The organism is Streptomyces sp. NPDC058758, assembly GCF_042746075.1.
GTDB lineage: Bacteria > Actinomycetota > Actinomycetes > Streptomycetales > Streptomycetaceae > Streptomyces.
Map to the genome: position 1 here is coordinate 56,868 of NZ_JBHYPS010000017.1, position 57,671 is coordinate 114,538.

At 74.1% G+C, this 57,671-nt stretch carries 44 protein-coding genes (2 of these 44 cut by a window edge); 31 read left to right on the forward strand and 13 right to left on the reverse strand.

Annotated elements, in window-relative coordinates; genetic code table 11:
- The 3 genes from ACFW6A_RS21015 to ACFW6A_RS21025 all read left to right on the forward strand — a co-directional run.
- Positions 1–1,754: the 3' portion of an FHA domain-containing protein gene (locus tag ACFW6A_RS21015; protein WP_386641926.1), read on the forward strand. Its footprint begins 865 nt before the window's first position; the window shows 1,754 of its 2,619 coding nt (coding positions 866–2,619); its start codon lies beyond the left edge, outside the window; its stop codon occupies positions 1,752–1,754.
- Between the two features lie 120 nt (positions 1,755–1,874).
- Positions 1,875–2,702: a hypothetical protein gene (locus ACFW6A_RS21020; RefSeq protein ID WP_386641929.1), complete on the forward strand. Its 828-nt coding sequence runs from the start codon at positions 1,875–1,877 to the stop codon at positions 2,700–2,702.
- On the forward strand, positions 2,702–3,703 hold the full coding sequence (locus ACFW6A_RS21025) for a serine/threonine-protein kinase (RefSeq protein WP_386641932.1): 1,002 nt from the start codon (positions 2,702–2,704) through the stop codon (positions 3,701–3,703). Before ACFW6A_RS21020 ends, ACFW6A_RS21025 begins: the two co-directional genes overlap by 1 nt.
- A gap of 80 nt (positions 3,704–3,783) precedes the next feature.
- On the opposite strand, the gene ACFW6A_RS21030 is transcribed toward ACFW6A_RS21025, so the two are convergent.
- Complete coding sequence (locus ACFW6A_RS21030) at positions 3,784–5,133, reverse strand: streptophobe family protein (RefSeq protein ID WP_386641935.1); 1,350 nt, start codon at positions 5,131–5,133, stop codon at positions 3,784–3,786.
- 375 nt (positions 5,134–5,508) lie between these two features.
- Here ACFW6A_RS21030 and ectA point away from each other — a divergent pair, with 375 nt between their 5' ends.
- The 12 genes from ectA (at position 5,509) to ACFW6A_RS21090 (ending at position 16,619) form a co-directional block, all read left to right on the forward strand.
- Positions 5,509–6,057 (forward strand): diaminobutyrate acetyltransferase, encoded by a 549-nt coding sequence (gene ectA / locus ACFW6A_RS21035; RefSeq protein ID WP_351850296.1) that lies wholly within the window; start codon positions 5,509–5,511, stop codon positions 6,055–6,057.
- Positions 6,058–6,135: 78 nt separating this feature from the next.
- Complete coding sequence (gene ectB / locus ACFW6A_RS21040; protein WP_351850298.1) at positions 6,136–7,392, forward strand: diaminobutyrate--2-oxoglutarate transaminase; 1,257 nt, start codon at positions 6,136–6,138, stop codon at positions 7,390–7,392.
- 25 nt (positions 7,393–7,417) lie between these two features.
- Positions 7,418–7,852 (forward strand): ectoine synthase, encoded by a 435-nt coding sequence (locus tag ACFW6A_RS21045; protein ID WP_386641938.1) that lies wholly within the window; start codon positions 7,418–7,420, stop codon positions 7,850–7,852.
- 49 nt (positions 7,853–7,901) lie between these two features.
- Positions 7,902–8,801, forward strand: coding sequence for an ectoine hydroxylase (gene thpD / locus ACFW6A_RS21050; RefSeq protein WP_351850300.1), 900 nt, complete (start codon positions 7,902–7,904; stop codon positions 8,799–8,801).
- A 91-nt stretch (positions 8,802–8,892) separates the two neighbouring features.
- Positions 8,893–9,804, forward strand: coding sequence for an ectoine/hydroxyectoine ABC transporter substrate-binding protein EhuB (gene ehuB, locus ACFW6A_RS21055; protein ID WP_351850302.1), 912 nt, complete (start codon positions 8,893–8,895; stop codon positions 9,802–9,804).
- Complete coding sequence (ehuC, locus tag ACFW6A_RS21060) at positions 9,801–10,493, forward strand: ectoine/hydroxyectoine ABC transporter permease subunit EhuC (RefSeq protein WP_351850305.1); 693 nt, start codon at positions 9,801–9,803, stop codon at positions 10,491–10,493. Before ehuB ends, ehuC begins: the two co-directional genes overlap by 4 nt.
- Entirely contained in the window at positions 10,493–11,128 is a 636-nt protein-coding gene (ehuD, locus tag ACFW6A_RS21065; RefSeq protein ID WP_351850363.1) for an ectoine/hydroxyectoine ABC transporter permease subunit EhuD, read from the forward strand. Before ehuC ends, ehuD begins: the two co-directional genes overlap by 1 nt.
- Positions 11,118–11,906 carry an ectoine/hydroxyectoine ABC transporter ATP-binding protein EhuA gene (gene ehuA, locus ACFW6A_RS21070; protein WP_386641941.1) on the forward strand — a complete coding sequence of 263 codons (789 nt, stop codon included), beginning with the start codon at positions 11,118–11,120 and terminating at the stop codon, positions 11,904–11,906. Before ehuD ends, ehuA begins: the two co-directional genes overlap by 11 nt.
- Before the next feature lie 125 nt (positions 11,907–12,031).
- The gene (locus tag ACFW6A_RS21075) at positions 12,032–12,598 is read left to right on the forward strand and encodes a type 1 glutamine amidotransferase domain-containing protein (RefSeq protein WP_351850309.1); all 567 of its coding nucleotides are present in this window, start codon (positions 12,032–12,034) and stop codon (positions 12,596–12,598) included.
- A gap of 151 nt (positions 12,599–12,749) precedes the next feature.
- Positions 12,750–14,192 carry a DUF6777 domain-containing protein gene (locus tag ACFW6A_RS21080; protein ID WP_386641945.1) on the forward strand — a complete coding sequence of 481 codons (1,443 nt, stop codon included), beginning with the start codon at positions 12,750–12,752 and terminating at the stop codon, positions 14,190–14,192.
- A gap of 360 nt (positions 14,193–14,552) precedes the next feature.
- Positions 14,553–16,022, forward strand: a complete 1,470-nt coding sequence (locus ACFW6A_RS21085; protein ID WP_386641948.1) for a PLP-dependent aminotransferase family protein — start codon at positions 14,553–14,555, stop codon at positions 16,020–16,022.
- Positions 16,023–16,115: 93 nt separating this feature from the next.
- The gene (locus ACFW6A_RS21090) at positions 16,116–16,619 is read left to right on the forward strand and encodes an FBP domain-containing protein (protein ID WP_386484907.1); all 504 of its coding nucleotides are present in this window, start codon (positions 16,116–16,118) and stop codon (positions 16,617–16,619) included.
- Between the two features lie 76 nt (positions 16,620–16,695).
- Here the strand turns inward: ACFW6A_RS21090 and ACFW6A_RS21095 are convergent, their stop codons facing one another.
- Positions 16,696–17,880, reverse strand: a complete 1,185-nt coding sequence (locus ACFW6A_RS21095) for an acyl-CoA dehydrogenase family protein (RefSeq protein ID WP_386484909.1) — start codon at positions 17,878–17,880, stop codon at positions 16,696–16,698.
- A 228-nt stretch (positions 17,881–18,108) separates the two neighbouring features.
- Here ACFW6A_RS21095 and ACFW6A_RS21100 point away from each other — a divergent pair, with 228 nt between their 5' ends.
- From ACFW6A_RS21100 to ACFW6A_RS21120, 5 genes are all read left to right on the forward strand, one after another.
- A complete protein-coding gene (locus ACFW6A_RS21100) occupies positions 18,109–19,299 on the forward strand; it encodes a CaiB/BaiF CoA transferase family protein (protein WP_386641951.1) in 1,191 nt (396 codons plus the stop codon).
- 76 nt (positions 19,300–19,375) lie between these two features.
- Positions 19,376–20,047, forward strand: coding sequence for a GntR family transcriptional regulator (locus tag ACFW6A_RS21105; RefSeq protein ID WP_351850319.1), 672 nt, complete (start codon positions 19,376–19,378; stop codon positions 20,045–20,047).
- A gap of 74 nt (positions 20,048–20,121) precedes the next feature.
- Positions 20,122–20,685 carry a 3'-5' exonuclease gene (locus ACFW6A_RS21110; RefSeq protein ID WP_351850320.1) on the forward strand — a complete coding sequence of 188 codons (564 nt, stop codon included), beginning with the start codon at positions 20,122–20,124 and terminating at the stop codon, positions 20,683–20,685.
- Between the two features lie 121 nt (positions 20,686–20,806).
- Positions 20,807–22,519 (forward strand): N-6 DNA methylase, encoded by a 1,713-nt coding sequence (locus tag ACFW6A_RS21115; protein WP_386641954.1) that lies wholly within the window; start codon positions 20,807–20,809, stop codon positions 22,517–22,519.
- An 87-nt stretch (positions 22,520–22,606) separates the two neighbouring features.
- Positions 22,607–22,885 carry a hypothetical protein gene (locus ACFW6A_RS21120; protein ID WP_351850325.1) on the forward strand — a complete coding sequence of 93 codons (279 nt, stop codon included), beginning with the start codon at positions 22,607–22,609 and terminating at the stop codon, positions 22,883–22,885.
- 57 nt (positions 22,886–22,942) lie between these two features.
- On the opposite strand, the gene ACFW6A_RS21125 is transcribed toward ACFW6A_RS21120, so the two are convergent.
- The 3 genes from ACFW6A_RS21125 to ACFW6A_RS21135 all read right to left on the reverse strand — a co-directional run bounded on the left by ACFW6A_RS21125 (position 22,943) and on the right by ACFW6A_RS21135 (position 26,953).
- Positions 22,943–25,081: a UvrD-helicase domain-containing protein gene (locus tag ACFW6A_RS21125; protein ID WP_386641956.1), complete on the reverse strand. Its 2,139-nt coding sequence runs from the start codon at positions 25,079–25,081 to the stop codon at positions 22,943–22,945.
- Positions 25,082–25,119: 38 nt separating this feature from the next.
- Positions 25,120–26,355, reverse strand: a complete 1,236-nt coding sequence (locus tag ACFW6A_RS21130; protein ID WP_386641959.1) for a hypothetical protein — start codon at positions 26,353–26,355, stop codon at positions 25,120–25,122.
- Positions 26,356–26,509: 154 nt separating this feature from the next.
- The gene (locus tag ACFW6A_RS21135) at positions 26,510–26,953 is read right to left on the reverse strand and encodes an ATP-binding protein (protein ID WP_386483246.1); all 444 of its coding nucleotides are present in this window, start codon (positions 26,951–26,953) and stop codon (positions 26,510–26,512) included.
- Positions 26,954–27,113: 160 nt separating this feature from the next.
- Here ACFW6A_RS21135 and ACFW6A_RS21140 point away from each other — a divergent pair, with 160 nt between their 5' ends.
- Both ACFW6A_RS21140 and ACFW6A_RS21145 read left to right on the forward strand, forming a co-directional pair.
- Positions 27,114–27,980 carry a helix-turn-helix transcriptional regulator gene (locus ACFW6A_RS21140; RefSeq protein WP_351850332.1) on the forward strand — a complete coding sequence of 289 codons (867 nt, stop codon included), beginning with the start codon at positions 27,114–27,116 and terminating at the stop codon, positions 27,978–27,980.
- Positions 27,977–28,165, forward strand: coding sequence for a DUF397 domain-containing protein (locus tag ACFW6A_RS21145; protein ID WP_351850333.1), 189 nt, complete (start codon positions 27,977–27,979; stop codon positions 28,163–28,165). The genes ACFW6A_RS21140 and ACFW6A_RS21145 overlap by 4 nt, the downstream gene beginning before the upstream one ends.
- A 72-nt stretch (positions 28,166–28,237) precedes the next feature.
- On the opposite strand, the gene ACFW6A_RS21150 is transcribed toward ACFW6A_RS21145, so the two are convergent.
- A complete protein-coding gene (locus tag ACFW6A_RS21150; protein ID WP_386641962.1) occupies positions 28,238–28,999 on the reverse strand; it encodes a DUF4352 domain-containing protein in 762 nt (253 codons plus the stop codon).
- Between the two features lie 187 nt (positions 29,000–29,186).
- On the opposite strand from ACFW6A_RS21150, the gene ACFW6A_RS21155 reads away from it, so the two are divergent.
- The 6 genes from ACFW6A_RS21155 (at position 29,187) to ACFW6A_RS21180 (ending at position 41,257) form a co-directional block, all read left to right on the forward strand.
- Positions 29,187–32,234 carry a sigma-70 family RNA polymerase sigma factor gene (locus tag ACFW6A_RS21155; RefSeq protein WP_386641965.1) on the forward strand — a complete coding sequence of 1,016 codons (3,048 nt, stop codon included), beginning with the start codon at positions 29,187–29,189 and terminating at the stop codon, positions 32,232–32,234.
- 58 nt (positions 32,235–32,292) lie between these two features.
- Positions 32,293–35,427: a helicase-related protein gene (locus ACFW6A_RS21160; RefSeq protein ID WP_386641968.1), complete on the forward strand. Its 3,135-nt coding sequence runs from the start codon at positions 32,293–32,295 to the stop codon at positions 35,425–35,427.
- Positions 35,424–37,286, forward strand: coding sequence for a DrmB family protein (gene drmB, locus ACFW6A_RS21165; RefSeq protein ID WP_386641971.1), 1,863 nt, complete (start codon positions 35,424–35,426; stop codon positions 37,284–37,286). Before ACFW6A_RS21160 ends, drmB begins: the two co-directional genes overlap by 4 nt.
- A 7-nt stretch (positions 37,287–37,293) precedes the next feature.
- Entirely contained in the window at positions 37,294–38,394 is a 1,101-nt protein-coding gene (locus ACFW6A_RS21170) for a DNA helicase (RefSeq protein WP_386641974.1), read from the forward strand.
- 60 nt (positions 38,395–38,454) lie between these two features.
- Positions 38,455–39,048: a TetR/AcrR family transcriptional regulator gene (locus ACFW6A_RS21175; RefSeq protein ID WP_351850341.1), complete on the forward strand. Its 594-nt coding sequence runs from the start codon at positions 38,455–38,457 to the stop codon at positions 39,046–39,048.
- A gap of 133 nt (positions 39,049–39,181) precedes the next feature.
- Positions 39,182–41,257: a discoidin domain-containing protein gene (locus ACFW6A_RS21180; RefSeq protein WP_386641977.1), complete on the forward strand. Its 2,076-nt coding sequence runs from the start codon at positions 39,182–39,184 to the stop codon at positions 41,255–41,257.
- 77 nt (positions 41,258–41,334) lie between these two features.
- Here the strand turns inward: ACFW6A_RS21180 and ACFW6A_RS21185 are convergent, their stop codons facing one another.
- Complete coding sequence (locus ACFW6A_RS21185; protein WP_386641980.1) at positions 41,335–42,612, reverse strand: YncE family protein; 1,278 nt, start codon at positions 42,610–42,612, stop codon at positions 41,335–41,337.
- Positions 42,613–42,800: 188 nt separating this feature from the next.
- Here ACFW6A_RS21185 and ACFW6A_RS21190 point away from each other — a divergent pair, with 188 nt between their 5' ends.
- Entirely contained in the window at positions 42,801–43,397 is a 597-nt protein-coding gene (locus ACFW6A_RS21190; RefSeq protein WP_351850347.1) for a CBS domain-containing protein, read from the forward strand.
- 78 nt (positions 43,398–43,475) lie between these two features.
- Here ACFW6A_RS21190 and ACFW6A_RS21195 read toward each other — a convergent pair whose 3' ends face one another.
- The gene (locus ACFW6A_RS21195; RefSeq protein ID WP_351850349.1) at positions 43,476–43,775 is read right to left on the reverse strand and encodes a DUF1876 domain-containing protein; all 300 of its coding nucleotides are present in this window, start codon (positions 43,773–43,775) and stop codon (positions 43,476–43,478) included.
- A gap of 182 nt (positions 43,776–43,957) precedes the next feature.
- Between ACFW6A_RS21195 and ACFW6A_RS21200 the strand changes: the two genes are divergently transcribed.
- Positions 43,958–44,230 carry a hypothetical protein gene (locus tag ACFW6A_RS21200; protein ID WP_351850351.1) on the forward strand — a complete coding sequence of 91 codons (273 nt, stop codon included), beginning with the start codon at positions 43,958–43,960 and terminating at the stop codon, positions 44,228–44,230.
- Between the two features lie 66 nt (positions 44,231–44,296).
- On the opposite strand, the gene ACFW6A_RS21205 is transcribed toward ACFW6A_RS21200, so the two are convergent.
- Positions 44,297–44,929 carry a hypothetical protein gene (locus ACFW6A_RS21205; RefSeq protein WP_386641983.1) on the reverse strand — a complete coding sequence of 211 codons (633 nt, stop codon included), beginning with the start codon at positions 44,927–44,929 and terminating at the stop codon, positions 44,297–44,299.
- A gap of 163 nt (positions 44,930–45,092) precedes the next feature.
- Here ACFW6A_RS21205 and ACFW6A_RS21210 point away from each other — a divergent pair, with 163 nt between their 5' ends.
- A complete protein-coding gene (locus tag ACFW6A_RS21210; RefSeq protein WP_351850354.1) occupies positions 45,093–45,668 on the forward strand; it encodes an antibiotic biosynthesis monooxygenase in 576 nt (191 codons plus the stop codon).
- Positions 45,669–45,766: 98 nt separating this feature from the next.
- Here ACFW6A_RS21210 and ACFW6A_RS21215 read toward each other — a convergent pair whose 3' ends face one another.
- The 4 genes from ACFW6A_RS21215 to ACFW6A_RS21230 all read right to left on the reverse strand — a co-directional run.
- On the reverse strand, positions 45,767–50,056 hold the full coding sequence (locus tag ACFW6A_RS21215; RefSeq protein WP_386483921.1) for a discoidin domain-containing protein: 4,290 nt from the start codon (positions 50,054–50,056) through the stop codon (positions 45,767–45,769).
- A 78-nt stretch (positions 50,057–50,134) separates the two neighbouring features.
- Entirely contained in the window at positions 50,135–53,512 is a 3,378-nt protein-coding gene (locus ACFW6A_RS21220) for a CARDB domain-containing protein (protein WP_386641986.1), read from the reverse strand.
- Between the two features lie 440 nt (positions 53,513–53,952).
- The gene (locus ACFW6A_RS21225) at positions 53,953–55,998 is read right to left on the reverse strand and encodes a glycosyl hydrolase family 28-related protein (RefSeq protein ID WP_386641989.1); all 2,046 of its coding nucleotides are present in this window, start codon (positions 55,996–55,998) and stop codon (positions 53,953–53,955) included.
- Between the two features lie 126 nt (positions 55,999–56,124).
- On the reverse strand, positions 56,125–57,671 hold the 3' portion of the coding sequence (locus tag ACFW6A_RS21230; RefSeq protein ID WP_386641992.1) for a glycoside hydrolase family 13 protein. Its footprint extends 55 nt past the window's final position; 1,547 of the gene's 1,602 nt are visible here — the last part of the coding sequence; its start codon lies off the right edge, out of view; it ends in the stop codon at positions 56,125–56,127.

The following is a 57,671-nucleotide window of genomic DNA, read 5'->3' on the forward strand; positions in this document are numbered from 1 at the left end:
CGTTCTGCCTGGCCGGCGGGCAGCTGGTCGAGTTCACGGACACCGGCGAGATCTCGCTCGACGTGCAGGAGCTGGCCGTCACCGTCGACCGCGGCCGCAAGACCCTCCTCGACGGGGTCTCCTTCCCGGTCGGCGAGAAGTCGCTGCTCGCGGTCGTCGGCCCGTCCGGGGCCGGCAAGTCGACGCTGCTCGGCGCGCTCACCGGGCAGCGGCCCGCCGACCGGGGCACGGTCCTCTACGACGGCCGCGACCTCTACCGGGACTACGCCGAGCTGCGCCAGCGCATCGGGCTCGTCCCCCAGGACGACATCCTGCACCTCCAGCTGACCGTCCGGCGCGCCCTCGCGTACGCCGCCGAGCTGCGCTTCCCCGGGGACACCGCGCCCGCCGAGCGCCGCGCGCGCGTGGAGGAGGTGATCGGCGAACTGGGGCTCTCCGAGCGGGCCGACCAGCCGATCCACAGCCTCTCCGGCGGGCAGCGCAAGCGGGTCAGCGTCGCCCTGGAGCTGCTGACCAAGCCCTCGCTGCTCTTCCTCGACGAGCCGACCTCCGGCCTCGACCCCGGCATGGACCGCTCGGTGATGCACATGCTGCGCGGGCTCGCGGACGACGGGCGCACGGTCGTCGTGGTCACCCACAGCGTGCTGAGCCTCGACGTCTGCGACCGGCTCCTCGTGCTCGCCCCGGGCGGCCGGGTCGCCTACTACGGGCCGCCCGGTGACACCCTGTCCTTCTTCGGCTTCGACCAGTGGCCGGAGGCCTTCGAGGCGTTCGAGACGGAGCGGGACCGCGACTGGGCGGGGCAGTACCGGGGGTCGCGCTTCCACCGGAGGTACATCGAGGACGCGACCGTCCGGCCGTACGCCCCCGTGCCCGCCCCCGGCGCGGGAGCCGGGGCGTCGGCGGCTCCCCCGGGCGCGCCGGCCCCGCCACCGAAGGCGCAGAGCTGGGGCGGGCAGCTGCGGACGCTGGTGCGGCGCTACACCGCCGCGCTCGCCGCCGACCGCACCTTCCTCGCCATCATGGTCGCGCTGCCGTTCGTGATGGGCGCCATGGCCCGGGCCCTGTCCGAGGGCAGCCTCAACCCCGAGTCCACCCTGAACGTGCTGCTGATCCTCTGCGTCGGCGGGGTCCTGACCGGCGCGGCGAACGCCGTCCGCGAGCTGGTGAAGGAGCGGTCGATCTACCGCCGGGAGAGAGCCGTCGGCCTGTCCCGTTCCGCCTACCTCGCCTCCAAGGTCGTCGTCCTCGGCACCGTGACGGTGGTGCAGGCGGTGGTGCTGACCCTGGTCGCCCTGGTCGGCGTACCGCTCAACGTGCCCGACGGCAGGGGCGTCCTGATGCCCCCGCTCGTCGAGATCACGCTCGCCGTCGCCCTCCTCGCCTTCACCGCGATGATGCTCGGCCTGCTGGTGTCGGCGCTGGTCCGCAAGGAGGAGGTGACGATGCCCCTCCTCGTCCTCCTCGCCATCGTCCAGGTGGTGTTCTGCGGCGCCCTGCTGAACGTCCGGGGGACCCCGGTCCTGGAGCAGCTGGCCTGGCTGGTGCCGTCGCGGTGGGCGTTCGCGGCGATGGGTGCGACGATCGACATCGGGGCGGTGGCGCCGAGCGAGAAGACCGCCGATCCGCTCATGGACCACACGGCGGCGGCCTGGCTCTTCGACATGGGCATGATGGTCGTGCTCTGCCTGGCCCTCGGTCTCGCCGTGTCCCGGTTGCTGCGCCGGCACGAACCCGTCGTGATGCGGCGGTGACCGCGATCAGGAGGTGAGGCGGTGAGCGTTCCCGGCCCCGGACCGGACTTCGGATCCGGATCCCCTATGCCGAATCCGAATCCGAATGCCGGATCCGGTCTTCCGGACCACGGGTCCCCCGTGCCGGACGTCGGATCCGACGTCCTGTACGCGGTCGACTTCCGCCCCACCCACGTCGTCCCGCGCGGCGGCCTCTCCGCCTGGCAGGCCCCCGACCCGGGGTATCCGACGGTGCCGCTGGACGCCTTCCTGCCGGTGCGGCTCATGGAACGGGCCGGTGACTGGGGGCGGGTGCTCTGCTCGAACGGCTGGTCGGCGTGGGTGGACGCGCGGCTCCTGGTCGCGGTGCCCGACGATCCCCCGGCGGCGGGCCCCGCGCTCGCCCGCACGGCGGATCCGCGGCCGCTCATCGCGCGGGCCGAGGACGCCCTGGGCCGCTACCGGCGGGCCGTGGAGGAGCTGGCGGCGGGGCGGGCGGACGGGGAGGTCTTCCGGCGGCGGACGCGCGGGCTGCGGGTCGGGATGGTCGTCGATGGGGAGTCGGTGTGGCTGTACGACGCGGAGCACGAGCGCTGGGTGTTCTGCGACGGGGTGGGCCTGACGACGTACGCGGCCTCCGCCGGCCCGTCCCGGACCGCCGCGCCGGCTCCGGGCCCGCGCCCGGCCCCGGAGCCGGTTTCCGAGCCGGCGGCGGAGGCGGAGCCCGTACCGGAGACCGGACCCGCACCCGTCGCGTACGAACCGACGCAGGTGGTGCCCCAGGTGGATCCGGCGGAGGGACCGGCGGAGGCCCGGGCGGCGGAGGCGGAGCCCGTACCGGAGACCGGACCCGCACCCGTCGCGTACGAACCGACGCGGGTGGTGCCCCGGGTGGATCCGGCGGCGGCCGCCGGGCCGCCGCCCACCCGGATCGTCGACCGGCCTCCTGACGCGGAGGACGGGCGCTGATGGCGGGCGCGGGCGGCGGCGGGGCGCGGGACGCCGGGTTCCCGGCGGGGCGGCCCTCGGGGCTGGCCGGGAAGGAGATCGCGGGCTACCGCGTGGAGGCCGAGATCGGGCGCGGCGGGATGGCCGTCGTGTACCGGGCGCGGGACCTGCGGCTGGACCGGACGGTCGCGCTGAAGCTGCTCGCGCCGGAGCTGGCGCGCAACGACACCTTCCGGAAGCGGTTCGCGCACGAGTCGCGGGTGGCCGCCTCGATCGACCACCCGCACATCGTGCCGGTCTTCGAGGCGGGCGAGACGGAGGGGGTCCTCTACATCGCGATGCGGTACGTGGCCGGGCAGGACCTGGTGGCGCTGCTGGCGCGGGAGGGCCCGCTGCCGCCGGCGACGGCGGGCCGGATCGCGGCGCAGGTGGCGTCGGCGCTGGACGCGGCGCACGCCCACGACCTGGTCCACCGGGACGTGAAGCCGGGGAACATCCTGGTCGCGGAGGGCACCGACCGGGACCATCCGGAGCACGTCTACCTGACCGACTTCGGGCTGACGAAGAAGTCGCTGTCGCTGACCGGGTTCACGACGGTGGGCGAGTTCGTGGGCACGCTGGACTACGTGGCGCCGGAGCAGATCTCGGGGAAGCCGGTGGACGGGCGCTGTGACGTGTACAGCCTGGCGTGCGTGGTCTTCGAGACGCTGGCCGGGGTGCCGCCGTTCCGCCGGGACACCGACTGGGCGGTGCTGTGGGCCCAGCAGTACGACCCTCCGCCGCCGCTGGCCGAGCACCGGCCGGGGCTGCCGGAGGGGGTGGACGCGGTGTTCGCGCGGGCGCTCGCGAAGACGCCCGAGGAGCGGTACGGGACGTGCCTGGAGTTCGTCGCGGAGCTGCGGGCGGCACTCGCGCGCGCCGCGGGCGGCGGCCCGGTGTCGGCGACCGGGGCGGGTGCCCGGGCGCCGGGTCCGCCGCCGGAGCCTCCGGCGTGGGCGCGGCCGGTGTTCCGCCGGCGGTGAGGCCGGATCCCGCGCGGCGGGTCCTCGTCGGGTCCTCGTCGCCGGCGGAACACCGGCCCGCGCGGGTGCCCGCGGCCGGTTCAGCCGTCGCGGGGCGGGACCTGGCCCCGGTGCCGCACGCGGGTGGCGAGCAGGCCGGCCAGGAAGCCCGCGACGAGGCCCCAGAGGAGGGCGAAGCCGACGAGGCGCCAGAGGTCGGGCCGGAGGACGACCTCGCCGCCGAGGCCCGCCAGGTCGCCGATGCCGAGGACCGACAGGCCGAAGCGGGCTTCGACGAGGGTGAGGGGCGCGACGGCGAGCATCGTCAGGGCGAAGGCGACGCCGAGGTGCAGGGCGTGCTGCCAGGGCCGGACGCGGGCCGGGGAGCGTACGGCGGCGGCGAAGGCCGCGCCGAGGACGAGGACGGCGGCGATGGGCAGCAGCCACCAGGCGCGGCCGTCCTGGGCGGCGAGCGAGGACAGGTCCACGGTGGACAGGTCGGTGCCGTCGGCGCCGCCGCGCAGGACGGCGTCGAGGATCTGCGGCATGGGGAGGCCGAAGGGGCCGTCGACCGTGCCCTCCCAGGAGCCGCCGATGCCGACGCCGAGGGCGAGCCAGCTGACGTTGGGCAGGCCCAGGAGGAGAACGGCGAAGGTCTCGGCGGCGTGCCCCTTGGTGGCGGCGACGACCAGACCGACGACCAGGCCGACGGCGACGTACGCGAGGAGCAGCAGGAGCATCGCCGAGGCGGCGGGCCGCACGGCCTCCTGGTGGCGGAGCAGGCGGGCGGGCAGGGGGCTGCGGCGGGAGACGAGGAGGGCGACCAGGAGGACGCCGAGGATCCACAGGAGGCCGTAGCCGAGGGTGGGGCCGGCGAGGGCGCGGAAGCCGACGCTGGGATCGGCCGCGTCGATGAGTTCGCCGAAGAGGTCGGCGAGGGGTTCCTGGGAGTCGCCGGCGCCGAGGTCGAGGGGGAAGTCGTGGCGGGCGGCGGCGCAGAGCCCGGCGAGGGCCGCCAGCCACAGGACCGTGACGGCGGCGGCGCGGGCCGCGAGCTCGCCGGTCCTGGCGACCGCGTGGTGGCGCAGGGGGCGGAGGAAGACGGCGCCGGTGACGAGGGCGCCGACCAGGGTGACGGTGAGGGGCATCGCGGTGAGTTCGCCCTGGGTGCCGGCGAGGGAGCCGGCCGAGCCGGCGATCTCGACCTGTCCGCCGGCGGCCATGACGACGACGGCGGCGAGGACGGCGGCGAAGCCCCCGGGCAGGTCGGCCGCGCCGGCGGCCCAGAGCCCGAGGGCGGCGGTGACGCCCATGGCGGCGTAGCCCGCGACGACGGCGGCGAGGGCCTGGAGGGCGATGCGGAGTCCCGCGGGGGGCGGGGCGCCGCCGGGGGCGTCCGGGCCGGTGGCGGGGGGCGGGGTGTGGGGGAGCCGGGTGCTCACCCTGCCCACGCTAGTCCGGCCCGGGCGGCTCCGCCTGCGGGTGCGGTCCGTCCGGACGGCCGGTGGGGACGGGCCACGGTGACGGTGACACTGCGTGAACGTGGGCCCATAGGAGGCATCCCTAACCGGATACGGCTCCGTCAAACGGGCTGTCGGCCGACGATGCGGTAACGCTCCGACAGCGGTGCGAGACGGCTCGAAGGTGTTACGTCGTCGTTATAAACGGAAGATTTGAGCCGTTATCGACGACTTTCCCACCCTCGAATCCGCGAGATGATCGTCCACTCCTCGACCCGGACGCCTCGGGCCATAGCACGGAACACCCCCCTCCGGAACCCCTCGGGACCAGGAAGTTCACGGCTGCGCTGGGTAACTTCGGCGCCCATGACCACAGCTCACACAGCACCGGAACACGTCCGGGCCGCGGCGCCGGTCTCCGCCCGGGACTGGACCGTCGGACGGCCCCGGGTCGGCGACGGCGCCCAACTCTGGCGACTCGCGCGGGAATCCGGGGAACTGGACGTCAACTCCTCCTACAGCTACCTCCTGTGGTGCCGGGACTTCGCCGAGACCTCGGCCGTCGCCCGCGACGCGGACGGCCGGCCGCTGGGCTTCGTGACCGGCTACCTCCGGCCCGACGCGCCGGGGACGCTGCTGGTGTGGCAGGTCGCCGTGGACGCCGCTCACCGGGGCCGCGGCATCGCCGGGGCGCTGCTCGACCACCTCTCGGAGCGCGTCGCCGGCACGTACCCGCTCGACGCCGTCGAGACGACCATCACCCCGGACAACCTCGCGTCGGAGCGCCTGTTCGGCGCCTACGCCCGGCGGCACGGCGCCCGGGTGAGCCGGACGGTCCTCTTCCCGTCGGCCGCCTTCCCGGCGCCCGGCCACGAGGCCGAGGTGCTGCACCGCATCGCGCCGCTGTCCTTCTGACGCCGGCCCCTCCGCCGCCCGGCCCCGCCTCTCCCCCGCTCCTCCCCCGTTCCGCCACCCCCCGTACTGGAGTCCCGTATGACGCTCATCGCAGGATCCGCCCCCACCGTCTTCGAGACCGTCGAGTCGGAGGTGCGCAGCTACTGCCGCGCCTGGCCCACGGTCTTCGAACGGGCCACCGGGAGCCGCCTGTTCGACGAGCACGGCCGTCCCTTCCTCGACTTCTTCGCCGGCGCCGGCTCGCTCAACTACGGCCACAACAACGCCGCGCTCAAGCGCCCGCTCCTCGACTACCTCGGGAGCGACGGCATCACCCACGGCCTCGACATGTCGACGACGGCGAAGCGGCGGTTCCTGGAGACCTTCCGCTCGGCCGTCCTCGAACCCCGCGGCCTGCCCTACAAGGTGATGTTCCCGGGCCCGACCGGCACCAACGCCGTCGAGGCGGCGCTGAAGCTGGCCCGCAAGGTCACCGGCCGCAAGACGGTCGTGTCCTTCACGAACGCCTTCCACGGCATGTCCCTCGGTTCCCTCGCGCTCACCGGCAACGCCGGCAAACGCGCCGGGGCGGGCGTGCCGCTGACGCACACCACGCAGATGCCGTTCGACCACTACCTCGGCGGCAGGACCCCGGACTTCCTCTGGTTCGAGCGGCTCCTGGAGGACTCCGGGTCCGGCCTCGACCACCCGGCCGCCGTGATCGTCGAGACGGTGCAGGGCGAGGGCGGGGTCAACGTGGCGCGCGCCGAGTGGCTGCGCGGCCTCGCCGACCTGTGCCGGCGCCGGGACATGCTGCTGATCGTCGACGACATCCAGATGGGCTGCGGCCGCACCGGCGACTTCTTCTCCTTCGAGGAGGCCGGCATCACCCCGGACGTCGTCACCCTGTCCAAGTCCATCAGCGGCTACGGACTGCCCATGTCCCTCTGCCTGTTCCGCGACGAGCTCGACGTGTGGGAGCCCGGCGAGCACAACGGCACCTTCCGCGGCAACAACCCGGCCTTCGTCACCGCCACCGCCGCCCTCGACGCCTACTGGCGGGACTCCGCCCTGCGCGACCGGACCCTCCGGCGGGCCGCCACGGTCGAGGCCGCGCTGGGCGACCTCGTCCCGGGCTCCGTGCCGCGCGGGCGCGGGCTCGTGTGGGGCCTGGAGTTCCCGGACGGGGAGCGGGCCCGGGCCGTCTGCCGGCGCGCCTTCGAGCTGGGCCTGCTCGTGGAGACGTCCGGGCCGCGCGACGAGGTCGTCAAGCTCCTGCCCCCGCTGACCGTCACCGACGACGAGCTGGACGAGGGCCTCGGCATCCTCGCCCGCGCCGTCCGCCACACCGCCTGAACCCCCTCACGGAAAGGCCAACTTCATGATCGTCCGCACCTTCGCGGAGCTGGAGGACACCGAGCGGCACGTGCGGTCCGCCTCCGGCACCTGGGAGAGCAAGCGCATCGTCCTCGCCCGCGAGCGCGTCGGCTTCTCCCTCCACGAGACCGTCCTGTACGCCGGGACCGAGACCGCCATGTGGTACGCGAACCACGTCGAGGCGGTCGTCTGCACCGCCGGCGAGGCCGAACTCACCGACCACGAGACCGGGACGGCGTACACGATCGTCCCCGGGACGATGTACCTCCTCGACGGCCACGAGCGGCACACCCTCCGGGTCAAGGAGGACTTCCGCTGCCTGTGCGTCTTCAACCCGCCGGTCACCGGCCGCGAGGACCACGACGAGAACGGCGTCTACCCGCTGCTCACCGAGCCCGAGCCCGAGCCCGGGTCCGGACCCGGATCCGGCGGCGCCTGAGCCCCGCCCCGCCCCTCCCTCCGTACGTACGAGAAAGGCCAGCACCGCGATGACCACCGCCCCCGCCCGCCCCGTCGACCCGTACCCGACCCGCGGCACCGAGGAGGCCCTCGTCTACCGCAAGGAGCCCGTCGTCTGGTCCGAGCCCGGCACGCCCGGCCCGTTCTGGCCGCGCGAGCTGGAGGACTACGAGCGCAACGGCTTCTTCGCCGTCGACGCCCTCGTCACCCCCGGGGAGGTCGCCGAGCTCCGCGCCGAGCTGGACCGGCTGGTGAGCGACCCGCGGATCCGCGAGGACGACCGGGCGATCGTCGAGCCCCGTTCCCGGGAGATCCGCTCCGTCTTCGAGGTGCACCGGATCAGCGAGGTCTTCGCCCGGCTCGCGAGCGACCCGCGGCTCGTGGACCGGGCGCGGCAGATCCTCGGCTCCGACGTCTACGTCCACCAGTCGCGGATCAACGTGAAGCCCGGCTTCGGCGCGAGCGGCTTCTACTGGCACTCCGACTTCGAGACCTGGCACGCCGAGGACGGGCTGCCCCTGATGCGGGCCGTGTCGGTGTCGATCGCGCTGACGCCGAACTTCACCACCAACGGCAGCCTCATGATCATGCCGGGTTCGCACCGCACCTTCCTCGGCTGCGCCGGCGCGACCCCGAAGGACAACTACAAGCAGTCGCTGCGGATGCAGGACGCCGGCACCCCGTCGCACAAGGCGCTGACGACCTTCGCCGAGGCGTGCGGGATCGAGCACTTCACCGGCGACGCCGGGTCGGCCGTCTGGTTCGACTGCAACGCGCTGCACGGCTCGGGCGACAACATCACCCCCTTCCCCCGCAGCAACGTCTTCCTCGTCTTCAACAGCGTGGAGAACGCGCCGGAGCTGCCGTTCGCCGCCCCCGTCCGCCGGCCCTCCTACATCGCCGCCCGGGACACCACCCCCATCGGCTGACCCCTCCGCCGGCGCCTCCCCCGCACCCGGACCCCGCCCGGGCCTCCGTGCCCGGGCCCCCGTGCCCGAACTCCCCAGCGAAAGGACGGACATGACCACGCTTCCCTCCCGCAGACACCTCCTCACCCGGGGCGCCCTCCTCGGCGGGGCCCTCGCCGTGCCCGGTCTGCTCGCCGCGTGCAGCCGGACGGAGGCCGGCACCGGCGGCCCCGCCGGTGACGCGGACCTGCTGGCGAGGCTGCGGAAGCAGGGTCACGTCCGGGTGGGCTTCGCCGGCGAGGCCCCGTACGGCTTCCAGGACGGCGGCGAGCTCGCCGGGGAGGCGCCCACCCTCCACCGGGAGATCTTCACCGCCCTCGGCATACCCGAACTCCGGCCCACCCTCACCGAGTTCGGCGCCCTCATCCCCGGGCTGCTCGCCGGACGGTTCGACGTGGTGAGCGCCGGCATGGCCATCACCCCCGAGCGCTGCGCCAAAGTCGCCTTCTCCGAGCCGGAGTTCGTCTCCCCCACCGCCCTCATGGTCCGCGGGGGGAACCCGGAGGGGCTGAGCGACCTGGCGTCCTGCGCGGAGAAGAAGGCCCGCGTCGGCGTCCTGACGGCCGCCGTCGAGGGCGGGTACGCCAAGGCGGCAGGCGTCCCGGACGGGTCCGTGGTGGCGGTGGGCAAGCAGCAGGACGGACTCGACGCCCTGCTCGCCGGCCGGATCGACGCCTTCGCGCTCACCGGCATCTCGCTGCGCTGGCTCGCCCGCACCAACGGGAGCGCCGCCGTGGAGGTCCTGGAGCCGTTCGTGCCGGTGATCGACGGGGTGAAGCGGTACAGCCCCGGCGGCGCCGTCTTCCGCACCGGCGCCGTCTCGCTGCGGGAGGCCTTCGACGAGGAGCTCGCGCGGATCACCGGCGACCCCGCCCGGTACGTCGAGCTGATCGGGAAGTACGGCTTCACCGAGCGCGAGGTGCCGCCGCGCACCCTGCGCACCGCGGAGCTGTGCGCGGGATGACCGGATCCGGCACGGACGTGTTCCTCTCCGAGCTGGGCCGGGCGCTGCCGGGCATCGGCCGGGGGCTCCTGGTGACCCTGGAGGCGACGGCGCTCGGCGCGGCCCTCGCGCTGCTCGTCGCCTTCGCCCTGGGCCTGGCCTCCCGCTCCCGCGCCGTCGTGGTGCGCGGCGCGGCCCGCGTCACCGTGGAGTTCCTGCGGGGCACCTCGCTGTACGTCCAGCTGTTCTGGCTCTTCTTCGCGCTGCCGATGCTCGGCTTCCGGCTGGAGCCGATGGCCTGCGGGGTGCTCGCCTTCGGCCTCAACTACGGGGCGTACGGCGCGGAGGTGGTGCGCGGCTCGATCGCGGCCGTGCCCGCGGCCCAGACGGAGGCGGCGATCGCGCTGGGCATGGGGCCGGGGCTGCGCCTGCGCAGGGTCGTGCTGCCGCAGGCGTACGTCCTGATGGTCCCGCCGTTCAAGAACCTGCTGATCCAGCTGCTCAAGGCGACGCCGCTGCTGTCCCTGGTCACGGTCGCCGATCTCACCTTCCGGATCGACCAGCTGCGGGCGGCGACCGGCGGGACGGCCGCCGCCTACCTGCTGCTGCTCCTGCTGTACTTCGCCGTCGCCGCGCTCCTCGGCGCGGGGATGAACGCGCTGGAGCGCCGGGCGAAGGCGCGGCTCGGCGTCGTGGGGGGCGGTGCGTGATGTGGGACATGGACGCGGCGCGGGCCGCGCTGCCCGTCGTGCTGTCCGGCTTCGGCGTCACGCTGCTGGCGACGGTGCTCGGCTTCGCCGTCGCGCTGGTCGCGGGGCTCGGCGTGGCCCTGGTGCAGCGCTCCGGCGTCCGGTGGGCGGCCCTGCCGGTGGGCGCGCTGGCCTCGTTCGTGCGCTCGACGCCGGTGATGGTGCAGCTGTTCGCGGCCTGGGTGCTGGTGCCGGGCCTCGACCCGCTGACGCTCGGGGTGCTGGTCCTGGGCCTGCACTACGCCGCGTACCTCTCCGAGGTGTACCGCGCCGGCATCGACGCCGTGCCGAAGGGGCAGTGGGAGGCGTGCACCGCGCTGTCGCTGCCGAGGCGGCGGGTGTGGCGGGCCGTGGTGCTGCCGCAGGCCGTGCGGAAGGTGCTGCCGGCGCTCGGCAACTACGCGGTCTCCCTGTTCAAGGAGACGCCGTTCCTCTCGGTCATCACGGTGAACGAGATGGTCCACGAGGCGAGCGCCTTCGGCAGCACCCACTTCGCCTATCTGGAGAGCTTCACCCTGGCCGCCGCCGTCTTCCTGCTGGCGAGCTGGCCGACGTCCGTGCTCGTCCGCCGACTGGAGGCCCGCCTTGCCCACTGAGACCGTCCCCGGAGCCGAGAAGGTCCGGTTCGAGCGGGTGACGAAACGGTTCGGGGAACAGACCGTGCTCGACGGGCTCGACCTGACGGTCGCGCCGGGCGAGCGGGTGACCCTGATCGGTCCGAGCGGCTCCGGGAAGACGACCATCCTGCGGCTGCTGATGACGCTGGAGCGGGTGACGGACGGCGTCGTCCACCTGGACGGGGAGCCGTACTCCCACATGCCGTCGGGCGGCGGGAAGCTCGTCCCCGCGGACGAGCGCCATCTGGCCCCGCGCCGGCGGCGCGTCGGGATGGTGTTCCAGCAGTTCAACCTCTTCCCGCACATGAGCGTCCTGGCGAACGTGACGGAGGCGCCCCGGCACGTCCTGGGCCTCGACGCGGACGAGGCCGCCGCCCGCGCCCGGGACCTCCTGGGGCTCGTCGGCCTCGCGGACAAGGAGGACGCGCACCCCACCCGGCTCTCCGGCGGCCAGCAGCAGCGGGTCGCCATCGCCCGGGCCCTGGCGATGCGCCCCGAGCTGCTCCTCCTGGACGAGGTGACCTCCGCGCTCGACCCCGAGCTGGTGGCGGAGGTCCTGGACGTGCTGCGGGACGTGGCCGCCGGCACCGACCTCACGATGCTCTGCGTCACCCACGAGATGGGTTTCGCCCGGGACGTCTCGGACCGGGTCCTGATGTTCGACGGGGGCCGCGTGCTGGAGTCGGGCGCTCCGGGGCGGCTGCTCGACGCCCCGGAACACGAGCGGACCCGGGCCTTCCTGCGGTCCATCGGGTGAGGGCGGGGACGGAGCGCGGGAACGGAGGAGGGGGCCGGGGTCCGGGGCCGGTGTTTGAGGCCGGTGGGAGTGGTGAGGCGCTGGGGCGACGTCGTACGCCATCGACCCCATGGGAGGAGCCGGTCATGTCACTGCTGGAGGGACGGCACGTTCTGGTGCTGACCACGAACTACGGCACGGAGGAGAAGGAGCTGCGCGAGCCGGTGGCCGCGCTGCGTAAGGCGGGGGCCCGCGTCACCGTCGCCGCCCAGGAGGAGAAGCCGGTGCAGACCCTGGTCTCCGACCGCGAGCCCGGCGCCGAGGTCCGGCCGGACGCGCGCCTGGCGGACGTCGAGCCCGGGGGGTTCGACGCCGTGGTGGTGCCCGGCGGCACCGTCAACGCCGACACCCTGCGGACCGACGAGGACGCCCGGCGGCTCGTGACGGCGTTCGCCGAGGCGGGCAAGCCGGTGGCCTCGATCTGCCACGGCCCCTGGCTGCTGGCCGACGCGGGCGTGGTCCGGGGCCGCGAGCTGACCTCGTACCCCTCGCTGCGGCCCGACCTCTCCGGCGCCGGCGGCACCTGGGTCGACCGGGAGGTCGTCGTCGACACGGACGGCTCCTTCCCCCTGATCACCTCCCGCAGGCCGGACGACCTCGACGCCTTCTCCGCCGCCCTCGTCGAGGCCGTCCGGGACGCGGCGGCGGCCTGAGGGCGGGCCCCTCGCGGCGGGCGGCCGGGCCTCCCGCCGCGGCCCGGCGCCGAGGCCGCCGTCCTTCTGGGAGCGGCCGTCGGCGGAGCCTGCGGGTGCGGGGTGCCCGTTCGGCGCCGAGAATGGCGCCGAACGGAAGAAAGGGAAAAAAGTGACTTCCCAACCGCCGCCGTCCGGCCCTCCGTCGGTCCCGCCCGCCGGTCCGCCCACGGGCCCGCCCTCGGGACCGCTCTCCGGCGCGGCGACCCGCCCCGGGGTCGCCGGGCCCCCGCCCGCGCCGCCGCACGACGGCTCCGGCGGAGGCGGAGGCGGAGGTGACGGAGACGGCTCCGGCGGGGACGGGGGCGGCTCCCACCGGGGCGGCGGCAGCGGAAGGACGCCGTGGTGGCGGTCCGTGCCGAAGGTGGCCTCGCTGACCGCCGCCGTCGTGGCGGCCGTCGCGCTGACCGTGGTCCTCGTCGGCCGGTCGGACGACAAGGGCGACACGGCGGGCTCGGGCGGCAGCGGGGAGGTCTTCCTGCAGAACACCTCCGCCTCCGGCCCCGACCCGTTCACCGCCTCCACCGCCCGCACCGACAGCGCCTCGGGGACCGCCTCGCTGGCCCCGCGCACCGGCACGGCGGAGAGCGCCACCCCGCAGGTCTCGGGCTCCACGCCCGGCCTGTACGGCGGTACGCGGGAGGTGGCGAGCTGCGACGTGGAGCGGCAGGTGCGCTTCCTCGGCGCCGAGCCCGCCAAGAACGCCGCCTTCGCCGGGGTCCTCGGCCTGGACGCGGACGCCGTGCCGGGCTACCTCCGCTCCCTCACCCCGCTCCAGCTCCGGGTGGACACCCGGGTGACCAACCACGGCTACAAGGACGGCTCCGCCACCACGTACCAGGCGGTCCTCCAGGCGGGGACGGCGGTCCTCGTCGACGGGCGGGGCGTGCCCCGGGTGCGCTGCGCCTGCGGGAACCCGCTGACCGAGCCGGTGGCCCAGCGGGAGCCGCGGACGACGGGCACCCCGTGGCAGGGCTACAACGCCTCCCAGGTCGTGGTCGTGGCCCCCTCGGTGACCGTGGTGAACGTCTTCGTCGTGTACGACCCCGAGGACGACGCCTGGTTCGCGCGCGAGCACGGCGACACCGGCCGGCACGACAAGCCGACCCCGCCGCCGCCCCGGCCCACGCCGACCACCACGTCCCCGTCGCCGTCCACGTCGTCGACCTCGCCGGTGCCGTGCGTGACGGTGACCGGCGACGAGACGCCGACGCCGGTCGACGGCGTGACGCCGTCCCCCTGCCCCTCCACGCTCTCGCCGACGCAGACGACGCCCACGCCGTCCCCTTCGACGGACACGACGTCGCCGACGTCCGAGACCCCGTCGGACTCCCCCTCCGACTCGCCCTCGGACTCCCCGTCGGACTCGCCCTCGGACACTCCCTCGGACACGCCCGGGACGACGACCGACGGGGCCGACACCACGACCGACGGGACGACCGGCTCCACGGACACCACGGAGACGTCGTCCTCCGGCCTGTCCCCGGCGGCCCCCTCCGGCTCCGGCACCTCCTCCGCGCCGGCCCCGGGCCCCGGACGGTGGCTCGCGGCCTGACGCCCGGTCCCCCGCGGACGCCCGTACCCGGCCCCTCCGGTACGGGCGTCCGCGCGGTCACACGGCGCCCTCCGTGGTCCGGGAGGCAGGACGGTGGGTGTCCGGAGGGTGGCGCGCAGGGTGCGCAGCCAGGCGCCCACGGGCAGGGGGCGGGCGGCCCGCTCCTCGGCGTGCCGCTGCCACAGGCGCTCGTCGCGGTCGGTGAAGTGCGGGGTCATGTCGGGTTCCTCCCTGTGGACGGGTGCGCTGAGCGGAGAAGTGGTCCGGTGGCGGCGTTCCTCCGGACGCACCACCAGGCCACTGGAAGGGAGTCTGTAGCCTTATTGGCCCGGACAGCAGAGCCAATAAGGAGTGATTGGCATGGCAGAGGGCCGTGTGGTCCACACCGCGGACCGGACGTTGTCCGGCCGCCAGCTCGCCTCCCTGCTCACCCGGCCGCCGGAGGGCCGGTTCGGATACCGCGAGCTGGCGCGGGCGGTGCGGGAGGCGCTGCTCGACGGGCGGGTGGCGCTGCGGCTGCGGCTGCCCGCCGAGCGGGAGCTCGCGCAGGTCCTGGAGGTGAGCCGGACGACGGTGACGGGGGCGTACGACCTGCTGCGGGAGAGCGGGTACGCGCACAGCCGGCGGGGCGCGGGGACGTGGACGGCACTGCCGGACGGACAGGCGCCGATCTCGCTGGGCGCCTTCCCCGACGGGGCCGGCGAGGTGATCGACCTGGCGCTGGCCGCGCCGCACGGGCCGCGGGCCGAACTCGCGGAGGCGCTGGCGGAGGCCGCCGCGGAGCTGCCCCGGTACACCGCCGCGCCGGGCTACCACCCGTACGGCCTGCCGGAGCTGCGGGCGGCGGTCGCGGAGCGGTACACCGAGCGGGGGCTGCCGACCCGGCCCGAGCAGATCCTGGTGACGACGGGGGCGCAGCAGGCGCTGTCGCTGGTGCTCGCGCAGTTCGGGCGGCCGGGCGACCGGGTGCTGGCGGAGAACCCCTCGTACACCAACGCGCTGGACGCGATGCGGGGCCGGGGGATGCGGGTGACGCCGGTGCCGGTGACGGAGAGCGGCTGGGACACCGGGCTGGTGGACGCGGCGCTGCGGCAGACCGCGCCCCGGCTGGCGTATCTGATCCCGGACTTCCACAACCCGACGGGGCGGCTGATGCCGCGCGAGCAGGCCCGGGAGCTGGCGCGGGCGGCGCGGGCGACGGGGACGTGGCTGGTGGTGGACGAGACGCTGACGGACATGGCGCTCGACGTGCCGGCCCCGGCGCCGTTCGGCGCGGCGGCGGGGGTGGGGGCCGGGGAGCAGATCGTGTCGATCGGCTCGCTGAGCAAGAGCTGCTGGGGCGGGATGCGGGTGGGCTGGGTGCGGGCCTCGGCGCGGGTGGTGACGGAGCTGACGCGGACCCGGGTGACGGCCGACCTGTCGGGTTCGGTGCTGGACCAGCTGGTGGCGGTGGCGCTGATGCGGCGCCTGGATCCGATCGTGCGGGCGCGCGTGGCGGAGCTGCGGCAGCGGCGGGAGGCGCTCGGCGCGGCGCTGGCCCGGCACCTGCCGGAGTGGCGGTGGTCGGTGCCGCCGGGCGGGATGTGCCTGTGGATCGACCTGGGGCGGCCGGTGGCGACGCAGCTGGCGGCGCGGGCCCTGCGGCACGGGGTGCGGGTGGAGGGCGGTGCGCGGTTCGGGGTGGATCCCGGGACGCACGAGCACCGGCTGCGGATCCCGTACACGCTGCCGGAGGAGGTGTACGGGACGGCGGCGGAGCGGCTGGCGGCGGCGCTGGAGGGGGCGCCGGGGCGGTTCACGGATCCGGCGCTGCCGGAGTGGGTGGCCTGAGCCGCGGATCCGGTGGCCGCCCCTCCGGCCTGCCGGCCGGTGGGGCCGATATCCGGATGCCCGGTCGGGGGACATGCCTGTACGGTCCAACGAGTGGAACCGTTGACTGAGAAAGAGATCCGTTCGTCGTTCGTGAACGCGACGAAGGGGGATGCCGCGCGGCTGCGGCTGCCGCTGGACTTCGCCGAGACGCCCTGGGAGGACCTGGACTTCCTGGGGTGGGTGGATCCGGGCGCGCCGCTCCGGGCCCACCTGGTGGTGCGCCGCGAGGACGGCCCGCTCGGGGTGTCCCTGCGGGTGCCGGCGACCGGCCGGACCAGCGCCGTGAAGACGAGCATGTGCCAGATCTGCATGACCGGGCACGCCTCCTCGGGCGTCACCCTGCTGGCCGCCCCGCTGGCGGGGGCCCGGGGCAGGGAGGGGAACACGGTCGGCATCTACGTCTGCGCCGACCTGGCCTGCTCCCTCTACCTGCGCGGCAGGCGCGTCCCGAAGCTGCGGGGGTTCCGGCAGGAGGAGACCCTGTCCGTCGAGGAGCGGGTGGCGCGTGCCATGGGGAACCTGGACGCGTTCCTCGCCCGCGTGACGACGGGCTGAGGAGCGGCACGGAAACGCGTGGAGCGGGGGGACGGGGCGGTCCGCACGGGCCGCCCCGTCCCCGTGCCCGCCCGGGTCAGCGGAAGGCCTGCTCGCCGGTGAGCGCCTTGCCGATGACGAGGGAGTGGACCTCGCTGGTGCCCTCGTAGGTGAGGACGGACTCCAGGTTGTTGGCGTGGCGCAGCACCGGGTACTCCAGGGTGATGCCGTTGGCGCCGAGGACGGTGCGGCACTCGCGGGCGATGGCGATGGCCTCGCGCACGTTGTTGAGCTTGCCCACGCTGATCTGCTCGGGGGTGATCTCGCCGGCGTCCTTGAGGCGGCCGAGGTGGAGGGCGAGGAGCATGCCCTTGCCGAGTTCGACGGACATGTCCGCGAGCTTCTGCTGGGTGAGCTGGTACGAGGCGAGGGAGCGGGCGAAGACGGTCCGGTCCTTCGCGTAGGAGATCGCGGTCTCCAGGCAGTCGCGTGCGGCGCCGAGGGCGCCGAAGACGATGCCGAAGCGGGCCTCGTTGAGGCAGCCGAGCGGGCCGGACAGGCCCCGGGCCTCCGGGAGCATCGCGTCGGCGGGGAGCCGGACGTCGTCCAGGACCAGCTCGGCGGTGACGCTGGCCCGCAGCGAGAGCTTCATCTTGATCTCGGGGGCGCTGAAGCCCGGGGTGCCGGCCGGCACGAGGAAGCCCCGGACGCCCTCCTCGGTCCGGGCCCAGACGACGGCGACGTCGGCGACGGAGCCGTTGGTGATCCACATCTTGGTGCCGTTGAGGATCCAGTCGGAGCCGTCCCGCTTGGCGTTGGTCCGCATCGCGCCCGGGTCGGAACCGGCGTCGGGCTCGGTGAGGCCGAAGCAGCCGATGTACTCGCCGGCCGCCATCTTCGGCAGCCACCGCTGCTTCTGCTCCTCGGAGCCGTACTTCCAGATCGCGTACATCGCGAGCGAGCCCTGCACGGAGACGAGCGAGCGGAGCCCGGAGTCGACCGCCTCCAGCTCCATGCAGGCCAGGCCGTACGCCACCGCGCTGGTCCCCGCGCAGCCGTACCCGTCCAGGTGCATGCCCAGCACCCCCAGCTCGCCGAGCGTGCGGGCGAGTTCACGGGCCGGGATCTCGCCCTTCTCGAACCAGCCGGCGACGTGCGGGCGCAGCTCGCGGTCCGCGACGGCGCGGACGGTGGCGCGGATCTCCCGCTCCTCGTCGCTGAGCAGGCCGTCGACGGCGAGAAGGGCGAGGGGGTGGGTGGCGGTGGACGGCGAGGACTTCACGGGCGGCCTCCTGGCGGCTGTGACGAGGGTCGTGCTCGGCGTGGCGAGCCGAAGCGTAGCGGCAGATTGGATTTTGGATCCAGTATTGAAAATCCGACACCCGAGCCCTACGGTCCGATTGGATCCAATCTTCGGGATCCGATCTCCACCCTGCCGGATCCCGTCCTCAGCGTGTCGGATCCACGATCCGGCGCACCGGACCCGCCGTCGCCACCGAGGGAGCGCGGAATGCCCACCGACCACCCCCACGAGCACGAGCCCGCCCCCGGCGCCCTGTCCGGCATCGTCGTCGCCGACTTCGGACGGGTCCTCGCCGGGCCGTACATGACGATGCTCCTGGCGGACCTCGGCGCCGACGTCATCAAGATCGAGCGGCCGGGCGGCGGGGACGACACGCGGGCCTGGGGGCCGCCGTTCGCGGACGGGCAGGCCACCTACTTCCTGGGGGTCAACCGCAACAAGCGGTCCGTGGCCCTCGACCTCGCCTCGCCGGACGGCATGGCGGCGGCGCGGGCGATCGTCGACCGGGCGGACGTCCTGGTGGAGAACTTCCGGCCGGGCACGATGGAGAAGCTGGGCCTGGGGTTCGAGGAGGTGCGCCGGACCAATCCCGGCCTCGTCTACTGCTCGGTGACCGGCTTCGGGACCGACGGCGGCGCCGCTCTGCCCGGATACGACCTGCTCGTGCAGGCCATGGGCGGGCTGATGAGCGTCACGGGCGAGCCCGGCGGCCGGGGGACGAAGGCGGGGGTGGCGCTGGTGGACGTCATCACCGGACTGCACGCCGGTCTCGGCGTCCTCGCGGCCCTGCGCCACCGCGAACGGACCGGCGAGGGCCAGCGGGTGGAGGTCTCGCTGCTCGGCTCGCTGCTCTCCGCCCTCACCAACCAGGCCGCCGCCCACCTCGGCGCGGGCGTCGTGCCGCGCGCGATGGGCAACCGGCACCCGAGCATCACGCCGTACGAGGTCTTCGAGGCGCGGGACCGGCCGCTGGTCCTGGCGGTGGGCAACGACCGGCAGTTCCGGGCGCTGTGCGAGCGGATCGGCCGGGCGGAACTGGCGGCGGACGAACGGTTCGCCACCAACACCGCCCGGGTCGCCCACCGCGAGGAGCTGGCGGCGGAACTCTCCGGCGCCCTCGCGTCCCGGACCGCCGACGCCTGGTTCGAGGAGCTGACCGCCGCCGGCGTGCCCTGCGGCCCGATCAACGACCTGGCCGGGGCGTTCGCGCTCGCCGACCGGCTCGGCCTCGGCGCCCGGCTCCCGGAGGAGCCGGCCGGGCCGGGCCAGGTCGCGCACCCGGTCCGCTTCGGCGCCACCCCTCCGTCCTACCGCTCCGCTCCCCCGCGGCTCGGTCAGCACACCGACGAGGTGCTGGCCGGAATCGCCCCTGTGGACGACTCGAACGCGGTCCCGTGATCCGTAGGAAGATGACGGTCACCGACGGCGACGGAAAAGGCCGCCGGTCCATGAGCAACGGCGGAAGGTCGGATCGATGAGCGGAGCGGTGGAGAGGCGACGGCCCCGGACGGCCCAGCAGTTCGTCCTGGAGGAGCTGCGGGGCTCCATCACCAGGGGCGAGCTGCGCCCGGGCGCGCCCATCCGGCAGGACGCCCTCGCCGCCCGCCTCGAAGTGAGCCGGGTGCCGCTCCGGGAGGCCCTCAAGGCCCTGGAGGCCGAGGGCCTGGTCGTCCACCACGTCCACCGCGGCTACTTCGTCGCCGAGTTGTCCCTCGCCGACCTGGAGGAGATCTACCGGATCCGCGCCCTCCTGGAGACGGAGGCGGTGAGCCGGGCCATGGACCTCGCGCCGGAGGGGCTGGACGACACCCTCTCCGCCCTCCAGACCGAGGTCGAACGAGCGGCCGGGGACGGGGACGTGACGGCCATGGCCGAGGCCAACCGCCGTTTCCACCTCACCCTCGTCGCCGCCTGCGGCATGCCCCGGCTGGTGCGCATGATCACCACGCTCTGGGACGCCACGGACGCCTACCGGTCCCTCTACTACACCGACCCGGGGCACCGCGTCGAGGCCGTCGAGGACCACCGGGCCGTGCTCGCCGCCCTGAGCGAGGGAGACAAGGGCGCGGTCCTGGGCCGGCTCGACGACCACCGGGCCCACGCCGTGGCGGCCCTGCGCAAGGTGCTGCCCCCGGAGGCGGGCTGACGGGCGGGGGGCGGCGACCGGCCGGCGGGGAAATCCGGGTGCCCGCGACCGGCCGGTTCTCCTACGCTCCCGGCATGGACCCCTCCCGCCTGATCAACGTCGTCGATGTCGAGGCCACCTGCTGGGACACGGCGCCGCCGCCCGGCCAGGTCAACGAGATCATCGAGATCGGGCTGACCGTGGTGGACCTGGCGGCGGGCGAGCGGGTGGGCCGCCACCGGATCCTGGTCCGGCCGGCGCGTTCCCGCGTGAGCGCCTTCTGCACCGAACTGACCGGGCTCACGCAGGCGGAGGTGGACACCGGCGTCGACTTCGCGACCGCCTGCCGGCTCCTCGCCCGCGAGCACGCCGCCGGTACGCGCCCCTGGGCGAGCTGGGGCGACTACGACCGCAAGCAGTTCACCCGCCAGTGCGGGGCGGCGCGCACCCCGTACCCCTTCGGCCGCCTCCACACCAACGCGAAGGCCGTCTTCACCGAGGCCCACGCCCTGCGCCGCCGCCCCGGCATGGCCCAGGCGCTCGCCCATGCCGGCCTCCCCCTGGAGGGCCGCCACCACCGGGGCGAGGACGACGCCTGGAACATCGCGGCGCTGGTCCTCGACCTCGCGGCCCGGGGCGCCTGGCCCTCGGCGGACTGAGCCGCACGCCCCCCGCCACCCACGGCCTGCCCCTTCCCTCCTCGCCCCCTCCCCCACTCGTTTACATCGCCAACACATGGCCTCAGGGGCACTCCGGACCCCTGCGTGTACCTTGGGGGCCATGAAGGACGAGCCCGCACGCACGGAAGGCGCGGACGCCGTCGTGACGGCGGCCGAGATCGCCCGGCTCGCGGGGGTCACGCGCGCGGCCGTCTCCAACTGGCGCAGACGACACGAGGACTTCCCGGCCCCGGTGACGGGCGGGACGAGCAGCCCGCTCTTCTCGCTGGCGGAGGTCCGTTCCTGGCTGGAGGGCCAGCGGAAGGGGCGGGAGGCGTCCGCCGAGGTCAGGCTCTGGGAGCGGCTGCGGGCGGAGTACGGCGACGACGTGCTCGGCGGACTGACGGCCGTCGCCGGGATCCTGGCGGAGGGCGCACCGCACGCGGAGGGCGCGCCGGACGCGGACGCCGCGCCGGAGAGCGCGGGGCCGCTGCGCGCCCTCGTGGCCGAACTCACCGCCGAGGTCCCCCCGGGCACGCTCCTCGCCGACCTCACCGCGCGGCTGGTCGACGCGCCGGGGCGCGCGGGATCCGACGGCGTCACGTCGGCGCGGCTCATCCAGGCGATCCGGTACGCCGCCGGCCCTTCGGACGGGACCGTCCTGGATCCGGCGTGCGGAATCGGTTCTCTGCTCTTCGCCTTCGCGGACCGGGCCACCGGTCTGTTCGGGCAGGACGTCCTGCCCGCGCACGCGCGCTTCGCCGGGCTGCGCGCCCGGGTCGAGGGGCTCACCGCCGTCACCCCCGTCACCGTGCGGGCGGGGGATTCGCTGCGGGACGACGCGTACCCGGAGCTGAGGGCGGACCTCGTGGTCTGCGAGCCGCCGGTCGGGGTGGCCGACTGGGGGCGGGAGGAGCTTCTGCTGGACGCCCGCTGGGAGTTCGGGGTGCCGTCGCGGGCCGAGAGCGAGCTGGCGTGGCTCCAGCACTGCTACGCCCACACGGCGCCGGGCGGGCGGGTCGTCATGGTGATGCCGACCTCGGTCGCCTACCGCAAGGCGGGGCGCCGCATCCGGGCCGAGATCGTGCGCCGCGGGCTGCTGACGGAGGTGATCGCCCTCCCGGCCGGCATGGCGGCCTCGCACTCCCTCCCGGTCCACCTGTGGGTGCTCCGCCGGCCCGCGGACGGGCCCGCGGGTTCCCCGCGGGGTGCCGACGCGGTCCGGATGACCGATTTCGGCGGTCTGGACGCGGACGCGCCGTTCGACGGCGCGTCGGGCCGGAGCACCGAGGTGCCCCGCATCGACCTGCTGGACGACACGGTCGACCTGACGCCCGCCGCGCACGTGGCGGCCAGGCTGACCGACTACGCGGGCGAGTACGCCGCCCTGAGGGCGGCGATCGCCCGGCAGACGGCGCTGCTCGACGGTCTGCTGCCCGCGCTGGAGGCGGGGGCGGGGGGCGGTCTGTCGGAGGGGGCGTCCGTGAGCCTGTCGGAGCTGGCGCGCGCCGGTCTGATCGAACTGTCCGAGGACGCGGCGCTGTCGACGAGCGGACAGCTCGACAGCGACTACCTGAACGGTTTCCTTCGGAGCGCGGCCAACAACCGCCGCTCGACCAGCGCGAGCGGAACGTTCCGCCTGGACGCCCGGGGGGCACGCGTCCCCCGGATGGGGATCGCCGAGCAGCGCCGTTACGGTGCCGCCTTCCGCACGCTCACCGCCTTCGAGGAGAGCGTGCGCGAACTCGCGGAGCTGAGCCACCGCGCCGCCGTCCTGGCCCGCGACGGGCTCACCACCGGCGCGCTGCTGCCGCCGGACGCCGACCCGGGCTGACCTTCGGCGACGCCCCGGCCGGAGCGGGGTGTTCCACCGTCCCGGCCGGGGAACGACGCCGGGGACGAAGGCGACGGGGGGTGGGGCATGAGTCGGCTGGACCGCTGGATCCTGTTCGGCAGCTGGTTTTCCCTGGCGGTGTGGGGGGCGCTCTGCTGGATCCTGGTGGACGCGGACCTCCAGGGCGTCCAGGAGGCGATCGGCTGGTGGATGATCGCCCTCGCCGTCGCGCCCCTCACCCTCCTGGGCGTGGGCATGGCCGTCCTGGAGGAGCCCGGGCCCGCCGAGCCCGTCTCCTGGGCCGACGCCGAACCCCGCCCCGTCAACGGCCGGGGCCTGGAGAGCTGCGGCGGCTGCGGCGGCTGAGCCCGCCCCCTCCGCGCCTCCCCGCCCGCTCGCCGGGCGGGGACGGGCGCCGGGGGTTCAGGGGAGCGGCAGGAACGGGCTGGGCTTGCCGCTCCAGGAGACGTGCAGGGACTCGCGGGCGCGGGTGCAGGCCACGAAGAGGACGCAGCGTTCGCGGAGGGTGTCCGCCTCGTGCTGGAGGCGGTCGACGTCCTCGGGGGTGACCTCCCGGACGAAGGGCACCGCGGTCTCGGTGACGCCGACGACGGCCACGCAGCGGAACTCCAGCCCCTTCATGGCGTGCATGGTGGCCAGGCGCACGCCTTCGGTGGCGGCCGTCGGCCGGTCCTTCACCCGGGCGACGGGCACGCCCGCGGCTTCGAGGTGCCGGCCGGCCTTGTCCAGGAGGAGGTTGAAGCGGGTGCACACGGCGATCTCGGAGGGGCGGACGCCCTGTTCCAGCCAGCTCCGGACGCGTTCCACCAGGGCGGTGACCTCGGCCTGTTCCGAGGGGTGGCCGTCGACGTGCGGGCGCCTGCCGTGCAGCAGGGAGCGGTAGCCGGTGAGGCTATCGCCACCGTCTCCCCCGAGGTCGGCGACGGTGTCGCCGGCGAGGACGCCGGTGGACCAGGCCAGGATCTCCTCCGTGCTGCGGTAGTTGATCCGCAGCCGGCTGGAGCGGCCGGCGACCCGGATGCCGAGGGACGCGAGGGAGACGTGGGCGTCGTAGATCCGCTGGTGCGGGTCGCCGGTGACGAAGAGGTCGTCCGGGCCGGGGGCGACGGCGGCGCGCAGCACCCGCCACTGCGCCGGGTGGAGGTCCTGGGCCTCGTCGACCACGACGTGGTCGTAGCCGTACGCGGCGGCCCCCGCCTCCGTCATCCTGCGGGCGGCGTCGTCGCAGATCCGCAGGTGGGTGGAGGCGCCCTGCGCGGCGAGCTCGTTCTCGAAGGCGGAGACCGCCCGCCACAGCAGCGCGCGCTTGAGGGGGCCGAGGGCGGTCCCGCGGCCCCTGCGGGTGGCGTTGAGGTAGTCGTCGGCGGTGCGCAGGTCCTGGGCGAGGACGACGTGCCGGTACTCCTGGGCCAGGAACCGCTCGGTCCAGGGCAGTTCGAGCCGCTGGGCGACCTTCCCCCAGATCCGCCGCTCCTCCTGGTCGGTGAGCGGGGCGGGGACGCGGCCGCCCAGCTCCCGCACGACGCGGTGGGCGTAGGCGTCGACGGTGGTCACGTCCACGCGGGCCAGGAGGCCGGGGTCGTCGAGGAGGAGCGCCAGGTTCTCGCGGAGCGCGGCGGCGAGCGCGTTGGTGTAGGTGGTGAGGAGGATCCGGCTGTCCGGCGCGCGGGACAGCAGGTGCTTGACCCGGTGCAGGGCGACGACGGTCTTGCCGGTGCCGGGGCCGCCGGACACCTGCGCGGGGCCGTTGTACGACTCCCGGTAGGCGAGGCGCCGCTGGGAGGGGTGGAGGAAGACGCGCCAGGCCGCGAACGGCTTGGAGAGGATGTCGGCGAGTTCGTCGGGTTCCGTGACGAGCCGGATGCGGCCGGCGGTGTTGGCGATGGCGGTCGCCAGGTCCTCGGTGGGCTCCGGGGCGGCGTCGGCGGGCCTGCGCACGGCGACCACGTCCCGGTAGACCTCCTCCGGCGGGTAACCGTCGGCGAGGAAGGTGAGGACCTCGAACTGGTCCTCGGGCAGCAGCGTCCCGAACGCGTCGAGCTGGGACCGCTCGGTGACGGTCCGTACGGCCCTGAGGACCTGCGCGTCGATGCCGAGGTGACCGAGGACCGCGTCGGAGTGGCGGGCGAAGAGCAGGTCCGGCGCGGTGCGGGCGGCCCGCTCCAGGGCGGGCGTCAGCTGTTCGATGGCGACGACGTTGCGGACCTCGAGGCCGCGGGTGGCGGTGTTGACCGTGTAGAGGCGCTTCGCGGCCCAGGTGTAGGCGTCGTCGTGGGGCACGACGTTCAGCAGGAGGAAGGTGTCGCTGCCGTCGTCGGGCGCGAGGACGACCCCGCGCCAGAAGTCGTTGATGCGGATCGTCCGCATCCGGGCGTCCTTCGCCTTGTCGACGGATTCGAGGTGGAGCCCCTTGTCCGCGTGCAGTTCGGCGACGGTCAGCAGCTGGAACTTGGCCATCGCCTTGCGGACACCCGCCTTGACCTGCTTCTCCAGGGCGTCGTAGCTCTCCCAGAAGGAGTGGGCGAGGGCGAGCTGGGGCACGACGGGGCTCCTCACGGGCGAGGGATACGGCCCGTTGATCATACGAGGACGCCGTCGGCGGCCCGCGGGACGAGAGGCCCTCCGGGCCGGGCCCCGCCGGACAGCGCGGTGCGGGCGGCGCGGAAGACGGCGAAGCCTTCGGGTGCGAGGGGGCCCGGGGGCGTCTCGGGGAGGGGCGCGGAGGCGGGGCCGGACGGTTCGGCGCCGGGCCGTTCGGTGCCGGAACAGGCGTGGCAGGAGCCGGAGTCCTGTCCTTCGGGCAGCAGCCCGCCGCAGCCGTCGGCGCAGTCGGCGTAGGTCTTCCAGCGGCGCCTGCGGGCGGGGCGCTTGCGGTCGAGGCGGTCGGCGATCACGGCCCGGGCGGAGTACAGCCTCCGGGGAAGGCCCTGGGTCAGGGCGTCGAGGAGTTCGGTGACCGTGGCGCCCCGGTCGAGCCAGTCGGCGACGGCGGGGACGAGTTCGGCGACCTGCCGCGCGGACAGCCCGAGCCGGGCGTCGACGGACGCGAGGCGCCGCAACACGCGGGCGGCCTCGGCCGCGTACGCGCCGGAGGCGACCTCCTGCGCGGCACCGGGGGTCGGCTCCGGCCCGACGGTGGACGCGGGGGCGGGGGCGGGGGCGGATGCGGCAGGGACGGATGCGGGAGCGACAGGGGCGGGCACGGACGCAGGCGCGGGCGCGGGCTTGGGCGCGGCAAGGACAGACGCGGGCGCGGGCACAAGCGCGGGCTTGGGTGCGGCAGGAGCGGGTGCGAGCGCGGGCGCGAGGTCAGGAGCGACAGGGACAGACGCGGGCGCGGGCGCAGGTTCGGACGCGGGCGCGGGCGCGGGCGCGGGAGGGAAGGGAGGGTTTCCTTCCCCCTGCTTTCCCCCGTCCCTTTCCCCGTCCTTTTCCCCGTAAGGGGACGCGCCCGCGTTCTCGGCGGCCTCCGGGCCGATGACCGGACGGGTGGGAACCGGGGCGCCGGGTACCGGGGCGGGCGGCAGCTCGTACACGTCGACGGTGGAGACGATCCGGCGGGTCTCCCGGTCGCGGACGGTCCGGGTCACCCAGTAGCCGAGCAGCCGCAGTTCCGCGACGGCGCTCTCGACCGCGCGCCGACCCTGCGGGTAGTTGTCGGAGAGGGTCCGGACGTTCTCCCTGACGCCGTTGGGGAGGGAGAGGACCAGGGCGAGGATGCCCCGGGCCGTGTGCGAGAGCCGTGGGTCCTGGATCGCCTTGTTGGCGATGATGACGAACTCTCGGTCGTGCTTGGGGATACGATGGATCTGCATCGGGAGTTCTGGCTCCTGGTGTCATGCCCCCGGACGTTCCAGCGTCGCGGGGGTCTTTACGTGAACTGACGACACGTCACCGGCATTCGCACGCCGGTGACGGCCCGTAAGTCCAGTCTGACACGCAGTAATCGACGTATCGGGCGTATCGGCGTCACTCGTTCGGGGGCATTCGATCGGGGTCGAGCACCGCCCACACCGTCTTGCCGCCGGGCGGGCACGGGACGACACCCCAGCGATCGGCCAGCGCCGCCACCAGGGGCAGCCCCCTCCCGCCGTCGCCCCCGCCCGGCGGCACGACCGCCGGCAGCCGCTCGCCGCGCGCGTCGGTGACCTCGATCCGAAGCGCGCCGCCGTCCGCCTCCAGCGCCAGGCGGAGCCGGAAGTCCCGGCCCGGGACCCTGCCGTGCAGCACGGCGTTCGCGGCGAGTTCGGCGACGACCTGTTCGGCACGCTCCGTGACGCCCTGCGGGACGCCCCAGAAGTACAGCTCCGTCATCGTGAGGAGCCGGGCCAGCCGGGCCCCGCGCCGGGTCGACGAGATCAGCTGACTGAACATGCGTACGGTGGTGACCAGTTGAGGTGACGTCTGTTCCATGGGGCCACAGTGGCGGCCGCGCGACTCCCGGCGCGAGAGCCGCACCCCGTACGCACCGTCAGCGTACGGGCGCTCAGGGTGGACAGTACGGACCCCGCACCGTCACGCTCGGTAGGCCGACCGCGGGAGCTGCCGCGGGTGTACGTGGAGGTGGCGGCGTATGAGCATCGTCGAGGCCGAGGGCGACGACGCGGAGCGGACCGACGACGGGGAGCGGGAGCCCGATCCGTCGGACAGTCTGCGGACGTTCGGCGCCGTCGTCCAGGCCCTGCGCGAACACGCGGGGCTCAGCCGGTCCGAGTTCGCGGAGCTGGTCCGGTTCTCCAAACACACGGTGGAGTCGGTCGAGTTGGGGCGACGGATGCCGGACGAGGCGTTCGTCGACCGGGGCGACGCGGCGCTGGGGAACACGGGGGCGCTGCGGCGGTCCGCGCCGTTCCTGTCCCGCGCCGAGGCGGGGCTGGCGGTCTGGTTCCGGCGGTGGGCCCGCCTGGAGAAGACGGCGGTGAGCCTGTGCACGTACGAGTGCCGGCTGGTGCCCGGGCTGTTGCAGTCGGAGGCGTATGCGAGGGCGGTGTTCGACAACAGCATCCCGCTGCTGACGGAGCGACAGCTGGACACCCAGCTCGCCGCACGGCTCAAGCGGCAGAAGATGCTGTGGGAGCGGCCGACGGTGCCGTTCAGCTTCATCGTGGAGGAACACGTCTTCCGGCGCAGGCTGGGCGGAGCCGAGGTGCAGCGGAGCATGCTGGACCTGGTGCTTGAGCTGAGCACCACGCGCAACGTGACGCTGCAAGTGGTCCCGTTGGAGGCGGAATTCCACGGCTGCCTGGACGGCTCGGTACAACTGCTCGAAACCCTGGACGGGCGGCGGCTCGGATACTCCGAAGGGCAGCAGAACGGGCGGCTGATCAGCGACCCGAAAGAGGTGAGACTGCTCCACCAGCGCTATGACACACTGCGCTCGCAGGCCCTCCACCCCAAGGAATCTCGGGGCCTGCTGGAGCGACTGCGAGGAGAGCTATGACCGTCACGAAGGAACTCGCCTGGTTCAAGTCCAGCTACAGCGGCACCCAGGGCGACAGCTGCGTAGAGGTCGCCATCGCCGGACAGGCCGTCCACGTTCGGGACTCCAAGGACGTTCACCTCCCCTCCCTCGCGGTCGGCCGCGAAGGCTGGGGACGGTTCGTCTCCTTCGCTTCCGGGGAGTAGCGGGGCCGCCTCCGCGCCGGTGGGGCCGGGGTGCGTTCCCGTACGCGAGGGAGCGCGGCCCGGCCCGTGGCGTCAGCTCGACGTGGTGCCGGTGCCGAGGCGGACGACGGCCACGTCGCCCTCGGTCATGCCCCGGGAGCCGGAGAACGACCACGCGGCCGGGGTCGCGTCGGCGGGGAACTTGTAGACGAAGACGGCTTCGCGCTTGAAGCCGGGCTGGAGCTCCTCGCCGCAGGCGTCGGCCGCGCGGTTGGCCTTGACCATGAAGACCTGGTCGATGACGTCGAACTTCCGCCCCTCGGCGTCGATGAGGCCCTGCGAGATGCCGCCGCCGCAGACGGGATCGAAGGAGTCGGTGCCGTCGTTGTGCACGGTCGTCTCCACGATCGCGAACTTCGCTCCCGCGCCGGCCTTGAGGACGTCCTCCGAGTCGTAGTCGTCGAGGACGACCGTCGCCGCCTCCGTGACCTTCCTGACGACGACCGTCGCCCCGCCGCTCTTCGCCTTCTCCCCCATGGCGAAGCTCCCCGCGCCGGACGGCGAGGGGCTCGGGGCCCGCTCCGGCTCCGCCGGCGGGTCGGCGGGGTGGCTGCGGGTGTCCTGCCATATCGACGGGCTCGCCGTCGGCGCGGCGACGCCCTCGGCGACGCCGTCGTCACCCCCGACCAGGGCGGCGGTGATCCCGGAGGACACTCCGGCCACGAGCACCGTCCAGACGGCCACGAAGACGAGGGTGCGGCGGGACGGGCGGGAGCCGGGGGCGAGAGGGGGCGCGGGAGCGGGGACGGGGGCGGTGGGGAGCGTGGGGGCGTCGGTGGGCTTGGGCGGGATCATGAGAGAAGACTCCTGCGGAGCGGGCCCGTACGGAAGAGGGCGGGCGGGGTCTTTCGGGGCGCGGGAAGCGTACACGTCACGGTGGCCCCGCGGCTGAAAACCTGTCTGTTTACATCGCCAACACGGCAGTTCTATACTGACGCCCCATCAACGGCACGCCGCCGCCCTCACGCCGGGTGAAAGTTGGGTGACCTTGGACCTCAGGGCCGCACTCGCAGGACTCCACCGCAACCTCCAGCGGATCGCGGTCGACGGCGTCGTGCCTGCGGGCGCCTTCGAGGCCGAGGTGGCGCACCTGGGGCTGGACGAGGCCGCGCGGTCGCGGCTGGCGGCCGAGCTGGAGCGGATGGGGCTGCGCGCCGAGGTCCGCCCGGCCGGGGCCGCCGCGCCTTCCGCCGCCTCCGGAACCGCCACCGTCTCCGCCCCTTCCACCGCTGCCCGCACTCCTGCCACTCCCGACGCGCGAGGCGCGGGGAAGGTTGCACCGGGGGCCGCCACCGGGATCCTGCTCGACCTGGTCGCGCGGTACGCCGTGGAGGGCGCCGTCGCCGAACATGTCGTCGCGGGCGTGGCCCGGCTGGCAGGGCTCGGGACCGCCGACGCCGCCGCGCTCCGGACGGGAGCGGCGGCACGCTTCACGGTGCGCGCGGAGCACGCGGCCGGCGCGTCCGTCGCGGCCTCCGCGCCCGCGTCCGCCGGAGGCGCGGACGGGTCCGGAGGCGAGACCGCGCACGAGACCGCGCACGAGGACGACGCCGAGGCCGGGGCTCCGGAGCCCGCGTCGGCGTCCGACGGCCCGGTGGTCACGCCCGACGGCCTCGACGCCGCCGTCGCCGCCGCGCTGCGCGTCCTCGACGAGGACCGCTTCACCCGGCGGCCCGAGAAGATTGTCCTCGCCGCCGACGAGGAGGTGGGGCTGAGCGTGCTGCTCCGGGGCGGCGTCGACCTCGTCGGCGTCGAGCCGACCGCCGAGGAGCTGGCGGCGCTCCCGCCCGGGGACGTGCGCCGCAGGGCGCGCGACTGCCTGATCGCGCACAACCAGGGGCTCGTCCACTCCCTCGCCCGCAAGCACGTCGAGCAGGGACTCGACTACGAGGACGTCTTCCAGCACGGCGTCGTCGGACTCCTCAACGCCGTCCGCAAGTACGACCCCCTCCAGGGCAACAAGCTGTCCACCTACGCGACCTGGTGGATCCGGCAGGCGATGAGCCGGGCCGTCGCCGACGAGGGCAGCCTCATCCGGGTGCCGGTCCACATGCACGAGACGATGCAGAAGGTCGCCCGCGCCGAGCGGCAGCTGCTCTCCGCCGGGCACTACCCGACCCTCGCCGACGTGGCCGTCGCGTGCGACCTGCCTCTCGACAAGGTCCGGCAGGTGAGGCGCGTCAGCAAGGTGACCGACTCGCTCGACCGCGTCATCGGCGACGGCACGAGCCTCGGTGAACTCGTCGAAGGACGCAACGCCATCCCGTCCGTGGAGGGGACGGTGCTCCAGCAGCTCGCCGACGAGGACGTCCACCGGCTCGTGGCGCTCCTTCCCGAGCGGTACGCGTACGTCGTCGACCGCCGCGTCGGGCTCAGCGGCCAGGACCCCGCCACGCTCGACGTCATCGGGACGGAACTCAAGGTGACGCGCGAGCGGGTGCGGCAGCTGGAGGCGCACGTCCTGCCCGTCCTGCGGCTCGCCCTGGAAGCCCCCGGCGAGGCGCCGTACGCCGCGCTCAGGGCCATGCTCGCGGACCCCCGCGTCGGCTCGAACCCCGTGGGCGCGATCAGCCGGGACCTCAAGGGCGTGAAGTGGGGTGCCGGTGTCGTCGCCCTGCGCGCCTTCCACGCGCGGACGGGGCACACCTACCCGGCCCCCGACCACCACGAGGACGGCTTCCCGCTGGGCGAGTGGATGGCGGAACAGCGGGCGCTCGCCAAGGCGGACGGCAGCGGGCTGCCGCTCCACCGCAAGATCGTCCTCGGCCTCGCGGGCGTTCGCTGGCACCCCGTCGCCCCCGTGCCGCCGGCCCCCCGGCGCCGGCGCCCGATACCCGGCCCGGTGCGGCCGCGCCCGGCCGCGCCCGAGCAGCCGGCCGCCGCACCCGAGCCCGAACCGGCCCGCGTCCCCCAGCCTCCCCAGCCTCCCTTGACGGCCGAGCCGGAAGAGCCGCGGGAGCCTCGGGAGCCGGAGGCGGTGGAGGCTCCGGACGAGCCCGAGGCACCGGAGGCACCGGCCGGCCCCGAGGCCCTGGAAGTACCGGAGCGCCCCACGGTGTTCGAGGCGCCCGAGGCGCCCCTCCCCGGGCCTCCCTCGGTGGAGGAACGCCTGCTGGAGGCCGAGCGGTCGCTGCGCGAGCTGGAGGCCGACGTCGTGCACCGCGTCGCCGTCGCGCGGGCGGACGAGCGGAACAAGGCGCGGGCCGCGATCGAGGCGGAGGCCGGCCGCCTCCGCGAGGAGGCCGCGGCGCGCCCGCACGCGCCGCTCGAAGCGGGCGAGACGCACGCCCGGGAGGCGCAGGAGGAGATCGTCCGGCTGCGCGAGACCCTGAGCCGCACCGCCAAGCGCTACGAGGAGCGCCTGCGGGAGACCGGCGCGGCGGCCGCCCTGCGTACCGCCGAACTGGAAGAGGAACTCCGGCGGGCCCGGGACGAGATCCGGCGGGGCGCCGAGGACACCCGCCGGGAGGAGGCCACGGCGGACGCGCGTACCGCCGAGCTGGAGGACGAACTCCGGCGGGCCCGGGACGAGATCCGGCTGCTCGGCGCGGACGCCCGCCGGGCGGAGGACGCGGCGGCCCTGCGTACCGCCGAACTGGAGGACGAACTCCGGCGGGCCCGGGACGAGATCCGGCGGCTCACCGAGGACGCCCAGCGGGAGCGGGACGCGGCGGCGCTGCGTGCCGCCGAGCTGGAGGTGGAGCTTCGGCGGGCCCGGGACGAGGTTCTGCGGGTCGCCGAGGACGGGCGACGGGCGGGGGACGCGGCGGCGCTGCGTACGGCCGAGCTGGCGGGAGGGCTGCACCGGGCCCGGGCCGAGGCGCAGCGGCTCGCGGCCGAGGCGCGGGCCGCGGAGGACACGGCGGCGGAGCGGGTGCGGGCCGTGGAACGGTGGGCCGAGCAGCAGGTCGCCGAGGCCCGGGAGGCCGCGCGGGTGCGCGTGGCCGAGGCGGAGGCCCGGCTGGCCGCGAGCCGGCCCGCGCCGGCTCCGGCGGGGCCCGACCCCCGCAAGTGGTGGCAGCGGAGCTGAGGTCGCACACCCCTCGCCCCGGCACGCCGCCGTACCTACGACAAGGAGAAACCCGCACGTGAACCCGCGCGACGAGCTCGTCGACTACCTGCGAAGGCAGCTGGTCGGTCCGGCCCAGGGCGAGGAAGAGGTGCTCGACGCCCCGCCGGACCGGCAGTACCTGATGGGCACGCTCTACCCCCAGGAGGCGGACCTCCAGCGGCGGCTGACCGAGACCGCCGAGGAGCTGGAGGGGCCCGGGACCGAGGACGCCGCGGACGACACCGCGCCCGCCACCGACCCCATCCCCGAGTCCAACTCCTGGCTGCCGTCGTCCCTCGGCTTCAGCTTCTACACCGACGCCTCCACCCTGGAGGTGGTGTGCGGGGCCGCGCGCTACGAGACCCGGCAGGGCGACCGGGCGCGGCACTGGCGGCGGGTGCCGCTGCCGGTGGAGACGGTGACGGTCGGCCCGGACGAGCAGCTGCGCGAAGTGCTCGGCGGGCGGGCCCAGATCCGGATCCGGCGGCGGGCGTTCGGCGGGGGCCGGCTCGTGACCGTCGCCCTCGTCAACGCCGCCCACGCCGGCGCGCCGGCGGCGGGCCGGGGACGGGCGGCTCAGTGGGACCGGATGCTGTTCCAGGTGCGGCTGGAGGCCCGGCCGCTGGACGGCGGGATCCGGCCGTACCCGAGCGTGCGGCTCGCCAGCCGCGACCCGGAGGAGCAGGAGCTGCGGCTCCAGTACCGGCACGTCGTCACCCACGCCGTCGGCCACGGCTGCGCGGTGGACGAACTCCACGACGGAGAAGGGGGTGAGGGCGGGAACGTCGTCGGCGTCGCCGCGACCGTGATGCCCCGCTCCGAGGTGCCGGCCACCCGGGCGGCGGGGCCGGTGGGGCTGCCCGTGCTGCGGGTGTCGCACCTCTCCGACCCCGCCGTGCCCCGGGACGTGCTCCGCGGCGAGCTGGAGGAGTTCGCGGCCGGATACCGCCGGTGGTACGCGGAGCAGCGGGCCGCCGAGGTGCCCGGCTGGGGCCGGGAGGCCGCCGACCGGATCCTGGACCGCGTCGGGACCGTCGTGGGGCGGATCGAGTCCGGCATCCGCACGCTGTGCGACCCGGAGCGCCCCGAGCTGCTGGAGGCGTTCCGCACGGCCAACCACGCCATGGCGCTCCAGATGCGGCACTCCGCCCCCGACCAGGCCGGCGGGCGGCGGTCCCGGGGCGACGCGGCGGCCGTCGACCCCGCCCCCTTCCCCGACGCCGCGTGGCGCCCCTTCCAGCTGGCCTTCTTCCTGATGGCGGTCGACGGCACGGTGGACCCGCGCCACCCCGACCGCGAGACCGCCGACCTCATCTGGTTCCCCACCGGCGGCGGCAAGACCGAGGCGTACCTGCTGCTCGCCGCGTTCGTGATGGTCCTGCGGCGCCGCGAGCCGGACGGCGGCGGCACCGCCGTGCTGAGCCGCTACACGCTCAGCCTGCTGACGACCCAGCAGTTCCAGCGGGCGGCGACCACGGTCTGCGCGCTGGAGACCCTGCGCCGGGCGGACCCGGCCGCCCTGGGCACCGAGCCGTTCTCCATCGGCCTGTGGGTCGGCGAGGCGACCTCGCCCAACAGCTACAAGGCGGCCCGGGACGCCTTCGACGACGTGCGGGCAGCCGCCCGCCCCGAGGACGTCTTCATCCTGGACCGGTGCCCGTGGTGCGGCACCCGCGTCCTGCCCGCCCGCAAGTCCCCGGACATCGCGGACTACGGCGTCCGGGCGGGGGCCGACTCCTTCGCCTTCTTCTGCCCCCGCGACGCCTGCGCCTTCCACGACGAGCTGCCCGTCGCGGTCGTCGACGAACACCTCTACGACCGGCCGCCGACCTTCGTGCTCGGCACCGTGGACAAGTTCGCGCGGCTCGCCTGGGAGCCGCGGGCCGGCCGGCTGTTCGGCGACGGCGGCCGGACCGCGCCGCCGTCCCTGGTGATCCAGGACGAGCTGCACCTGCTGACCGGGCCGCTCGGCACGACCGTCGGACTGTACGAGGCGGCCGTGCTCGGCCTGTGCGAGCGGAACGGCGTCGGCCCGAAGGTGGTCGCCTCCACGGCGACCATCCGGCGCTCGGAGGAGCAGGTGCGGGGCCTGTACGGCCGTGCCGTGCAGCTCTTCCCGCCCGCCGGGACCGACGCCCGCCACTCGTACTTCGCCGAGCCCGACACCTCCCGGCCCGGACGGCAGTACGTCGGCGTGATGGCGCAGGGCCACACGGCGGGCCGCGCCGCCGTCACCACGGCGGCGGCCATGCTCCAGGGCGCCTGGGAGCTCCCGGAGGAGCACCGGGACGCGTACTGGACCCTGGTGGCCTACCACCACAGCCTCCGCGAACTCGGCCGCACGGTCACCGCCGCCGCCGACGACATCCCCGCCCAGCTCGCCGGCCTCGACGGCGGCCGCGGCACCCGGGAACTGCCCGACCGGGCGGTGCAGGAGCTGACGAGCAACCTGGCGCGGGCCGAACAGCCCGTCCTCCTGGACCGGCTGGAGAAGCCGTACACCGCGGCGGACGCGGTGGCGTTCCTGCCCTGCACCAACATGCTGTCGGTCGGCGTGGACGTGAAGCGGCTCGCCCTGATGCTGATGCAGGGACAGCCGAAGACCACCGCCGAGTACATCCAGGCGACGAGCCGGGTCGGCCGGCACGCCGTGCCCGGGCTCGTCGTGACCTTCTTCAACGCCACCCGGCCGCGGGACCGCTCGCACTACGAGACCTTCGACGTCTACCACCGGTCGCTGTACCGCCACGTCGAGCCGACGAGCGTGACCCCCTGGTCCGCGCCCTCGCGGCGGCGCGCCCTGCACGCCGCCCTCGTCATCCTCGTCCGCCACGGCCTCGGCCTGTCCGCGGAGAACCAGGCCGGCGAGCTGGTCGACCGGCTGCCGGAGGTCGTCGCCGTCGCCGAACGGCTGGCCGCCCGCGCCGCCGCCGGAGACCCCCGGGCCGCCGCGGAGGTCCACGACGAACTCGACGCGCTGCTGTCCGCGTGGCAGCAGCACGCGCTCGACGCCCGCAAGGAGGGCAAGGAGCTGTACTACCGGAGCCAGGGCAAGGGCCAGATGCATCTGCTGAAGAACTTCGAGCGGCACGGCGGTCTGTGGGAGACCCCGCACTCGATGCGTAACGTCGACCGGGAGTGCCAGGTCACGGTGAAGGGAGCGGAGCTGTGAGCAGGCGGCTGCGGGTGCGGCAGGCCCAGACGGTCCTGCCCTTCGGCGTCGGGGCGGTCTTCGACATCCAGGGCGAGTCCTTCGTCGCGACCGGCATCGGGGACTGGCCGCGCCGGCGCCCCGAGGTCCACTCGGCCCGGCTCGCCGGACAGCTCGGCGTGAGCGGCTTCTACGCCGCGCCGCCGGCCGCCGACGACCGCTTCGACCGGCCGGACGCGGCGGGAGCGCCGTACATCCGCTTCCCCTCCTGGCTGTTCTGCGGCGCCTGCCGGCGGATGACCCGCTGGCGGATCGCCGACGAGAAGCCGGGCACGCCCCCGCGCTGCCCCGGCTGCTCGCCGGTGCGGCAGCTGGCCCCCATGCGGTTCGTGCAGATCTGCGCCGACGGGCACCTCGGGGACGTGGACTGGTGGTTCTGGGCGCATTCGCGCCTCGACCCCGGGCAGCGGCACGCCTGCGCCGCCCGCGACCGGCTCCGCTTCGACGTGTCCGACCGGGCCACCGGTCTCGAAGCGCTCTCCGTCACCTGCACGGCCAAGGGCTGCGGGGCCTCCCGCGACCTGCTCGACGTGCTCGGCACGCACGGCATGCGGTGCTCCGGGCGCAACCCGTGGCAGCGGCTGAACGAGGCCGCCGACTGCGTCAAGCCGGTCCAGGTCGTCCAGCGCACCGCGGGCAACGTGTACTACCCGGTCGTCAGCTCCGCCCTGGACATCCCCGAGGCCGAACTCCCGGCCGACGCGGGCAACGAACTGCTCGCCGAACGGGTGCGCGCCTCCGACCTGTGGATCCCGCTGTGCCGGGCGGCCGGCGGGGCCCGGGCCGGCACCTACCGGGACATGATCAAGGAGGACACCGGCGCGGACGACGCCCTCCTGGACGCGCTGCTCGCCGAGGAGACCGGGATCGCCCCCGCTCCCGCGCCGGGCGCGGGCACGGGCGGCGACGACGCGTCGGCCGGGCCCGCCGTGCCGGATCTGAGCCGCGAGGAGTGGGCGGCCTTCGTCGCCCCCGTCCAGCCGCCCACGCGGGACTTCGCGGTGCGGGCGACCGGCCTCGGGCTCGACGGCGAGACGGCGGAGCCGTGGGCCGGGCTCGGCCGGCGCGTCGGGCGGATCGTGCTGGCCGACCGGCTGCGGGAGGTGCGGGCCCTCCAGGGCTTCCGCCGGGTCTCCCCCGGATCGGCCTTCGTCCCCGCCGACACCTCCCGGCGGCTGCGCTGGCTGCCCGCCGTGGAGGTCTTCGGCGAGGGGATCTTCGTCACCCTGGACCGGGACGAACTGGCCTCGTGGGAGCGGGACGAGCGGGTGCGGGACCACGTGGCGGGGATGCGGGACGACCTGTCCCGCTCCTTCCAGGCCGACCGGCTGGCGGCCGTGACGGGAGAGGAGCTGTCCCCCCGCTTCGTCCTCCTGCACACCTTCGCCCACCTCCTCGTCCGGCAGCTGTCCTTCGAGTCCGGCTACTCCACCGCCAGCCTGCGCGAGCGGGTGTACGCGCGCCCCGAGCACGACCAGCACGGCGTGCTGGTCTACACGGCGGCGGGCGACGCGGAGGGCACCCTCGGCGGCCTCGTCCAGCAGGGCGAGGCCCCTCGGCTCGCCGAGACGCTGCTGCGGATGACGGAGGCGGCGGCCTGGTGCTCGGCCGATCCGCTGTGCGCCGAACACACCGGGCAGGGCTTCGACAGCCTCAACCGGGCGGCCTGCCACGCCTGCGCCCTGCTGCCGGAGACCAGCTGCGAGACCGGCAACACCCTGCTCGACCGGTCCCTGGTGGTCGGCGGCGGGCACGTGCCCGGATACTTCGAACCGATCATCGCCGCGGCCCGCACGGCCGCCGCGGCCGCGCTGGAGTGAGCCGACGATGACCCTCACGTACCTCGACCTGACGGCACGGCAGCGCGCCGTGCTGGACGGGCTGCCCTTCGACGGCCACCACGTCGTCAGCGGCGCCCCCGGAAGCGGCAAGAGCCTGCTGGCCGTGCAGCGCGCGGTGATGCTGGCGCTCACCGGCGGCCCGACGGTCCTGCTGACCCGCTCCCACCTGCTCCGGCAGTCGCTCGCGCCCGCCGCGGCCGCCCTCGGGCCGACGGCGAATCGCGTGACCGTGTCCACCGTGCACGCCTGGCTGGCCGCCTGGCACCGCGAGCGGACCGGGACCGAGGCCCCGCGCGCGGACGACGGCTGGTACGACTGGCGCGCCCTCGTCCGGGCGGCCACCCTGGCCGAACCGGAGGAGGGCCTGTCGGTGGTCGTGGACGAGGGCCAGGACCTCCCGCCGGACTTCTACCGCTTCTGCCGGATCCTGGAGGCCCGGGTCACCGTCTTCGCCGACGAGTGCCAGCAGCTCACCGAGACCCACTCGACGCTCGCGGAGATCACGAAGGCGCTCGGCGGCTGTCCGGTGCGCGAGGTCGAGGGCAACCACCGCAACACCCGCCAGATCGCCGAACTGGCCCGCCACTTCCACGTCGGGGCGAGCGCGCCGGAGCCGCCGGAGCGCGAGGGGCCGCCGCCGCGCCTCCACTCCTTCGCCCGGCCCGAGGTGCTCACCCGCTTCCTGGCCGGCCTCGTGCGGGCGCACCCCCGGTCCTCCGTCGGGGTGGTGCTCAGGACGACGCGCGGCCAGTTCGACCTGATGACCCGGCTGAGCCGGACGGAGCCGCGCCTGAGGCCGCAGATGTACACGGCGGAGGCGGGCTCGGGGCGGTACCGCGACCTGGACCTCTCGCGTCCGGGCCTCGTCATCGTCAACCGGGCCAGCGCCAAGGGGCTCGGCTTCGACCTGGTGGTCGTGCCGGACGCGCACGTGGACGCCGACGCCGACCCCACCTCCGCCGCGCTGCGCATGACCTACTACGTGCTGGCCACCCGCGCCCGGCACGAGCTGCACTTCGGCCACGAGGGCGCGGGCGAGCCGCCGCTGCTGGCGCGGATCCCCCGGGACGAGCTGCTGCGGGGCTGACGCGCCGCCCGGCGTGCGGGCGGCTGCGGTTACCCTGACGCCTTGACCCGAGGAGGAAGCATGGCGCGGATGCCGTCGGCGGAGCGACGCCGGCAGCTGGTCGAGGCGGCGATCAGGGCGATGACCAGGGACGGGGTGGCCAGGACCACCACGCGGTCGATCTCCGCCGAGGCCGGCGTCTCGCTGAGCGTCTTCCACTACTGCTTCGACTCCAAGCAGGCGCTCCTCGAAGCGGCCATCGAGACGATCATCGGCGACTACGTGGCGCGGGTGATGAAGGCGGTCGAGCCGCGGGCCACCCTGCGCGAGACGGTGCGGGAGGCGCTGCGGACGTACTGGGAGGACGTGACCGCGCACCCGGGGCACCACATGCTCACCTACGACCTCACCCAGTACGCACTGCGCGAGCCGGGCTTCGAGCACCTGGCCCGCGCGCAGTACGAGCAGTACGTGCGGTCGGCGACGGCGCTGGTGGAGCAGGTGGGGGCGGTGCGCGGGGCGGAGCCGAAGGTTCCGGTGCGGACGCTGGCCCGCCACCTGGCGGCGGCGGTGGACGGGATGACGCTCCAGTACCTGGTGCTGCGGGACGAGGAAGCCGCCCTGGAGCAACTGGAACTGACGGCTGATCAGCTGGTTCTGCTGATCGAGGGCTGACGCACGGAGGGGACGGGCGGCGGAGCCGTCCCCTCGCCAGTAGGTCATGTGACCCGGACTCTTGACTCGGTCCTGCATCACCGCGATCCTCGGGGCGCCCGGTACACCCTCACCGACCGGAGGCTTCGCGACCATGCCCCCACGCACCACTCGAAGCACACCCCCCTTCCACGGGACCCGCCGCCTCGGCCTCGCGTCCCTCCTCCTCGCCCTCGCGGCCGTGCTGTTCGGCGCCGCCCCGGTCCCCGCCACGGGCGCCCCCTGGTGGGAACCGACCGCACGGCCGGCCACCGATTCCCAGGTCAACGCCACGGGCGCGCCGTTCACCGGCACCGACGCCCAGGGCCGGGTGCGCGGCTTCGTCGACGCGCACAACCACGTGATGTCCAACGAGGGCTTCGGCGGCCGGCTCATCTGCGGCAAGCCGTTCTCCACGGCCGGCGCGGCCGACGCCCTCAAGGACTGTCCGGAGCACTACCCGGACGGCTCCGGCGCCCTCTTCGAGAACCTGACCGGCGGCGCGAACGGCACGCACGACCCCGACGGCTGGCCGACCTTCGCCGACTGGCCGGCCCACGACTCGCTGACGCACCAGCAGAACTACTACGCCTGGCTGGAGCGCGCCTGGCGCGGCGGCCAGCGCGTGCTCGTCAACGACCTGGTCTCCAACGGGCTGCTGTGCTCGATCATGCCCCGGGACCGCGGCTGCGACGAGATGGAGGCCATCCGCCTGGAGGCCCGCAAGACCTACGAGATGCAGGACTACGTCGACTCGCTCTTCGGCGGCCCGGGCAAGGGCTGGTTCCGCATCGTCACCAGCGCCGACCAGGCGCGGTCGGTGATCGAGGCGGGCAAGCTCGCCGTCGTCCTCGGCGTGGAGACCTCGGAGCCGTTCGGCTGCAAGCAGATCCTCGATGTCGCCCAGTGCGACAAGGCGGACATCGACCGGGGCCTGGACGAGCTGTACCGGCTCGGCGTGCGCAGCATGTTCCTGTGCCACAAGTTCGACAACGCGCTGTGCGGCGTCCGCTTCGACTCCGGCACCACCGGCGTCGCGGTGAACATCGGCCAGTTCCTGTCCACCGGCACCTTCTGGGCGACCGAGCGGTGCGCGGGCCCGCAGCAGGACAACCCGATCGGACTGACCGCGCCCGCCGCGATGGCGGCGAAGCTGCCCGCCGGGGTGAGCGTGCCGGGCTACGCCTCCGACGCCCGCTGCAACACCCGCGGGCTGACCCGGCTCGGCGAGTACGCGCTCAAGGGCATGATCGACCGGGGCATGATGCTGGAGCTCGACCACATGAGCGTGAAGGCCGCCGGGCGGGCGCTGGACATGCTGGAGGCCGAGGAGTACCCGGGCGTGCTGTCCACGCACAGCTGGATGGACCTCGACTGGACCGAACGGCTGTACAAGCTGGGCGGCTTCACCGCACCGTACATGCACAGCGCCGGCGGCTTCATCGACGAGGCGAACGGCAAGGCCGCGCTGCGCGACAAGTACGGCGTCGGCCTCGGCTACGGCACCGACATGAACGGCGTCGGCGGCTGGCCGGGACCGGTCGGCGAGGACGCCCCGAACGCGGTGACCTACCCCTACCGCAGCTTCGACGGCGGCACCGTCCTCGACCGGCAGGTGACGGGCGAGCGGACCTGGGACCTCAACAAGGACGGCGCCGCGCACGCCGGCCTGGTGCCGGACTGGATCGAGCAGATCCGGCTCACCCCGGGCGGCCCGGACGTCATCGGGGACCTGGCGCTCGGCGCCGAGTCCTACCTGCGGACCTGGAAGGCGACCGAGCGGCACGAGCCGGGCGAGAACCTCGCGTCCGGCGTGCCCACCTCGGCCAGCTCCGCCGAGTGGAACCCCTTCACCAGCTACGCGCCGGGGCGCGCCTTCGACGGCGACACCGGCACCCGCTGGGCCAGCGACTGGTCGGACGACCAGTGGCTCCAGGTGGACCTGGGCGAGGTCCGGCGGGTCGGCCGGGTGACCCTGGACTGGGAGCGGGCCCACGCCCGCCAGTACCGGATCGAGGTCTCCGAGGACGGTTCGGCGTGGCGGACGGTCTGGCGGACGGACGCCGGGGACGGCGGCTACGACACGGCCGTCTTCGACTCGACGCCGGCCCGCTACGTCCGCTTCCACGGGGAGCGGCGGGCCACGCAGTGGGGCTACTCGCTCTACGAGGTGACGGTCACCCGCTCCTGAACGGGCGCGGGCGACGAGGAGGGGCCGGCCGGATCGACGCCGATCCGGCCGGCCCCTCCGGCCTTCGTGACGCTCCGTCAGTCCGCCGCGGGGGGCGTCCAGTCGGCGGGTACGCGGGCGAGCCTGACGCGCTGGGGGTGGTCGCCGACCTCCACCGAGGCGACGCGCTCGCCGGTGGCGAAGTCGATGGCGCTGACGCGGTCGGCGCCGCTCTCCGAGACGACGCAGGACTTCCCGTCGCCGCTCACGGTGGCCCAGTAGGGCTTGTCGGCGGGCACCAGCGGGCCCTGCCTGAGGGTCGCGCGGTCGACGACGGTGGCGTAGTCGTCCATGGTGCCGGCGACGCACAGCTTGGCGCCGTCCGGGCTGATCGACAGGCCGTGGTGGCGCGAGTCGTTGACCCAGGTGGTGCGGTCGGGGTCGGTGGTGGCGCTGCCGGGCAGGGTCTTGAGGCGGGTGACGCGGTCGGCCTCGACGTCGTACTCCAGGAAGCCGTTGAGGAAGGAGACCTGGAAGTAGAGCTTCTTCTCGTCGGGGGTGAAGACGAGGGGGCGGACGGCGTCGGAGAGGTCGTCGCGGCCGAAGGCGTCGAGGCGGGAGCGCATGTCGATCACGCGGACGGTCTCGAAGGTGGTCGCGTCGACGACGGTGATCCTGCGGTCGCCCTTGGTCCAGTCGAGCCAGGGCGCGTCGAGGGCGGTGGTCACCTCGCCGATGGACATGTTCCACAGCCGGCCGTCGGAGGTGAAGACGTTCTCGTGGGGCTTGTCGCCGGTCTTGAAGCTGCCGAGCTGGCGGCCGGTGGCGACGTCGAGGACGTGGACCGTGTTGGCGGTGGAGGCGGAGACGGCGACGCGGGTGCCGTCCGGCGAGACGGCCATGTGGTCGGAGCGGTAACCGGCCACGGGGAAGCGCCAGTTGACTGCTCCGGTGCGCAGGTCGATGGAGACCACGTCGGCGAAGCTGGGGCGGGAGACGACCATCGCGGTGCCGTCGGGGGTGGCGTACATGTCGTCGACGAACTGGTCGTGGCCCTCGCCCGGGCCGCTGCGGACGCCGAGGAAGAAGGCGAGCTTGACGGGGTTGAGATAGATCTCCCGGAGGCGCTCCTCCTTGTCGGGGACGACGTTCACCCGGCCGATGCGGTGGAAGTCGCCGCGGGAGGCGATGACGTCGGCGGTCCCGTCCCAGTTGTTGCCGACGAACATGACCTCGCGCAGGGGGGCGTCGGCGACCCGGGAGGGGGCGTCCCGCGGGGCGGCGACGGCGGGGGCGAGGAGGGTGAGGGAGGCCGTGAGGGAGGCGGCGAGGGCGACCGCGAGACGGCGGGTCCGGGTCGTGCGTACCGAGGGCATGGGGCAGCCTTCTTCCGTGTGGGGACAGCGACTTACCGGAGGTAACCCGCAGGTAACCACGGACCCGCCGCACCCACAAGACGTCTCCCGCACCCCTGTTCCCCCGCTCCTCCCCCACCCTCCCGCACCCCGTGCGCGCCCCATGCGGGATCATGGAACCATCACCCGCAGAAGGGACGGAACGGACGATGAGGAACCGCAGCGTCGCGGACCTGATGACCCCGACGGCGGTCGCGGTCCAGCGCGGTACGCCGTTCAAGGAGATCGCGCGCCTCCTCGACGAGTACGGCATCACGGCGGTCCCGGTGGTCGACGAGGAGAACCGGCCCGTGGGCGTGGTCTCCGAGGCCGACCTGCTCCGCCGGCACACCGCCAAGGACGGCCCCAGCACCGCCGAGGCCATGATGTCCAGCCCCGTGCGCACCGCCCGGCCCTCCTGGACCGCCATCGAGGCGGCCCGGCTCATGGAGCGGCACCACGTCAAGCGGCTGCCGGTCGTGGACGCGGACGGGCGGCTCATCGGCGTCCTCAGCCGCAGCGACCTGCTCCAGCTCTTCCTGCGGCGCGACCGCTCGATCCAGGAGGAGATCCGCGAGGACGTGGTGATCCGCATCCTCGGCCTCTCCCCCGCCGCCGTCCACATCGACGTCGACGAGGGCCGGGTCACCCTCAGCGGCACCCTGGCGCGCAAGGACCTCGGGCCCATGCTGGTCCGGCTGTGCGAGTCCGTCGACGGGGTGGTCGAGGTGGTGGACCACCTGGTCGTGGAGCCGCCCCAGGAGTGAGGGACGGCGGGGGCGCCGCGCGCGCCGCGCCCCCGCGCCGGGCGGTCGCCGGCACGGGGGCGCGGGGCGGCGGACTCCTCAGGAGACCGCCTCCGGCCAGCCGTATCCCGGGCCCGTGCGCGCCGGCACGGTCCCGGCGCCCACCGCCTCCATCTCCCGGTTCGCCTCCCGCATCAGCTTGCCCGCCAGGTCCTTCATGGCCCGGCTCGCGGCCAGCTCGTCGCCGATCACCGGCACGTCGGTGTCCGCCGGGTTGCAGCGGGCCGAGCCGTGCCCCGTGAAGGTGGCCGTGCCCGTGTCGAGGCGGGCCTCTGCCTTGGTCCGGCCCGCTTCCTCGCTCAGCTCCAGGCCGACCCTCCACTCCAGGTTCCGCGTCATGGTCTGCCTCCTCGCACGCCGGTCGGCGCCGCCGGTGCCGTACGGCGCCGGGGCGCTGCTCCCCGCCCCTTCCAGGATCCGCCCGCGGCGGCCGGGGCGCACGGGGACGGAGGCGGGTGTTCCGCACCGGCGGCGGGGGAACCACCCCCCGCACGGACACTTCACGGCGAAGGGGTACCGCTATGGCCGGCCGGTTGGGCGCCCGCAGACGGCTGGAGGTGCTCCAGGTCGTCGTCGCCGGCCTCGGCGTCCCCGCGAGCCTGGGCGTCGGCGTGCTCCTGAACGCGAGCGGGCTGCACGTCGGCGTCGGCCTCGCCGCGACCGCGCTCGTCCTCATGGCCACGGCCACCGTCCTCGCGAAGCTCGACGCCCGGCTGTCCCGCCACCCCCCGCCGCCGTCGCGGAGGGGCCGCCGCGCGGAAGACGACCGGGACGACGGCCGGGGCGGCCTCTGAGGGTGCCGGGCCCCGGGCGGGCGGGTTCGGGCGGACGGCTCGGGTGGGCGGGTTCGGGCGGGCGGTTCAGACGGGCGGGCGCTCTTCGGGCAGGGCGTGCGCGAGCAGGAACTCGGTCGCGCCCGCGATGGCCTCCGCGTAGGTGCCGTGCACCGGCTGGGACTCCCCCTCCCGCTGGTCCGCGCCGGTCGCGGCGTACCACCAGGCGTCGGCGTCGGGATCGTGGTGCACGACGGCGGTGCCGCCCGCGTAGTGGAGCGGGATGGACTCGGCGGAGGACTTCCTGACCACCGCGTGGGGCCACTTGACGCGGGCCGACTGGCGCTTGATGCCGCCCCAGGCGGCGCCGAGCTGGGCGTAGTTGGCGCCGCTGCGGCCCGCCACGGTGGCGGCGGACTCCGCGAGCCGGTCGACGGACAGCTTGGCCTCGTACACGGCCCGCAGCATGGCCAGCTGCACGTCGGGCGAGGCCATGAGCACCGGGTCGGGCTCCTTGCCCGCGGCGCGGTAGGCGAGCAGGCGGGTCGAGATCCGCTCCGCCAGGGCCCGGACCGCGTCGAGGACCCGCTCGTCCATGGTGAAGGCGTCGTCCTGGGAGGGCTCGCTCCAGGGCGGCTCCACCAGGTCCGAGAAGGCGGCCCAGAAGTCGTCGTCGCTCTTGTCGGGGGTCGGGATGCCCGCCCCGTTCACATCGTTCATGCGACAAAGATAACTGTCACTCTCTCTTTTCGACAGCTATTACTGTCGTCCGCGCGGCGAGGGCGGGACGGCGGGAGGACGGCGCGGCGGGCCGGGACCACCGCGGGTCACGGCCGGCCCGTCGGTAGAGTGGGCGCGGGCGCGGTGAGATCACGAGGAGTCTGTGTTGACCGCGGTCAGCCTTGAGCACGCCACCGTCCCCGCCGACAGCGGCGAGGTGACCCTGCTGATAGCCCGCCGGGTGGAGCCCGGCCACGAGGAGTCGTTCCGGCGCTGGGCGCAGGGCATCCTCGACACCGCGGCGACCTTCCCCGGCCACCTCGGGTACGGGCTCTTCCGCTCCTCCGGCGGCGACGCCCCCTGGTTCCTCGTGCACCGCTTCCGCGACGCCGAGGCCTGCCGGACCTGGCAGGAGTCGCCGGAGCGCGCGGCCTGGTTCGCCGACTGCGAGGGGCACCACCACACCGAGATCGCCCGGCGGAAGCTGACCGGCATGGAGACGTGGTTCGCCGAGCCGGGCTCCACCCGCCCCGCGCCGCCCCGCTGGAAGATGGCGGTGAGCGCGACGCTCGCGATCTACCCGATCTCCGTCCTCGGAAGCCTCTTCCTGATCCCGCACCTGACCGCCCTGCCCGTCCTCCTCACCAGCGCGGTCACCGCCTGCGTCTTCAACGTCCTCATGACCTACGTCTCGATGCCCGCCGTCAGCAGGCTCCTGCGGAGGTGGCTCACGCCGTAGCGGCGGCGAGGAGCCCGTCGACCCTCCTCGCGGCGCCGGAAGCCGGCGCCCCCGCCGGATGCGGGGGCGCCGGCTTTTCGCCGGTGGGCGGGGGTGGGTCAGCAGGGGTTGATGTTGATCTTGAAGTTGGTGGTGTTCCGGATGTCCTCGGCGTTGTCCCGCAGGCGCAGGCAGTTGAAGGTCGCCTCACCGACGGCCGGGCCCTGACCGGGCTCGGGCATCTCGTTGGCCCAGACGCCGATGCCGGACCTGGCGTTCCACGCGTCACCGCTGCGCTGGGCGCCGGTGATGGAGACGTCGGTGAAGACGGTGTCCTTCACCGGGTTCTCGGGCTGCGAACCGGTGTACTTCGTCTGGAACATGATGCCGCTGTACGTCGGGTCGACGATGTCCACGCGGCTGACGCGGATCCCCTGGAAGACCTTCGAGGCGGAGAACAGCCAGATGCCGGGGAAGGCCTGGTTGCCCCAGAAGTGCCCGCCGGCCCGGACGACCGAGATGTTCTCGAACTTCGTCGGGACGGTCCCGAAGCCGTTCATCGGGTAGCCGAAGTCCAGCGAGGAGATGGTGATGCCGGAGTAGACCAGGGTGTCGGCGATGTGGATGTTGCGGAAGGTGTTGTCGTAGCCGCCGTAGACGGCCACGCCCGCCGCGCGCCAGGTCAGCGTGGTGGACAGGTTCTCGTAGACGTTGTTCTTCATGTCCGCGCCGCCCGCGTCGATCGCGGAGAAGAGCGCGAAGCTGTCGTCGCCGGTGGCGCGGGCGTCGTTGTTGGACACCAGGTTGTCCGTCGACCCGTTGGTCATGTTGACGCCGTCGGCGAACATGTTCCGGATCCGGGAGTTCCTGATCGTCGTCCGGTCGGTGTTGGCACCCCAGTAGAGGCAGACCATGTGCTCGTTCCAGATGTCGTCGATGACGATGTCGGCCGTGTTCTGGAAGTCGAAGACCTTGCCCGGGCCGTCGATGCGGGTGACGTAGTTGCCGAAGTACGCGAAGCCCTTGAAGAGCGAGCCGTTCGCGGTGGCCTCGGCGCGGAAGCCGATGTCGGTGTTGTCCTGCGCGGCGGGCGCCCGGAACCTGGTGTACCACGGGCCGGCGCCGACGACCTTGACGGCCTTGCCGTACACCTGGAACTTGCTCGACGTCTGGTAGTCGCCGGGCGGCAGGTAGACGCCGACGAGCTTGCCGGTCGTGTCCATGCGGACCTTGTCCAGGGCGTTCTGCACGTCCTGGTGGGTGAAGCCGGCCGGCACGGCGTACGCGGCCGGGTCCGGGTTCGCGACCGGGGCGACCTGCTCCAGGCTGACGAAGTCGATCGCGTAGTGGGCGGCCGAGTTGGCCGCGTCCTTCTGGAGCCTGATCCTGCTGCCGGCGGGGACGGTCTCCCCGAACATCAGGTTCGCCTCGTCGTAGATGTGGCGCGGGGCGCCGGAAGCCGGGTCGTTGCCGGGGCCGGCCTCGGCGCCGTACAGCCAGGCGTACTTGGAGGTGAGCGGCAGGGCCTTCTTGAACACCCCGTCGACGTAGACGTTGATCGTCGTGTCGATGCCGCCGCCGCCCGGGGCGTCCGGGACGGAGAAGCGGGTGACGAGGGTGTTGGTGGCGGCCCGGGTCGTGAACTCGACGTACTCGCCGGTCGCGTCCAGGGTGACGGCCTTGCGGCCGGAGGCCTCGCCGGCGACGTCGCCGACGGTGCGGTTGGGCCCGACGACGGCCGCCCCGCCGCCCGCGGTGCCGTCCTCCGCCTCGTACGTCGTGTACGGCATGTTCGCGCCGCGCCCGACGAACAGGGGTTGGGTCCGCGTGTTGTTCGCGCGCTTGACCGGCGGTTCGTTCGCGTCGTCGGCGAGGACGGTGCGGACGGTGTACGAGCCGTTGACGGCGGTCCAGGTGCCCAGGCTCACCTCCGCCGAGGCCCCCGCCGCCAGCGCACCGGAGTGCGAGCCGGTCAGCGTCCTGACGACTCCGCCCTGGGCGTCCACCACCTCCAGGGTGACGCCGTGGCCGCCGGACGCGGTCGCCGTCGTGCCCTGGTTCTTCACCGCGACCTTGAAGGTGACCGCGTCGCCGGCGCTCGGGCTCGACGGGACGGTCGTCACCGAGGAGGCGACGAGGTCGGCGCCGGCGACCGGCTTCACCACCAGTGCGGTGGGCCGGACGTAGACGTTGTCGGTCTCGTTCTGCTCCAGGACCTCGTTCGCCTCGTCCGCGACCGCGCCGAGCTCGTACGAACCCTCGGCGCGCACGCCGATGGAGACGGGGACGGTGGCCTGCTCGCCGGGGGCGAGGGCCGGGACCTGCCCGGTCGCGACCTTGGTGCCGCCGAGGCGGACGGCGACCCTGCTCGCGGCGGCGGCCGCCGTGCCGCCGTTGCGGACGACGGCCGAGACGGTGATCTCGTCGTCCTCCTCGGGCGCGGCGGGCGTGGTCGACAGCCCGGTGACGGTCAGGTCCGGGTTGGGCGCGGGCACGCCGACGACCTGGAACTCGGCGATCTGGCCGCCGGGCGCGCCGGTGTTGGCGGTGAACCTGAGCCGGACGTCCGCGAGCCGGGCGGTCAGCGGGATGGTGACGGTGTTGCCGCTCGCCGGGTCGAAGGAGTAGCTCTTGGCCGCGACCTTGCTGGTGAAGGCGGTGGCGTTCTGCTCGCGGCCGAGGACCTCGATGGTCTGGCTGCGGGCCTGCCAGACCTGGGCCGGGTCGAGCTTCAGCACGAGCTTGTCGAGGTCGGCGTCGGAGCCCAGCTTGACGGTGAGGGTCTGCGGGTAGGCGCCGCCCCCGCCCTCCCAGTAGGTGGCGGTGTCGTTGTCGTTGGCGTGGGCCGCGGTGAAGGCGCCGGTGGTCGAGGAGGCCTCGATCGTCTTGCCGACGGCGAGGTTGGATCCGGTCCCGCCGCTTCCGTTGCGGGTGACGCGGTTGGAGGCGACGGAGGTGTTGCCCGCCGCGTCCTTGGCCACCACGTGGTAGGTGACGGTGGCGCTCGCCGGCTGGGTGTCGGTGTAGGTGGTGACGGTGCCCGCGACGCTGCCGCGCAGGACGTTGTTCGCGTACACGTCGTACGCCGTGACGCCCTTGTCGTCGGTGGCGGCCGTCCAGGCCAGCCTGACCTGGCCGCTCGCCGGCTCGGTGAGGGCGAGGTTGGCGGGGGCGGTGGGGGCCTGGGTGTCGCCGCCGTCGCCGAAGCGGGTGACGGTGTTGCTGTCGCCGGACTGGTTCCCCGCCGCGTCCTTCGCCCGCACCCGGTAGGAGACGGTCCGGTCGGCCGGGCGGGTGTCGGTGAAGGTCGTGACGTCGCCCGCGACGGAGGTCAGCAGGACGTTGTCGGCGTAGACGTCGTAGCCGGAGACGCCGACGTCGTCGGTGGAGGCGTTCCAGGTGAGCCGGATCTGTCCGGTGGCGGGCTGGGTGAAGGCCAGGTTCGTGGGGGCGGTGGGGGCCCGGGTGTCGCCGGTGGCCGGGCCGTAGACCTCCAGTTCGGATATCTGGGCGGCGGGCTGCACGGTGTTGGCGGTCACCAGCACGCGCACGTAGCGGGTGGTGGTGGAGTCCAGGGTGATCGTCGCCGTGTTGTCGTTGGCCGCGTCGAAGGCGTACGCCCGGGAGGCCGACAGGTCGGTGAAGACGGTGCCGTCGGCGCTGCCCTGGATCTTCAGGGTCTGGCTGCGGGCTCCCCAGCCGGCCGGCAGTCTGAGGACGACCCGGTTCACCGCCACCGAGGCGCCGAGGTCGGCCTGGAGCCACTGCGGCAGGGCGTTGTTGCCGCTCTCCCAGTAGCTGGCCCGGTTGCCGTCGTTGGCGTTCGGCGCGGAGTACACCTCGGTGTGGCTGCTCGCCGTGAGCGTCTTGCCGGCGGCGAGGTTCCCCGAGGAGCCCTCGGCCGCGTGCACCTCCAGCTCGGAGAGCTGGGCCGCCTGCCAGCCGGTGTTGGCGGTGACGTTCACCCGGACGAAGCGGGTCTGCGTGGACGGGAAGGCGACGGTGACCGTGTTGGCCGAGCCGGGGCTGAAGGTGTAGGTGGCGGAGCTCTTCAGGGTGGTGAAGCTGGTGCCGTCGGCGCTGCCCTGGACGGAGAGGGTCTGGTTCCGGGCCTCCCAGCCGGCGGGCAGCCTGAGGACCACCTCGTCGACGCGGGTGGTGGTGCCGAGGTCGGCCTGCACCCACTGGGGCAGGGAGCCGCCGGCGCTCTCCCAGTACGAGCCCTGGTCGCCGTCGGTGATGTTGCCGGCCGAGAAGCCGGACTGCGCGCTGCTGGCGGAGGCGGCGTCACCGAGCGCGACGTTGGGTCCGCCGGCGGCGTGGGCGGCCGTCAGGGGGCCGCCCAGCGCCAGCAGGCTGGTCGCGATCGCGGCGCTCAGGCACCGTGACCGCCAGGTGGGGGTTCTCATCGTTCCTCGCTTCGTGGAGGGGGTGGGGGTGGGGACGCCCGGACGCGGTGCCGGGCGTCCCCGCCCGGGGTCGGGGCGTCAGCCCTGGTGGAAGACGAACTGCGTGCCGGGCTGCGAGCAGACGTCGCCCTTGGCGGAGTTCGTGACGGTGACGTTCGTCAGCGTGGCGCTGCCGCGCGCACCGCCCATCGCGAGGATTCCGCAGCCGTTGAGCGACTTGTCGATCCTCACGTTCGTGACCTTGACGTCCGGCATGGCGCCGCCGCCGGTCTTGAACTGGATGCCGTCGTAGGTCGACTCGTGGATGTCGGTGTCCCGGATGGTGACGCCCGGGATGTCGGGACCCTGCGCGAAGAGGGTGATGGCGCCGAACTCCTGGTCCTCGTTCCAGAAGGCGCCGCCGGTCCGGTACAGGGCGTTGCCGGCGATCAGCGTCTGCCCGGAGAAGGGGATCGGGTCGTGGTCGGTGGCGAGCATGATCCCCGGGTAGTTCATGGTGTCGGAGACCACGTTGTTCTCGATGGTGTTGCCGTAGCCGCCGTACACGGCGATGCCGTTGGCGCGCCACGGCAGCTGGACCGTGTTGTTGCGGAAGTGGTTGTCGTGGCCGACGTCCACCGAGGTGTCCTTGACGTACTTGTTGGCCCAGACGGCGAGCGCGTCGTCGCCGGTGTTGCGGAAGGACGAGTTGTAGACGGTGGAGTTGCGGGTGCCGTTGGAGAAGTTGACGCCGTCGGCGTAGGTGTTGCGGATCCGCATGCCGCTGAACTCCAGGCCGTCGCCGGGGTTCCACAGCTCGGGGATGTTGGAGTAGTCGCGGCCGACCCAGGCGGCGACGTTGGCGTGCTCGATCCAGACGTTGCTGATCTTCGTGTTCTTGCCGAAGCGGCCGTTGAGGCCGACGCCGCCCTCGGCGTTGCCGTCGCCGCCCCGGATGGTGCCGGAGCCGAAGATGGCGATGTCCGAGATCCTGGTGTTGTCGTCGATGTCGAAGCCGAAGTTGCCCTCGTGCGGGTGGTTGATGCCGTTCGCGAGGTGCGGCGGGGTCAGCGTGTAGAGCTGGGAGTGCCACATGCCGGCGCCGCGGACGGTGACGTCGCGGATGCCGACCTGGTTGTGGGTGCCGCGGTTCAGCGGGTCGTCCGTGAGGATCTTCTGCTCCTGGCGCCACTGGCCTGCCGGGATCCAGACGCAGGGAATCTCGCCCTTCTGGTCGGCGGTCACGGCCCGCTGGAGGGCGTCGGTGTCGTCGATGCCGTCGTTGGGGACCGCGCCGTACTCGGTGATCGAGACGCACTCGGCGGGCTTGGCGGCCGGCGGGGCGACCTGTTCCAGGTCGACCAGGTCGACGACGTAGAAGGCGGCGTCGTCACCCGCGTCCCGCTGGAGGCGGAACTTGGTGCCGGCCGGGTAGGACTGCGCGAGCAGCGCGTGGGACTCGTCGAAGAGGCGGCGGGCGTCACCGCCGGGGGTGTTGGTGAGCCCCTCCGGCTGGTCGGTGGTGCCGTACAGCCAGCTGTGCTTGGAGGAGAGGGTCAGCTTGCGGACGAACTGGCCGTTCGCGTAGAGGCTGAGGGTGGCCTCCCGGCCGCCGCCGCCCGGCGCGTCCGGGATGGAGTTGCGCACGACGATCGAGTTGGCGGCGCCGGCGGAGGTGAACTCCACGTAGTCGCCCTGCGCGTTGAGGCGCACCGACTCGCGGCCCGAGGACTCGGTGGCGAAGTTGGTGTGGCCGAACGGGCGGGTGGAGTCGGTGTACAGGAGCGTGCCGCGGTAGGCGGCGTCCTCGGCCTCGTACTCCGTGTACGGGACGGCGGCGCCGCGCCCGACGACGAGGGAGCGGCCGAAGACGTTGTTGTTCTCGTTCGTCTCCGTGACGGTGCCGGTGGCGTCGGCGGTCGCGGTCAGCGTGACGCCGCCGTCGGTGGCCGTCCAGGTCCCGGCGAGGGCCACGTCGGCGGTGCCGCCGGCCGCGAGGGCCGGGGTCGTCCCGGACAGCGTGGTGGAGCCCACGGTGAGCCGGGTGACGCTGCCGGCCGGGACGGCCGAGGTGCCGCGGTTCTTGACGGCGACCGTGAAGGAGACCGGCGCGCCGACCGCGGGGGTGGCCGGGTTCGAGGTGATGCCGGTGACCGTCAGGTCGGGGCCCGGGGCCTGGGTGACGTTCAGCTTGGCCGTCGCGGTGCGGCTGTTGTTGCCGTTGTCGAGCTCGGGCACCGTGTCGGTCGGGTCGACGGCGGCGGAGACGGTGTAGGCGCCCGTCGGGCGCTTGCCGATCGGGACGGCGACGGTCGCCGACAGGCCGGCGGCGAGGGCGGGGACCGGGGCGGAGCCCGCGACGGTGCCCTCGGCGCTGACGTTCACCGTCGTGGCCGGGGCCGCCGCGGTGCCGGCGTTGCGGACGGTGACCCGGGCGGTCACGTCGTCGGCCTCGGAGGGGGTGGCCGGCTCCCAGGTGAGCTCGTTGACGACGAGGTCCGGGGCCGGGGCGGCCGTGCCGAGCACCTGGAGCTCCGCGACCTGGACGCCGGGCGCGCCGTTGTTGGAGAAGCCGGTCAGGCGGAGGTCGGAGACGCGGCCGGTCACCGGGATGGTGACGGTGTTCCGGCCCGAGGAGGGGCTGAAGGCGTAGTCGGCGCGGGCCTTCAGGGTGGTGAAGCCCGAGGCGGCGGAGGCCCGGCCGAGGACTTCGAGGGACTGGGTGCGCGGGCCCCAGACGGCGTCCGGGTCGAGCTTGACGACGACGCCGGTGACGTCCGCGTCGGAGCCCAGCCGGACGGTGAGCGAGGCGGGGAAGCCGGCCGACTCCCAGTAGGTGGAGACGCTGTCGTCGGTGGCGTTGGCCGCCGCGAAGTTCTGGGTCGTGGAGGTCGCCTCGACCGGCTTGTTGCGGGCCAGGTTGGTGCCGGCCGGCGGCGGGTCGCCCGGGTCCCCGCCGCCCCCGGCCTCGCCGTAGACCTCCAGTTCGGAGAGCTGGGCGGCGTTCCAGGCGGTGTTGGAGCCGACCTGGATCCGCACGAAGCGGGCGGTGGCCGCCGGCAGGTCGACGTTCACCGTGTTCGCGGCGGACGGGGCGAACGCACGGGCCTGGGCCGCGGTGAGGGTGCTGAACGCGGTGCCGTCGGCGCTGCCGAGGACGGCGAGGGACTGGTCGCGCGCCTCCCAGCCGGTGGGCAGCTTGAGCGTCAGCCGGTCCAGGTCGACCTGGGTGCCCAGGTCGACCTGGACCCACTGCGGGAAGGAGCCCAACGGCCCTTCCCAGTAGGACTGCTGGCTTCCGTCGGTGACGTGGGAGGCCGGGTAGCCGCCGTTCGCGCCGCCGGCCGTCGCCGCCCTGTCGAGGGCGAGGTTGACGTCTCCCGCCGCCTGGGCGGGGACGGGAAGCAGCCCCAGGGAGATCAGGCCCGCCGTCAGCAGACCGACCCCCAGTCGCCTGCTCGGATGTGTGCCTCTCATGGTGACCTTTCCGCGATGCGGGCGGGGCCCGTGCCCCTCCTGGGTCCTGAGCGGCCTCTCGCCGACGGACGCGCGAGGGAGCTCGAAGGAGTTCGACAGGGTCACGCGCCAGGAGCCCGATATGACTCCGACAAGGATCGAATGACGGACAGCCAGGTTCTTGAGTAACTATGTGGCTCGTTTGCGCCGTCAGCCCGCAAGGTTTCTACTGGATGACGACTTTGTCAACGGGTCCCGTCCGGTTACGAACAACCGACGCCCCCCGGAAACACCGACGGCACCGATATCGGGGCCACTTGGGGCGGAGATACCGGTGCCGTCGGATGAGGGCTGTCCCGTCGGGGACGCGAAAGGTCAGGGAGCGACGCCCCCGGGGTCGGCGGACGCACCCGCCCCCGGAACGCAAGAATCACGCAAAAAGTGCAAGGAAATTGCGCCCGTCAGGACCAGGGCGCGGGGGCCAGGGGCGTGACGACCGGCGGGCGGTCGTCGCAGGTGAGGGTGTTCGGCAGCAGCCACGGGGCGAGCCAGCCGCCGTCGTTGCCGCCGAGGTCGGCGAGCCCGAACTCGGATCCCGTGGCGGGGAAGTTGAAGGAGCCGCAGTTGTTCACCCCGACCGCCCCGACGTTGCGGGCGTCGACGTTCTCGAAGGTCGCGGAGCCCTTGGTGCGGGCGCTGAGCACGGAGTTGCCCGCGCCGTCGACCCGGATGTCCTCGAAGTGGACGGAGGGGATGGAGAACCGGTCCTTCACGCCGTACTCGCTGACGAGCATGATCGCGTTGTGGGTGGAGTCGAGGTAGTGGTCGCCGGTGACCCGGACGTCGGCGTCGATGGAGCCGTCCAGGGCGTAGAACCAGAGGGCGCCGAGGCCGATCCGCCAGTTGAGGTCGAGGGTGCCGGCGCGGACGGTGGTGTTGTCGGTGAAGCGCAGGGTGCCGGCGAAGGGTTCGGCGCCGAAGCGGGCGCCGGCGTGGAGTCCGCTGCCCTCGCGCACCGGGTCGGCCACGAGGTTGCCGGTGACGGCGGTGTCCTCGCCGCCGTAGACGGCGATGCCGTTGGCGAGGGTGGGTGACTGGACGGTGTTGCGGGCGACGGTGTTGCGGGCGTCGGCGGTCCTCTCCGACCAGAGGGCGATGCCGTCGTCGCCGGTGTTCCGCACGAAGTTGTTCCGGACCAGTGAATCGGTCACCCCGGTGTGGAAGTTGAGGGCGTCGGCGACCTGGTCGGTGATGACGTTGTCCGTCACCTTCACGTTCCGCATCGGGCCGTCGAACCAGAGGCCGACCTTGGTGTGGTGCAGATAGAGGCCTTCGACGGTGGAGTCGCTCATCGCGCCGCCGATGGCGTTGACCTGGTCGGTGTCGATCCGCTCGCGGACGTCGCCCTCGATCGCGAAGCCGCGCAGGTGGACGTCGCGGCTGCCGCCCTCGGAGGCGGGCTTGCCGTAGAGGCCGACGCCGGTGTGGCGGGAGCCGTCGGGGGCGGGTTCGGCGAGGGTGACCTGACGGCCCTTGAGCACGGTGTGCCAGTTTCCGGCGCCGACGATCGTGACGTCGTCGACCTCGATGTGCCGGTCGACGCGGAAGGTGCCCGGCGGCAGGTAGACGGGCCGGTCCAGGCGGCGGGCGAGGGCGATGGCCCGTTCGATGGCGGGGGCCGCGTCCCGGCGGCCGGTGGGGTCGGCGCCCAGGAGCCGTACGTCGACCCCGCCGCGTTCGACGTGCGGCGCGGCGACACGTTCGGTGTCGAGCAGGTCGATCACCGTCCAGGCGGCCGGGCTGCCGGCCGGGACCGTCAGCCGCACCTTCTCCCCCGCGCGGTACGTCTTCCCGAGGCGCAGGCGCCGCTCGTCGTAGAAGTGGGTGGGCCGGAAGGGCTTGTCGAGGACGGGCGCCGGGGTGGTGGAGGCCGGCACGCAGGAGCACTCGGCGAGCCACCAGTCCGGGTGGAGCAGGTCGGCCCGGGGATCGTTGGTGAACGGGTACTGGTTGTAGAGCCAGGAGTACTGCGAGGTCAGCGTCATGGTGCGGCGGTCGCGGCCGTCGACGGTGACGTCGAGGGGCGCGGTGATGCCGCCGCCCCCGGCCGCGTCCGGGATGCTGTAGCGCACGGTCAGGGCGTTCGCGGCGCGGGGCAGGGTGAACTCGACGTACTGGCCGGGGACGAGCCGGACCGCCTTCCGGCCGGAGGCCTCCGAGGGGAGGGTGTACGGGGTGCGGTCCGGCCCGATCACGGTGCCGGTGGTGCGGGCGTTCTCCGCCTCCTGCTCGTCGAAGGCGACGTCGGCGCCGCGTCCCGCCACGAGCGCCGGGTCGAGCCCGGCGCGGGTGACCACGGGCCCGGCGGGGGGCGGAGCGGAGGAGGGACCGGCGGGCGAGGCGGCGGCCAGGCCGCCGGCGGCCTGGCCGAGGCAGAGGAGGGCGCAGGCGACGGCGGTGGCTCTGGCACCGGCGCGGACGCGTGGACGGACACGGCTGAGGATCATCTGGGCTCGCTTCTCGGACGGTGCGGACCCGCGGCGAGCGGCTTCGCCGCGGTGGTCGGGCGGAGGGTGTGCCGGCTGAGGACGAGGACGCGCCCGCCGTACGCGGGGCCCCGCGTACGGCCGGGGTCAGGCGCGCAGCCAGACGGCCGTGTCCGGGGGGAGGGCGCCGGCGGCGTCCAGGGGGCCGCTGGCGAGGAGCACGGCGCGGTGGCCGGGGAGGTCCACGGGCGCGCCGGAGAGGTTGACCACGCAGGTCAGGCCGTGGCCGCGGGTGAAGGACAGGACTCCGTCGGGTGCGGGCAGCCAGGCGAGCGTGCCGTCTCCGAAGCCGGGCTCGGTGCGGCGCAGGGCGAGGGCGGTGCGGTAGAGGGTGAGCATGGAGCCGGGGTCGCCGCTCTGCCGGTCGACGGCGTAGCGGGCCCAGTCGGCGGGCTGCGGCAGCCAGGGGTCCGTACCGCCGAAGCCGTACGAGGGTGCCTCGGCCTCCCAGGGGAGCGGGACCCGGCAGCCGTCGCGGCCGGGGTCGGTGCCGCCGGAGCGGAAGTGCATGGGGTCCTGGATGCGGTCCAGGGGGATCTCGGCCTCGGGAAGGCCCAGTTCCTCGCCCTGGTAGAGGTAGACGGAGCCGGGCAGGGCGAGGGTGAGCAGGGCGGCGGCGCGGGCGCGGCGGGTGCCGAGGTCCAGGTCGGCGGGGGTGCCGAAGCGCTTGGCGGCGAAGTCGAAGGCGGTGTCGGCGCGGCCGTAGCGGGTGACGGTTCGGGTGACGTCGTGGTTGCAGAGCACCCAGGTCGCGGGGGCGTGGACGGGGGCGTGCTCGGCGAGGGTGTCGTCGATGGTGCGGCGCAGCCGGTCCGGTTCCCACGGGCAGGCGAGGAAGTTGAAGTTGAAGGCGGTGTGCAGTTCGTCCGGGCGGAGGTAGCGGGCGAAGCGTTCGGCGTCGGGGAGCCAGACCTCGCCGACGAAGACGCCGCCGTACTCGTCGGCTATCGCCCGCCAGGAGCGGTAGACGTCGTGGATCTCGTCGAGGTCGATGTACGGGTGGGGGTCGACGCCCTCGGTGAAGTCGCGCAGCTCCGGGTCCTTGGTGAGGAGGGCGGCGGAGTCGATGCGGACGCCGGCGACGCCGCGCTCGAACCAGAAGCGCAGGACCTCCTCGTGCTCGCGGCGGACGTCGGGGTGGGACCAGTTGAGGTCGGGCTGTTCGGGGGTGAAGAGGTGGAGGTACCACTCGCCGTCGGGGACGCGGGTCCAGGTGGTGCCGGAGAACTGCGACGGCCAGTCGTTGGGCGGGAGTTCGCCGTGCTCGCCGCGGCCGGGCCGGAAGTGGAAGCGGGCGCGCTCGGGGCTGCCGGGGCCGGCGTCGAGTGCCTCCCGGAACCAGCGGTGCCGGTCGGAGACGTGGTTGGGGACGATGTCGACGATGACCCGCAGGCCGAGCGCGGCGGCCTCGGCGATGAGCTTCTCGGCCTCGTCGAGGGTGCCGAAGGCGGGGTCGATGGCGCGGTAGTCGGCGACGTCGTAGCCGCCGTCGACCATCGGGGAGGCGTACCAGGGGGTGAACCAGACGGCGTCGACGCCGAGTCCGGCGAGGTGGGGCAGTCTCGCCCGGACGCCCGCGAGGTCACCGGTGCCGTCGCCGTCGCCGTCGGCGAAGCTGCGCGGGTACACCTGGT

Bases quoted from the DNA above. Each gene is read 5' to 3' on its own strand.
- ACFW6A_RS21225 (WP_386641989.1), bottom strand. From the start codon at position 55,998: ATGATCCTCAGCCGTGTCCGTCCACGCGTCCGCGCCGGTGCCAGAGCC.
- ectB (WP_351850298.1), top strand. From the start codon at position 6,136: ATGACGCTCATCGCAGGATCCGCCCCCACCGTCTTCGAGACCGTCGAG.
- ACFW6A_RS21085 (WP_386641948.1), top strand. From the start codon at position 14,553: ATGGCAGAGGGCCGTGTGGTCCACACCGCGGACCGGACGTTGTCCGGC.
- ACFW6A_RS21120 (WP_351850325.1), top strand. From the start codon at position 22,607: ATGAGTCGGCTGGACCGCTGGATCCTGTTCGGCAGCTGGTTTTCCCTG.
- ACFW6A_RS21025 (WP_386641932.1), top strand. From the start codon at position 2,702: ATGGCGGGCGCGGGCGGCGGCGGGGCGCGGGACGCCGGGTTCCCGGCG.
- ACFW6A_RS21150 (WP_386641962.1), bottom strand. From the start codon at position 28,999: ATGATCCCGCCCAAGCCCACCGACGCCCCCACGCTCCCCACCGCCCCC.
- ACFW6A_RS21115 (WP_386641954.1), top strand. From the start codon at position 20,807: ATGAAGGACGAGCCCGCACGCACGGAAGGCGCGGACGCCGTCGTGACG.
- ACFW6A_RS21045 (WP_386641938.1), top strand. From the start codon at position 7,418: ATGATCGTCCGCACCTTCGCGGAGCTGGAGGACACCGAGCGGCACGTG.
- ehuC (WP_351850305.1), top strand. From the start codon at position 9,801: ATGACCGGATCCGGCACGGACGTGTTCCTCTCCGAGCTGGGCCGGGCG.
- ACFW6A_RS21195 (WP_351850349.1), bottom strand. From the start codon at position 43,775: ATGACGCGGAACCTGGAGTGGAGGGTCGGCCTGGAGCTGAGCGAGGAA.
- ACFW6A_RS21180 (WP_386641977.1), top strand. From the start codon at position 39,182: ATGCCCCCACGCACCACTCGAAGCACACCCCCCTTCCACGGGACCCGC.
- ACFW6A_RS21205 (WP_386641983.1), bottom strand. From the start codon at position 44,929: ATGAACGATGTGAACGGGGCGGGCATCCCGACCCCCGACAAGAGCGAC.
- ACFW6A_RS21220 (WP_386641986.1), bottom strand. From the start codon at position 53,512: ATGAGAGGCACACATCCGAGCAGGCGACTGGGGGTCGGTCTGCTGACG.
- ACFW6A_RS21140 (WP_351850332.1), top strand. From the start codon at position 27,114: ATGAGCATCGTCGAGGCCGAGGGCGACGACGCGGAGCGGACCGACGAC.
- ehuB (WP_351850302.1), top strand. From the start codon at position 8,893: ATGACCACGCTTCCCTCCCGCAGACACCTCCTCACCCGGGGCGCCCTC.
- ACFW6A_RS21105 (WP_351850319.1), top strand. From the start codon at position 19,376: ATGAGCGGAGCGGTGGAGAGGCGACGGCCCCGGACGGCCCAGCAGTTC.
- ACFW6A_RS21200 (WP_351850351.1), top strand. From the start codon at position 43,958: ATGGCCGGCCGGTTGGGCGCCCGCAGACGGCTGGAGGTGCTCCAGGTC.
- ACFW6A_RS21100 (WP_386641951.1), top strand. From the start codon at position 18,109: ATGCCCACCGACCACCCCCACGAGCACGAGCCCGCCCCCGGCGCCCTG.
- ACFW6A_RS21185 (WP_386641980.1), bottom strand. From the start codon at position 42,612: ATGCCCTCGGTACGCACGACCCGGACCCGCCGTCTCGCGGTCGCCCTC.
- ACFW6A_RS21135 (WP_386483246.1), bottom strand. From the start codon at position 26,953: ATGGAACAGACGTCACCTCAACTGGTCACCACCGTACGCATGTTCAGT.
- ACFW6A_RS21110 (WP_351850320.1), top strand. From the start codon at position 20,122: ATGGACCCCTCCCGCCTGATCAACGTCGTCGATGTCGAGGCCACCTGC.
- ACFW6A_RS21175 (WP_351850341.1), top strand. From the start codon at position 38,455: ATGGCGCGGATGCCGTCGGCGGAGCGACGCCGGCAGCTGGTCGAGGCG.
- ACFW6A_RS21215 (WP_386483921.1), bottom strand. From the start codon at position 50,056: ATGAGAACCCCCACCTGGCGGTCACGGTGCCTGAGCGCCGCGATCGCG.
- ehuD (WP_351850363.1), top strand. From the start codon at position 10,493: ATGTGGGACATGGACGCGGCGCGGGCCGCGCTGCCCGTCGTGCTGTCC.
- ACFW6A_RS21190 (WP_351850347.1), top strand. From the start codon at position 42,801: ATGAGGAACCGCAGCGTCGCGGACCTGATGACCCCGACGGCGGTCGCG.
- ACFW6A_RS21145 (WP_351850333.1), top strand. From the start codon at position 27,977: ATGACCGTCACGAAGGAACTCGCCTGGTTCAAGTCCAGCTACAGCGGC.
- thpD (WP_351850300.1), top strand. From the start codon at position 7,902: ATGACCACCGCCCCCGCCCGCCCCGTCGACCCGTACCCGACCCGCGGC.
- ACFW6A_RS21075 (WP_351850309.1), top strand. From the start codon at position 12,032: ATGTCACTGCTGGAGGGACGGCACGTTCTGGTGCTGACCACGAACTAC.
- ACFW6A_RS21170 (WP_386641974.1), top strand. From the start codon at position 37,294: ATGACCCTCACGTACCTCGACCTGACGGCACGGCAGCGCGCCGTGCTG.
- ACFW6A_RS21130 (WP_386641959.1), bottom strand. From the start codon at position 26,355: ATGCAGATCCATCGTATCCCCAAGCACGACCGAGAGTTCGTCATCATC.
- ectA (WP_351850296.1), top strand. From the start codon at position 5,509: ATGACCACAGCTCACACAGCACCGGAACACGTCCGGGCCGCGGCGCCG.